Annotated in this window: 46 protein-coding genes and 1 tRNA gene; 21 read left to right on the plus strand and 26 right to left on the minus strand. The window is 48.3% G+C overall.

The genetic code is table 11. The features are described 5' to 3' along the window. Positions 1 to 203: 203 nt before the first annotated feature. On the minus strand, positions 204 to 953 hold the full coding sequence (truA, locus tag BC349_RS18125) for a tRNA pseudouridine(38-40) synthase TruA (RefSeq protein ID WP_246457058.1): 750 nt from the start codon (positions 951 to 953) through the stop codon (positions 204 to 206). After that, the gene (locus tag BC349_RS18130; RefSeq protein ID WP_187258211.1) at positions 950 to 1,867 is read right to left on the minus strand and encodes a hypothetical protein; all 918 of its coding nucleotides are present in this window, start codon (positions 1,865 to 1,867) and stop codon (positions 950 to 952) included. The genes truA and BC349_RS18130 overlap by 4 nt, the downstream gene beginning before the upstream one ends. A gap of 116 nt (positions 1,868 to 1,983) precedes the next feature. Here BC349_RS18130 and BC349_RS18135 point away from each other — a divergent pair, with 116 nt between their 5' ends. Continuing rightward, complete coding sequence (locus BC349_RS18135) at positions 1,984 to 4,482, plus strand: M1 family aminopeptidase (protein ID WP_187258212.1); 2,499 nt, start codon at positions 1,984 to 1,986, stop codon at positions 4,480 to 4,482. A 113-nt stretch (positions 4,483 to 4,595) separates the two neighbouring features. Here the strand turns inward: BC349_RS18135 and BC349_RS18140 are convergent, their stop codons facing one another. The 5 genes from BC349_RS18140 to gap form a co-directional block, all read right to left on the minus strand. Next, positions 4,596 to 5,387, minus strand: coding sequence for a TPM domain-containing protein (locus tag BC349_RS18140; RefSeq protein ID WP_187258213.1), 792 nt, complete (start codon positions 5,385 to 5,387; stop codon positions 4,596 to 4,598). 18 nt (positions 5,388 to 5,405) lie between these two features. After that, entirely contained in the window at positions 5,406 to 5,867 is a 462-nt protein-coding gene (locus BC349_RS18145) for a TPM domain-containing protein (protein ID WP_187258214.1), read from the minus strand. Between the two features lie 9 nt (positions 5,868 to 5,876). Next, positions 5,877 to 6,467 carry a LemA family protein gene (locus BC349_RS18150; RefSeq protein WP_187258215.1) on the minus strand — a complete coding sequence of 197 codons (591 nt, stop codon included), beginning with the start codon at positions 6,465 to 6,467 and terminating at the stop codon, positions 5,877 to 5,879. 122 nt (positions 6,468 to 6,589) lie between these two features. Beyond that, the gene (locus tag BC349_RS18155; protein WP_187258216.1) at positions 6,590 to 7,786 is read right to left on the minus strand and encodes a phosphoglycerate kinase; all 1,197 of its coding nucleotides are present in this window, start codon (positions 7,784 to 7,786) and stop codon (positions 6,590 to 6,592) included. Positions 7,787 to 7,889: 103 nt separating this feature from the next. Continuing rightward, positions 7,890 to 8,903, minus strand: a complete 1,014-nt coding sequence (gene gap, locus BC349_RS18160) for a type I glyceraldehyde-3-phosphate dehydrogenase (RefSeq protein ID WP_187258217.1) — start codon at positions 8,901 to 8,903, stop codon at positions 7,890 to 7,892. A 133-nt stretch (positions 8,904 to 9,036) separates the two neighbouring features. Between gap and BC349_RS18165 the strand changes: the two genes are divergently transcribed. Further along, a tRNA-Glu gene (locus BC349_RS18165) sits at positions 9,037 to 9,108 on the plus strand. Between the two features lie 47 nt (positions 9,109 to 9,155). On the opposite strand, the gene BC349_RS18170 is transcribed toward BC349_RS18165, so the two are convergent. Beyond that, on the minus strand, positions 9,156 to 11,279 hold the full coding sequence (locus tag BC349_RS18170) for an ATP-binding protein (protein WP_187258218.1): 2,124 nt from the start codon (positions 11,277 to 11,279) through the stop codon (positions 9,156 to 9,158). A 41-nt stretch (positions 11,280 to 11,320) separates the two neighbouring features. Between BC349_RS18170 and BC349_RS18175 the strand changes: the two genes are divergently transcribed. Both BC349_RS18175 and BC349_RS18180 read left to right on the plus strand, forming a co-directional pair. Then, the gene (locus tag BC349_RS18175; protein WP_187258219.1) at positions 11,321 to 11,713 is read left to right on the plus strand and encodes a hypothetical protein; all 393 of its coding nucleotides are present in this window, start codon (positions 11,321 to 11,323) and stop codon (positions 11,711 to 11,713) included. Positions 11,714 to 11,719: 6 nt separating this feature from the next. Further along, positions 11,720 to 12,430 carry a LytR/AlgR family response regulator transcription factor gene (locus BC349_RS18180; protein ID WP_187258220.1) on the plus strand — a complete coding sequence of 237 codons (711 nt, stop codon included), beginning with the start codon at positions 11,720 to 11,722 and terminating at the stop codon, positions 12,428 to 12,430. A gap of 181 nt (positions 12,431 to 12,611) precedes the next feature. On the opposite strand, the gene metX is transcribed toward BC349_RS18180, so the two are convergent. Beyond that, complete coding sequence (gene metX / locus BC349_RS18185) at positions 12,612 to 13,628, minus strand: homoserine O-acetyltransferase MetX (protein WP_187258221.1); 1,017 nt, start codon at positions 13,626 to 13,628, stop codon at positions 12,612 to 12,614. A gap of 65 nt (positions 13,629 to 13,693) precedes the next feature. Here metX and BC349_RS18190 point away from each other — a divergent pair, with 65 nt between their 5' ends. Both BC349_RS18190 and BC349_RS18195 read left to right on the plus strand, forming a co-directional pair. Beyond that, positions 13,694 to 14,116: an OsmC family protein gene (locus tag BC349_RS18190; protein WP_187258222.1), complete on the plus strand. Its 423-nt coding sequence runs from the start codon at positions 13,694 to 13,696 to the stop codon at positions 14,114 to 14,116. A 41-nt stretch (positions 14,117 to 14,157) separates the two neighbouring features. Next, positions 14,158 to 15,327, plus strand: coding sequence for an O-succinylhomoserine sulfhydrylase (locus tag BC349_RS18195; protein WP_187258223.1), 1,170 nt, complete (start codon positions 14,158 to 14,160; stop codon positions 15,325 to 15,327). Positions 15,328 to 15,330: 3 nt separating this feature from the next. Here BC349_RS18195 and BC349_RS18200 read toward each other — a convergent pair whose 3' ends face one another. The 6 genes from BC349_RS18200 to atpG form a co-directional block, all read right to left on the minus strand. Further along, positions 15,331 to 16,737 carry an MBL fold metallo-hydrolase gene (locus BC349_RS18200; protein ID WP_187258224.1) on the minus strand — a complete coding sequence of 469 codons (1,407 nt, stop codon included), beginning with the start codon at positions 16,735 to 16,737 and terminating at the stop codon, positions 15,331 to 15,333. After that, positions 16,734 to 17,222: a DUF4442 domain-containing protein gene (locus BC349_RS18205; protein WP_187258225.1), complete on the minus strand. Its 489-nt coding sequence runs from the start codon at positions 17,220 to 17,222 to the stop codon at positions 16,734 to 16,736. Before BC349_RS18205 ends, BC349_RS18200 begins: the two co-directional genes overlap by 4 nt. A 107-nt stretch (positions 17,223 to 17,329) precedes the next feature. Then, positions 17,330 to 17,623 carry a hypothetical protein gene (locus BC349_RS18210; RefSeq protein WP_187258226.1) on the minus strand — a complete coding sequence of 98 codons (294 nt, stop codon included), beginning with the start codon at positions 17,621 to 17,623 and terminating at the stop codon, positions 17,330 to 17,332. Positions 17,624 to 17,969: 346 nt separating this feature from the next. Further along, positions 17,970 to 19,181, minus strand: a complete 1,212-nt coding sequence (gene lysA / locus BC349_RS18215; protein WP_187258227.1) for a diaminopimelate decarboxylase — start codon at positions 19,179 to 19,181, stop codon at positions 17,970 to 17,972. Between the two features lie 48 nt (positions 19,182 to 19,229). Next, entirely contained in the window at positions 19,230 to 20,045 is an 816-nt protein-coding gene (gene scpB, locus BC349_RS18220; RefSeq protein WP_187258228.1) for an SMC-Scp complex subunit ScpB, read from the minus strand. A gap of 142 nt (positions 20,046 to 20,187) precedes the next feature. Next, positions 20,188 to 21,069 carry an ATP synthase F1 subunit gamma gene (gene atpG, locus BC349_RS18225; RefSeq protein ID WP_187258229.1) on the minus strand — a complete coding sequence of 294 codons (882 nt, stop codon included), beginning with the start codon at positions 21,067 to 21,069 and terminating at the stop codon, positions 20,188 to 20,190. Positions 21,070 to 21,378: 309 nt separating this feature from the next. On the opposite strand from atpG, the gene secA reads away from it, so the two are divergent. The 4 genes from secA to BC349_RS18245 all read left to right on the plus strand — a co-directional run bounded on the left by secA (position 21,379) and on the right by BC349_RS18245 (position 28,301). Then, positions 21,379 to 24,702 (plus strand): preprotein translocase subunit SecA, encoded by a 3,324-nt coding sequence (secA, locus tag BC349_RS18230; protein ID WP_187258230.1) that lies wholly within the window; start codon positions 21,379 to 21,381, stop codon positions 24,700 to 24,702. Between the two features lie 88 nt (positions 24,703 to 24,790). Beyond that, on the plus strand, positions 24,791 to 25,627 hold the full coding sequence (locus BC349_RS18235; RefSeq protein WP_187258231.1) for a 3-keto-disaccharide hydrolase: 837 nt from the start codon (positions 24,791 to 24,793) through the stop codon (positions 25,625 to 25,627). Positions 25,628 to 25,653: 26 nt separating this feature from the next. Next, a complete protein-coding gene (locus tag BC349_RS18240) occupies positions 25,654 to 26,187 on the plus strand; it encodes a hypothetical protein (RefSeq protein WP_187258232.1) in 534 nt (177 codons plus the stop codon). 53 nt (positions 26,188 to 26,240) lie between these two features. After that, positions 26,241 to 28,301, plus strand: coding sequence for a TonB-dependent receptor plug domain-containing protein (locus BC349_RS18245; RefSeq protein ID WP_187258233.1), 2,061 nt, complete (start codon positions 26,241 to 26,243; stop codon positions 28,299 to 28,301). 58 nt (positions 28,302 to 28,359) lie between these two features. Here the strand turns inward: BC349_RS18245 and BC349_RS18250 are convergent, their stop codons facing one another. The 5 genes from BC349_RS18250 to BC349_RS18270 all read right to left on the minus strand — a co-directional run bounded on the left by BC349_RS18250 (position 28,360) and on the right by BC349_RS18270 (position 35,432). Beyond that, positions 28,360 to 29,568: a heparan-alpha-glucosaminide N-acetyltransferase domain-containing protein gene (locus tag BC349_RS18250; protein ID WP_187258234.1), complete on the minus strand. Its 1,209-nt coding sequence runs from the start codon at positions 29,566 to 29,568 to the stop codon at positions 28,360 to 28,362. 88 nt (positions 29,569 to 29,656) lie between these two features. After that, positions 29,657 to 30,076, minus strand: coding sequence for a hypothetical protein (locus BC349_RS18255; RefSeq protein ID WP_187258235.1), 420 nt, complete (start codon positions 30,074 to 30,076; stop codon positions 29,657 to 29,659). 190 nt (positions 30,077 to 30,266) lie between these two features. Continuing rightward, entirely contained in the window at positions 30,267 to 30,728 is a 462-nt protein-coding gene (locus BC349_RS18260; protein ID WP_187258236.1) for a hypothetical protein, read from the minus strand. Positions 30,729 to 31,032: 304 nt separating this feature from the next. Next, the gene (locus BC349_RS18265; RefSeq protein WP_187258237.1) at positions 31,033 to 32,340 is read right to left on the minus strand and encodes an amidohydrolase family protein; all 1,308 of its coding nucleotides are present in this window, start codon (positions 32,338 to 32,340) and stop codon (positions 31,033 to 31,035) included. 11 nt (positions 32,341 to 32,351) lie between these two features. Further along, positions 32,352 to 35,432, minus strand: a complete 3,081-nt coding sequence (locus BC349_RS18270) for an amidohydrolase family protein (RefSeq protein ID WP_187258238.1) — start codon at positions 35,430 to 35,432, stop codon at positions 32,352 to 32,354. A gap of 90 nt (positions 35,433 to 35,522) precedes the next feature. On the opposite strand from BC349_RS18270, the gene deoC reads away from it, so the two are divergent. The 3 genes from deoC to BC349_RS18285 all read left to right on the plus strand — a co-directional run bounded on the left by deoC (position 35,523) and on the right by BC349_RS18285 (position 37,924). Next, positions 35,523 to 36,194, plus strand: a complete 672-nt coding sequence (gene deoC, locus BC349_RS18275) for a deoxyribose-phosphate aldolase (RefSeq protein WP_187258239.1) — start codon at positions 35,523 to 35,525, stop codon at positions 36,192 to 36,194. 102 nt (positions 36,195 to 36,296) lie between these two features. Then, entirely contained in the window at positions 36,297 to 36,722 is a 426-nt protein-coding gene (locus tag BC349_RS18280; RefSeq protein WP_246457060.1) for an SPOR domain-containing protein, read from the plus strand. A gap of 17 nt (positions 36,723 to 36,739) precedes the next feature. Further along, positions 36,740 to 37,924, plus strand: coding sequence for a M20 metallopeptidase family protein (locus BC349_RS18285; RefSeq protein WP_187258241.1), 1,185 nt, complete (start codon positions 36,740 to 36,742; stop codon positions 37,922 to 37,924). 31 nt (positions 37,925 to 37,955) lie between these two features. Here BC349_RS18285 and BC349_RS18290 read toward each other — a convergent pair whose 3' ends face one another. From BC349_RS18290 to BC349_RS18305, 4 genes are read right to left on the minus strand one after another with little or no spacing between them, the layout of a single operon-like run. After that, on the minus strand, positions 37,956 to 38,675 hold the full coding sequence (locus BC349_RS18290; protein WP_187258242.1) for a hypothetical protein: 720 nt from the start codon (positions 38,673 to 38,675) through the stop codon (positions 37,956 to 37,958). A gap of 10 nt (positions 38,676 to 38,685) precedes the next feature. Beyond that, a complete protein-coding gene (locus tag BC349_RS18295; RefSeq protein ID WP_187258243.1) occupies positions 38,686 to 39,063 on the minus strand; it encodes a GntR family transcriptional regulator in 378 nt (125 codons plus the stop codon). A 22-nt stretch (positions 39,064 to 39,085) separates the two neighbouring features. After that, positions 39,086 to 39,898, minus strand: a complete 813-nt coding sequence (locus BC349_RS18300; RefSeq protein WP_187258244.1) for a hypothetical protein — start codon at positions 39,896 to 39,898, stop codon at positions 39,086 to 39,088. Positions 39,899 to 39,920: 22 nt separating this feature from the next. Further along, the gene (locus BC349_RS18305; protein ID WP_187258245.1) at positions 39,921 to 40,751 is read right to left on the minus strand and encodes an ABC transporter ATP-binding protein; all 831 of its coding nucleotides are present in this window, start codon (positions 40,749 to 40,751) and stop codon (positions 39,921 to 39,923) included. A 107-nt stretch (positions 40,752 to 40,858) separates the two neighbouring features. Between BC349_RS18305 and BC349_RS18310 the strand changes: the two genes are divergently transcribed. The 6 genes from BC349_RS18310 (at position 40,859) to BC349_RS18335 (ending at position 53,329) form a co-directional block, all read left to right on the plus strand. After that, the gene (locus tag BC349_RS18310; protein WP_187258246.1) at positions 40,859 to 43,204 is read left to right on the plus strand and encodes an NADP-dependent malic enzyme; all 2,346 of its coding nucleotides are present in this window, start codon (positions 40,859 to 40,861) and stop codon (positions 43,202 to 43,204) included. Positions 43,205 to 43,229: 25 nt separating this feature from the next. Next, entirely contained in the window at positions 43,230 to 43,967 is a 738-nt protein-coding gene (locus tag BC349_RS18315) for an MlaE family ABC transporter permease (protein WP_187258247.1), read from the plus strand. A gap of 75 nt (positions 43,968 to 44,042) precedes the next feature. After that, positions 44,043 to 44,852: an ABC transporter ATP-binding protein gene (locus BC349_RS18320; protein ID WP_187258248.1), complete on the plus strand. Its 810-nt coding sequence runs from the start codon at positions 44,043 to 44,045 to the stop codon at positions 44,850 to 44,852. 97 nt (positions 44,853 to 44,949) lie between these two features. Continuing rightward, positions 44,950 to 45,822: a succinate--CoA ligase subunit alpha gene (gene sucD / locus BC349_RS18325; protein WP_187258249.1), complete on the plus strand. Its 873-nt coding sequence runs from the start codon at positions 44,950 to 44,952 to the stop codon at positions 45,820 to 45,822. Positions 45,823 to 45,987: 165 nt separating this feature from the next. Further along, complete coding sequence (locus BC349_RS18330; RefSeq protein ID WP_187258250.1) at positions 45,988 to 47,055, plus strand: T9SS type A sorting domain-containing protein; 1,068 nt, start codon at positions 45,988 to 45,990, stop codon at positions 47,053 to 47,055. A gap of 163 nt (positions 47,056 to 47,218) precedes the next feature. After that, positions 47,219 to 53,329: an alpha-2-macroglobulin family protein gene (locus BC349_RS18335; RefSeq protein ID WP_187258251.1), complete on the plus strand. Its 6,111-nt coding sequence runs from the start codon at positions 47,219 to 47,221 to the stop codon at positions 53,327 to 53,329. Here the strand turns inward: BC349_RS18335 and BC349_RS18340 are convergent. Beyond that, a complete protein-coding gene (locus tag BC349_RS18340) occupies positions 53,296 to 55,134 on the minus strand; it encodes a glycoside hydrolase family 2 protein (protein ID WP_187258252.1) in 1,839 nt (612 codons plus the stop codon). The two genes, BC349_RS18335 and BC349_RS18340, sit on opposite strands and share 34 nt — an antisense overlap. A gap of 48 nt (positions 55,135 to 55,182) precedes the next feature. On the opposite strand from BC349_RS18340, the gene BC349_RS18345 reads away from it, so the two are divergent. Together BC349_RS18345 and BC349_RS18350 are read left to right on the plus strand one after the other, a co-directional pair. Next, positions 55,183 to 56,259 carry an NAD(P)/FAD-dependent oxidoreductase gene (locus tag BC349_RS18345; RefSeq protein WP_187258253.1) on the plus strand — a complete coding sequence of 359 codons (1,077 nt, stop codon included), beginning with the start codon at positions 55,183 to 55,185 and terminating at the stop codon, positions 56,257 to 56,259. 58 nt (positions 56,260 to 56,317) lie between these two features. Next, the gene (locus BC349_RS18350; protein ID WP_187258254.1) at positions 56,318 to 56,746 is read left to right on the plus strand and encodes a hypothetical protein; all 429 of its coding nucleotides are present in this window, start codon (positions 56,318 to 56,320) and stop codon (positions 56,744 to 56,746) included. On the opposite strand, the gene BC349_RS18355 is transcribed toward BC349_RS18350, so the two are convergent. Then, positions 56,733 to 57,530, minus strand: a complete 798-nt coding sequence (locus BC349_RS18355; RefSeq protein WP_187258255.1) for an MOSC domain-containing protein — start codon at positions 57,528 to 57,530, stop codon at positions 56,733 to 56,735. The genes BC349_RS18350 and BC349_RS18355 overlap by 14 nt on opposite strands. Positions 57,531 to 57,671: the final 141 nt, after the last annotated feature.

The raw sequence follows: 57,671 nt of genomic DNA on the forward strand, positions 1-57,671 counted from the left end.
GCGGGGTGCAAAGGTAACAGCGTTTTTCCTAAACAACCAAATCTTTTTAAAAACAGGTGAATAATTCATGTGTTCAGCACCCGCTTTTCAGGCCCGGCTTAAGTCCTTTCACACTCAAACACGCCATGAGAAATACAGATTCCTTCCACCAAACAGGTTTCAGGTAAAACCTCCTTCAGCACAGGGACAGAGCAGGAAATGGGTCAGATCCGGCCAAAATAATCCTCCGGATAATTCACCCGCTCCAGGAACAAGCCATGTGCAGGAACGGCAAAATCCGCCAGGGTGCAATCACGGGCTTCGATCACGGCGCGGAATTCGTCCAGGCTAATCTTACCCCGACCCACCTTTAACATGGTGGCTGTTAATGCCCGCACCATGCCCCGCAGGAAACGATTTCCCTTCACGTAATAATGGAAGCCTTCCCCTGTCTCGATCCATTCACTTTCATGCAGGGTACATAAAAAAGTTTTTACCTGGGTATTGCGTTTGCTGAAACTGGTAAAATCGCGATATTCCTTCAGGATGGAAGCCGCAGCCCGCATGCTTTCCATATCCAGCACATAAGGGAAATAATAAGCCCGGTCATACAGGAAGGGAGTCTTACGGGTATACAGGTAATAACGGTATTCGCGGCTGATGGCATCAAACCTGCTGTGAGCAGATTCAGGCATCCGGTAAAGGCCATTTACCGCAAGATCATGGGGCAGTAGTGCATTCAGGTTGTACACAGAACGGTCTGTCAATTCAATCTCCGTATCGAAATGAAAATAGTTCTGCCTGGCATGAACACCGGCATCAGTGCGGGAGGAGCCCGTTAATAAGAGAGGAACCCTGAAAATGGTGGACAAAGCTTTTTCCAGTTCAGCCTGCACGGTATGCGCATTTTCCTGCCGCTGGAATCCGGCGTAGGATGTTCCTTTATAGGCTACCTCAATAAAATACCTCATCATGGTGCGAATGTAACACGATCCTTATCGATCTCCACTTCTACCCTGTCAATTGTATTGCCCTCCCTGACCTCATAGACCAGCACCCAGGTTTTGCCGGTATCCTTTCTGCTTATCAATCGCACAGGCGTCAGATCCTTTTTACCAGATTCGCCTGCTCCGGGCAAAGCGCCCACAGGCTTAAGATGCATGTCGGCCTTACCAGTACTGTCTTTTGCCTGCGTTCCTGCAGTTACAATGCTATTGAGGGGCACAGCTTCCGTATTGCTTTTTACCAGCTCCCCTGAAAGAGCAGTATCTGCATTTCCACTTTTTATTGGTGCTGCAATTTCAGCCTGTCCGGACAATTCGGAACCAGGTTGCACCTTGCGGGTCTCCGCAATCGGCCTTGGTCCGCCAATCGCCGTCTTTTCCACTATCCCTGCCTCGGTTTTACTTAGGGCTGTTTCATTTTTCCTGACCACTGCTTTTGAATAGAAGAGCACAGAACTGTCATTTACCACCTGGGAAAGCCTTACAGCAAAGGCGTCGCTTCTGCGGTACATCCCGGCATATTCGTCTTCCTGCCGGCCAAGGCGACGGGTAATGAGGGGTTCATTGTTACGCCAATCTACCAGTCGCCATCCCTCCTGCCGCATGTCTCTTAAAACCAGGCCCCGGTCGGTAGTGGTATCGGGCAGGGTGAACACAAACGCCGCCTGCTGCCTTCCCGGAAAACCTACGATTATATCGCCTTTCAGTTGCCCCAATGGCGCCAGGATTATATAATTACCGGATGAAGAAACGTAAAGGCTGTCAAGGGTTCGCAGGTAAAAAGGGCGGGATGGCTCCGACTCAATGTAGATGAATCCGGAAGATTGCGGCATGGCTATTCCCGGATAAAAAAACACCCCCAAAATCAGCAACAGATATTTCATGAAGCCCCCTGAATTATTAGACAAATCTAGTGAAACCGGCCCTTCCCAACCTTTCATACTTTTTTATGACAGTAATACAATATGTTCCAATAAATTTACCCGGCTAAAATACAAGTATGAAAAAAGGATTTATCAGTTCGCTGTGCATGCTGGCCGTATTCAGCACATATGCGCAAGTGCAGGGGCAAAAAGACGATAAAGCGATGGATGTCTATCGTGAAACACCAACCCGGATCAACAACCTGGTGCATACCAAACTGGATGCGCGATTTGACTATAGCAAATCTTACCTGTTGGGAAAAGCATGGATTACCCTCCAGCCTCATTTCTATCCCACCGATTCCTTAAACCTGGATGCAAAGGGGATGGATATAAAAACCGTTGCACTAAATGCCGGGGGGAAAAACACCCCGCTCAAATACCAGTACGATGGAATGAACCTCCGGATCCAGCTCAACAAGACCTACAAAAGGAATGAGAACTATACGGTATACATAGATTATGTTGCCAAACCAGATGAATTAAAGGTGAAGGGAAGCGCCGCCATCACCGATGCGAAGGGACTTTATTTTATCAATCCGAAGGGTGAGGATAAGACAAAACCGACCCAGATCTGGACCCAGGGTGAAACCGAAGCCACTTCGGTATGGTGTCCTACCATTGACCGTCCGGGTCAGAAAACCACCGAAGAAATTATGATGACGGTGCCTGACAAATACGTAACCCTCAGCAATGGCAAACTCATCTCGCAGAAAAAGAATGCTGACGGCACCCGCACGGATCACTGGAAAATGGACCTGCCGCATTCGCCCTATCTTTTCTTCATGGGAGTGGGCGACTACGCTGTTGTAAAAGACAGCTACAAAGGAAAAGAGGTAAGCTATTATGTAGAGAAGGAATACGAATCCGTTGCCCGCCGCATCTTTGGGCACACGCCGGAAATGATGGCCTTCTTCGGAAAGGTCACCGGCATTGAATATCCCTGGGTAAAATATGCCCAGATTGTCGGCCGCGACTATGTAAGCGGCGCCATGGAAAATACCACGGCCACCCTGCACCAGGAAAGCGCCCAGCAGGATGCACGTGAACTGGTTGATGGCAACCGCTGGGAAGATGTGATTGCGCATGAATTGTTCCATCACTGGTTTGGTGATTATGTAACAGCTGAAAGCTGGAGCAACCTTACCCTGAACGAATCATTTGCAGACTACAGCGAAACGCTCTGGAACGAATACAAGTATGGCAAGGACGCAGGAGATGCTGCGGGTTATTCTGCCATGCAATCTTACCTCAGTAATCCTGAAAACGCCTCCAAAAACCTGGCGCGTTTTCATTACCACGACAAGGAGGATATGTTCGATGCTGTCAGCTATCAGAAAGGCGGCAGGATCCTGCACATGCTGAGAAACCATCTCGGCGACAGTGCATTCTTCAAGGGCCTGAACAAATACCTGACGGAAAACAGGTTCAGGGCCGCGGAAGCCCACCAGCTGAGACTTGCTTTCGAAGAAATCAGCGGGCGCGACCTGAACTGGTTCTTCAACCAGTGGTATTACGGTAATGGTCACCCTAAATTAGATATCAGCTACAAATTTGATGATGCAGCCGGTAAGGTAACCGTGATTGTAAAGCAAACGCAGGAGGGCGAAAAAGTTTTCAGGCTTCCATTTGCCATTGATATTTATGAGGGTGGCAAAAAGTCCAGGTATACTGTTGAGATGAACTCCAGGGCAGATAGTTTCAGTTTTTCCTACAAACAGCGCCCCGACCTGGTTAATGTGGATGGCGATAAAATATTACTGGCAGAAAAGAAAGACCAAAAAACGCTGGGGCAATATGTTTACCAGTACAAACATGCCGGCAATTACCTTGATCGTCGCGAAGCCATCGAATATGCCGCAGGAAAGCAATCTGAGACCATTGCGCAAAACCTGATGCTGCAAGCCATAAAGGATCCTTATCATGGACTGAGAATCCTGGCGCTGGAAAAGCTTGACCTTAAGAATCCGGCCATTAAATCATCGGCAGAGAAAACAGTTGCAGAGCTTGCCGCAAAGGATCCCAGGGCGACTGTAAGGGCACAGGCGATTGGATTACTTACGGCCTATGATAACGCTGCATATACTGCCGTTTATAAAGCCGGCATTAAAGACTCATCCTACAGTGTGGCCGGCAAATCGCTTGAAGCACTGGCAGGGGTGGATAATGCGGCGGCTGTTGAAGCGGCGAAACAACTCGCCAAACAGCCGGTGAAAGGTGCGCTGGTAGTTTCCCTGACAACCGTGGCCGCGGAAAATGGCATTGAGGAATCTGTTGATGCCATTAACAAAGCCTTTGCGCAAATGCCTCTCTCCCAGGAAAAAGTAGAAATCCTGCAGCCATACGGTCAACTGCTGGCAAAAACCAATTCTGCTGATAAGGTAAAAACTGGTGTGGACCAGATCGTGCATTTCCGTGAAGCAGTTCCGGCACCTTATCGTACGCAGTTTGACGCGTTTATCAATAATATGATTCTGCAGGGTGTTCAGAATGCCTGGCAGAAAAAAGGTTCCGATGCGCAGGAACTGGTGGAATACATCAAACTGAAAAGAAGCGGTGATAAAAAAGGTTTCTGATTCTAACTGATTCCTTTCCCACCAGATCGGCGGGAATCATCAAACGAAATAAAATGGCCATTTAACAAAAGCATTGGATCGCTTTTATTAAATGGCCATTTGCATTAAAAAATTTACCAGTCACCGCCGGCACCGCCGCCGCCGAAACTGCCACCGCCGAATCCACCGAACCCGCCTCCGCCGCCACCGGACCAGCCACCACCTCCACCACCGGACCAGCCACCGCTACCCGGGAAAATGATGGGTGGCACATTGTTCCAGCGCCGGTAGCCCCTGCGGCTCATCATACCGCCATTGCTGCCGCCGCCGCGTGACATTACAAGCAGGACAATCACTATGATGATAATGATTAAACCAAGTGGCATCCCCTTTTGCCTGCCTCGTTTATTGTAGCCTTCCGGCGCCTTGTATTCACCCGCTGCGGCCCTGATCAGCGCGCTGGTGGCCTCATCAAGCGCCCGATAGTAGTTTCCGGCCTGGAGGTTGGGGATCATTTCGGTTTCCACGATTTGTTTGGCAGTGATATCGGGAATGGCGCCCTCCAAACCATAACCTGGCGCAATGAAAACCTTCCGTTTTTCACCTTCCCCCTGGCCGGTGGAAATAAGGATAATAATTCCGTTGTTAAACTCTTTTCCGCCTACCCCCCATTCGCGGCCAAGTTCTGTGGCATAATCGATCGGTTCCAGTCCATTCAGGGTTGGGACGGTAACCACAGCAATCTGGTTGGATGTACTGTCGTCGTATGCCACCAGCTTCGCTTCGAGTGAAGCTTTCTGGTCAGGGGTAAGAAGTCCTGCTGCATCATTAACCAGCCTGGCGGGACTGGGTTTGGGTAAAACCCTTTGTGCCGCCAGAGGAAGTGAGGCTGCAAGAACCAATAACAGTACAATAATTCGATTCATATAAACATGCTATGAGCGTTAATCCCCAAATACGATGTCATCGGGCAGCTCATTTTTATCGGTCGTTGGTTTATAGGGAAAATGATCCTGAAGCAGGTGTCCTATATCGTTAATGGCAAGGACAAGCCCATCCGCGTAGGCATTCTCTTTGAAGTGGTGAATGACCTGTGACAGTTCATTTTTCCAGAATTCAGGTCCTGCTATTTTATGGATGCCGTCGTCGCCCAAAATGGCCACCTGGTGATCTTTTGTGGCAACATAAACCAGTACTGCGTTTCGCTCCTGGGTATGATCCATTTTCAGGCTCCAGAATACTTCAGCTGCCCGGTCGAGAGGGTTCACATAACGACAACGGCTTTCTATGAATACCCTCACCTCCCCGCTGGTTTTTGTTTCCGACTCCCGGATGGCCTGAATGACCCGGGCGGATTCATCCGCAGTAAGGAAGTTGTTTTTTTTCCAAAAAGAAAATAATCCCATGCCTGATGATTAAAATTGAACCTGTGGAGCCTTCTCCGCGCCTGCTTCGGCCTGGAAACCATCCTTGGTCCTGAATCCAAACATGCCGGCAAAAATATTATTGGGGAAAGTGCGTACGGTACTGTTGTATTGCTGCACTGCCGCGTTGAAATCATTACGGGAAACCTTGATCCTGTTTTCCGTTCCTTCCAGTTGGGCCTGCAGGTCACGGAAATTCTGGTTGGCCTTCAGGTCGGGATAATTCTCTACCACAGCGAGCAACCTGCCGAGAGCGCTGCTAACCCCGGCCTGAGCCTGCTGAAATTCTGCCAGTTTTTCCGGAGTAATATTGGTCGGATCCACCTGAACCTGGGTTGCTTTAGACCTGGCTTCGATTACTTTGGTAAGCGTTTCCTGTTCAAAATTTGCTGCCCCTTTCACAGTTGAAACCAGGTTGGGAATCAGGTCCGACCTGCGCTGGTAATCACTTTGAACGTTCGCCCATTTATTTTTCACATTTTCATCGAGGCTCACCATATTGTTGTAACCACTGCAGGCACGAAAGCCAAATAACAGTACAACGCCAAGAATAATGATGATGATAAGATTTTTCGTGTTCATTGCCGAAATTTTAGTTGTGCTTTAAAAGTACAATAATCAAGACAAAAAAATGGGGCACCTGGTTGGGTGCCCCATTGAATTTATTATTCGTACACGATTAATTAGTGGTTTACCTTGAATGCTCAGGCATTCACCGCGGCAATTCCCGGTAATACTTTACCCTCAAAATATTCCAGCATGGCGCCACCACCGGTTGAAACGTAACTTACTTTTTCGGTATAACCGAATTGGTTAACCGCAGCTACGGAATCACCGCCGCCTACCAGTGAGAAAGCGCCGGCACCGGTAGCTTCAGCCACCGCATCCGCAATGGCTTTGGTTCCTTTCTGGAATTTTTCCATTTCAAACACTCCCATGGGACCGTTCCAGAGAATGGTTTTGGACCTTTTGATTACACCAGCAAATGCCTCACGGGCATCCGGACCAATATCCAGTCCCATCCAGCCATCAGGTATATCATCACTCTTGGCTGTTTTAGTATCGGCGTTTGCGTCAAACTTGTCTGCAATTACTGAGTCTGAAGGAAGATGAATATTCACTCCCTTTTCAGCCGCTTTCTTCAGCAGGCTAACAGCCATCTCCAGCCGATCGTCTTCACAAAGGGAGTTGCCGATTTTGCCACCCTGGGCTTTTTTAAAGGTATAAGCCATTCCTCCGCCGATAATGATATCGGTAGCCCTCTCCAGCAGGTTTTCTATAATGAGGATCTTGTCAGACACTTTGGCCCCGCCAATAATGGCAGTGAATGGGTTCTCTGCCTGGTGTAAGACTTTTTCAGCACTGCTCACTTCCCCTTCCATCAGGAGGCCGAACATCTTTTTATCTGCCGGGAAGAATTTGGCGATCACGGCAGTGGAAGCATGTGCGCGGTGTGCAGTACCAAAAGCATCGTTTACATAAACATTACCGAGTCTGGACAACTTCTCAGCAAAAGCTTCATCACCCTTTTCTTCTTCTTTGTAAAAACGGAGGTTTTCAAGTAGAAGCACACTGCCGGGTTGTAAGGAAGCGGCCGCATTGGTGGCAATTTCACCGATGCAGTCCGTGGCAAATGAAACAGGAGCGCCGTCCAGCAGTTTGCCAAGGTGATCAACCAGATGTTTCAGGGAATATTTTTCGGTGGGGCCGTCTTTGGGTCTTCCCAGGTGGCTCATCAGAATCACTTTGCCGCCATCTTTCAGGATTTTCTGAATAGTGGGTACTGCTGCACGCATGCGGGTATCATCTGTGATCTCATAACTGGCATTCAGGGGAACGTTGAAATCTACCCTGATCAGTGCAGTTTGCCCTGCAAAAGAGTATTGACTGAATTTACTCATACAATTAGATTTAAAAATACAGGTACCGGCAGCCATCCATCCGGGCTGGATGGGTGAATCTGCGGGGAACCGAAAAAAAGCGGGCATAACCCGCTTTTGAATTTTATTTGGAGATCAGTCCTGCAAAGTATTTAACGGTGCGAACGAGCTGGCTAACGTAGCTCATTTCGTTATCGTACCAGCTTACGGTTTTAACCAGTTGCTGATCACCAACCGTAACCACTTTGGTTTGGGTGGCATCAAAGAGGGAACCATAATGGATACCTATAACATCGCTGCTCACAATTTCATCTTCAGTATAACCGAAGCTTTCATTGCTGGCTGCTTTCATAGCTGCGTTAACTTCTTCTACAGATACTTTTTTACCGAGAACAGTGGTCAGTTCGGTCAGGGAACCGGTGATGGTTGGAACACGCTGGGCGCCGCCATCCAGTTTTCCTTTCAGTTCAGGCAATACCAGGCCGATAGCTTTTGCGGCGCCGGTGCTGTTGGGAACGATATTGGATGCTGCAGCACGGGCACGGCGCAGATCACCTTTGGGATGTGGTGCATCCAGTGTATTCTGATCATTCGTATAAGCATGTACGGTAGTCATGCTGCCGATAACGATTCCGAAATTATCATTCAGGGTTTTAGCCATCGGGGCCAGGCAGTTAGTGGTACATGAAGCACAGGAGATGATTTGCTCAGAACCATCGAGGATACTGTGGTTAACATTGTACACCACAGTCTTGAGATCGCCGGTTGCCGGGGCTGAGATCACCACGCGTTTGGCGCCGGCAGTAAGGTGGGCTGCGGCTTTGTCCTTGTCAGCAAAGAAACCCGTGCTTTCAATCACTACATCAACACCATGGTTACCCCAGGGAATTTGTGAAGGATCTCTCTGCGCATATATTTTTATTTCATCACCGTTTACAAGGATGGCGTCGGCTGTTGCCTTTACATCGGCATCAAAACGGCCCTGGGCGCTGTCGTATTTCAGCAAATGTGCCAATACAGCCGGGGATGTGAGGTCATTGATCGCAACTACATCAATTCCATGCATGTTATATATCTGGCGGTAAACCAGTCTTCCGATCCTACCGAAACCGTTGATGGCAACTTTTACAGTGCTCATAATGTCAATTTTGTGATTTGGTTTTAAATTAAATGCGGCGCTAAGTTACTATTTGGAAGGGGCAATAAAAATTTTCGAATTTTTTTTGGTAGAAATAAATCGCTCCCTATCTTTGCACTCCCAAAAGGGAAATGCCGCGTTGGTCAATCGGTTAAGACGCATCCCTTTCACGGATGAATGACGGGTTCGATTCCCGTACGCGGTACAAGAAAAAGGATGTCAATCGACATCCTTTTTTCATTTATCATTTTATCAGGCTGCTTTGTATTTAATGATTTTATCCTTCAGGTCATCCGGGCGGAAAGGTTTGGGCAGGAAATCATTAAAGCCCTTGTGATAGAGATCCTCCATCATGTTTTCATATACTGCCGCAGTAAACGCAATCACCGGGGTTTTGGGAAATTCCTTGCGTACCACAGCGACCACTCCGGCCCCATCAATCAATGGCATTTCAAGGTCAACCAGCAGCAGATCAAATGGCTGCCGGCGGATGGCTTCAAGGGCTTCTAATCCGTTAACAGCCGTAGTAAGCGTAACGCCCCATTTTTCAAGGAATTTTTTAACCACCATCATATTGATCGGATTATCCTCAGCAACGAGTATCCTCATTCCATCCAGGCAGGTTCTTTCCTCAGCAACCGCGGGGTTTCCTGAAAGCTCAGAAACACCCTGTACCGGCAATTGAATAGTAAAGGAAAAGCAGGAGCCCTTTCTTGGTGCGCTTTGCACCTGCAGTTCCCCACCCATCAGCGAAACAAGATATTTACTGATAGCCAGCCCCAGTCCCGATCCGCCATATTTGCGGGTGGTCCTTGCATCTGTCTGGTAGAATTTATCAAAAATCCTGTGTTGCTTTTCCCTGGGTATGCCGATACCTGTATCCACAACCGAAAACTGGATATTTATGGCATCGCGTGAATGAATGATGGTCTTTGCCGATAATGTCACCTGGCCTTTCTCTGTAAATTTCAGGGCATTGGAAAGGAGATTATTCAACACCTGGTTTAACCTTAGTTCATCCCCCATGACAGTAATTCCAGCAGGCAGGTCTGATTCCACTTCGAACTGTAATCCGCGGGATACAACTTCCGGCTGGAAGACCCTTCCGAGTTTCTGCAGGAGGCCCGGAAGCACAAAAGGAACTTTTTCAAGCTCCATCTTATCTGCCTCCAGCTTACTGTAGTCAAGCACATCATTCACAAGCTGCAGCATATGCTCGGAAGAATCCTTCAACACATCCAGCATTGGCTTCTGTGATCCTGTTGTGGTTTCCTGCAGCATCAGGTTCGTGGTACCAATGATCGCATTCAATGGGGTCCTTAATTCATGGCTCATATTGGAAAGAAAGCGCGATTTAACCATTGCGGCCCTTTCGGCCTTCTCCTTTGCTTTCAGGGTTTCCACTTCGGCTATGCGTATCTGGGTAATATCCAGTATACTCATTTTAACGAAGCGCTTCCCCTGGTGTTTAAACTGAACAATGTTTGTATGCGCATAAATCGGCATTCCGTCGAGGTGTTCAAATTCCATATTACTCATCCATGGAACCATGGTGGAATTGTCGCGAATTTTAAATGACCTGACAACATTCAAAGCCTCCCGCCCTAAAAGTTTGCCAACGGTGTGTTCCCTTACTGCTTCCTTACTATCGAAACCGAACAATTCCAATACGCGCTGGTTGCAGTCCACTACCGATTCATCATCCAGGTCTATAATAAAACTGGCATCAAGGGATGTATTAAAGATTGTATCGGCAAATTCCTTCTCACTTACCATTTCCTGCTCTTTAACCCCAAGGGTCTTAAGGATCGAATAACCGACAATGGCGGTGAAGATCAGAGACAGGGACAGGTTAATCCTAAAGGAATAGTGAAAACCGTTGGCAGTGGGATCAGGACTCTGTATTTCATAGGGAGAAAAGATAAATGTCAACCCGAGGAATGTCATGGTGATGGCTTCTGTTACAATCAGCTCCTGGCTGATCCTGCTATCGATCAGGAATACCAGTGAGAAAATCACCGGAAAATAATAGAGGTAAGTTCCGGTTTTAAGACCTGCAAAATAGCAGGCCATGAACAAGGTGGCATTAATGGTACCGATTACCAGCCATTTTGCCTGTGTTTCACGATTATAGAGCCGCATAAGATACGCACTCATCAGCCCGGTACAGGCCAGTAAAAATACGAGTGCACTGCCATACTGGCTTACCCAATAGCTTAGCAGAACATTGAGTGCCGTTACCCCAATACCTATTTCCGTAAGGGATTTCAGGGGTGTTATGCCTGCTTTCCGCTGCCTTTCGTAAAAATCCTCGGCCAGCTGATCCCAAAATTTTATGACCGGGAATACTACACTGCTCAGGTATTTCGTTTTCATATTGAAGAATAAACGATTGCTATAGTCCAAAATTGTATCCTATGCCGGTAACCACACCATTTACTTACGAATTCAGTGCGGTGTTTGACAAGGACTTCCTGCTGGAGGTCCATGATAACGACCTGTATGCCATTGCTGAAATTTTCGATACAGCCAGGAAGCAGATTAACAATGAAATTGAACTAAGCAAACCTTTTGCTGACATTGGCGATGCAGAAAGCCTGAGGCAACGCTTTCATCGCATTAAACCGCTATGGGGATTTGCCGGACTGCATTTCTGGCAGCAACATGTGCAGGTATTTGAAGATTTCTGCGGCCGGCGTCCGGCCAGGGAAAACCTGACAGAATCCTACCAGCGACTTATCCAACAGATGGAAGTGGGACTTAACCTGCTCGAACTGGAAGCAACCCGATTGAAAACCTATTTGCAATGATCTCCTATGTTAATTACCGCCATTATTGTTGAAGACCAGCCAATGTCCGCCGATATCCTGAAAAAATTCTGTGAACGTTCCGGCAATATCCGTTTACTGCACCATTTCCCCGACGCCATTGCTGCCGGGCATTTCCTGCAGTCGAATAAAGTTGACCTTGTTTTCCTGGATGTTGAAATGCCGGGCCCCAGCGGCTTTGACCTGCTTGATCAGCTTAGTTGCAAACCGCATGTGATTATGACAACGGCAGACACCGGGTATGCCTTTACCGCATTTGAGTACCATGTGACCGACTACCTGAAAAAACCATATACTTACCAGCGTTTCAGGGAAGCAATTGAAAAGATAACGCCCGCTTCAGCACCCATCAAGGCAGCAATCCCGGCAGAAAAGTCGCCCTTAGAAGAAGATATCTTTATTAGGTGCAACGGTCAGCTGGTGAAACTGAAAAGCTCTGAAATCCTGTATATTGAAAGCATGGGAGATTATGTCCGCTTTGTCACCAAAGACAAAAAATACATTACACACAACAGCATGAAAAAGCTGTTATCTCAGATAAACCCCGATATTTTCTGTCAGGTTCACCGTTCCTACATTATCAATATTGACAAGCTGAATGATTTCCGGGATAATAATGCCAGCATTGAAGGCCATCTAGTACCAGTCAGCAAATCCAATAAAACAAAGGTGCTGAACCAGATCCGGATCCTGCAATAGTTTGGTACAGACCATTCACCGGCAAAAAGGATGCGTTCATCTAATAAAATTGCAGAAGCGGAAAGACCGGCGCATCTTAGCATCAGGTTGTAATTCCCGTCAATTTTTCACTACCAGAAACCTGAGAATGGGCTTTCACTCTGGACGGTAAGAGCCCATTCTCCGGCAGGTTTCCCCAGGATCACCCCTGTAACCAGTTTTTCAGGTATTTCCCAATCAGGTTCGCTTCCACCAGAAAACCATCGTGACCGAACATTGAATCTATTTCAATATAAGTGGCCCGGGGCATGGCAGCAGATATCTTTTGCTGTTCAATTACGGGGCATAAGAGATCACTGGTGATGCCCATTACCAGGGTCGGCTGGCCAATTCCGTTCAACACCTCCGGAATGGAACCACCTTTCCCCCTTGATATATTATGACTGTCCATGCTCTTGGTCAACAGCCAGTAAGATTGTGCATTAAACCTGTTTACCAGTTTTTCACCCTGGTAGCGCATATAGGAGGCCGCTTTGAAATTGTCTGTTTTATCTGCGTCGGGGTCCTGCTGCTGCTGAATCATGGCGGTATAATTGCGGTAGGTAAGCATGCCAATGGCCCTCGCCGCCTTTAATCCGGCTGCCCCGGCTTTCTCAGAATCCTCTTTCCAGGAAGGGTCGGCTTCTATTGCCATCCGCTGAGCTTCGTGAATAGCGATTCCCCAGGCGCTTTCCGCCGCAGAAGTTGCAATCAGGAAAAGTTTTTGGACAATTGAAGGCTCGCTGATCGCCCATTCCAGAACCTGGTAGCCACCCATGCTGCCACCCATCAGAAGGGAAACAGTAGATATATTCAGGTGCCTGCGCAACAGGATATGAGCATTTACCATGTCCCGGATGGTTACCACCGGAAACCGGTTATAGTATGGAGTTCCGGTTTCGGTATTTTGTGACAGCGGGCCGCTGCTACCGTAGCAGGATCCAATGATATTGGCGCAAACAATAAAATGGTCATCCGGATTGATGGTACATCCGGGTCCTACCAGCCCAGGCCACCAGGATTCAACATCGGCATTTGCAGTCAATGCATGGCAGACCCAGACCACATTTGAGCCCGATTCATTAAGTTTTCCGTAGGTATGATAAGCAATTTCGATCCCGGGCAGGACGCTGCCATTTTCCAGGTGAAAGGGCTTTTGTGATACAAATCGATGAAGCATAACTGCAAAATAAACCCTCCCACCGTTACCTTTGTTGCTTATTCAGAAAAAATTACTGACCAGATATGATTAAAATTGATATTATCCGTCAATCAGGAGATTATGGATTTGAAGCCAGCGATGCTTATGGCCATAAGGTAAGGATTGATACCAGTCCGGAAACAGGCGGCACCAATTACGGGGTACGTCCCATGCAATTATTACTGATGGGACTGGGTGGTTGCAGTGGCATTGATGTGGTAAGCATCCTGAAAAAGCAACGACAGGAAATCAGTCATTTTTCCATGCACATTGAAGCCGAACGGGAAACCGGAAAGGAGCCTGCACTCTGGAAATCGGCCACCATAGTTTTTAGCCTGTCGGGAAAAATTGATGTGGACAAGGCCAATCGTGCCGCCCAGTTATCGATGGACAAGTATTGTTCCGTTGCGGAAACCCTGCGCCGGGGCGGTTGTGAGATCCACTGGGAAGTAAGGATTGGGCAGTAAGGGATTTCAGCTATCAGCCACTAAAAATCATACATCCAGTTATGCATCCAATATCAAAGGCAATCAGGACCCAGATTGATCGCACAAATGAAATGGAACATTCTCAACCCATGTTCCTGACCAGCAGTTTTTGTTTTGACAATGCGGAGGAGATGAGGGCCGCTTTCGCAGATGAAACCGATGACAATATTTACAGTCGTTTCAGTAACCCGAACGTGCAGGAATTTGTAGACCGGATGTGCGCTCTGGAGGGAACGGAAGCCGGATTTGCGACCGCATCGGGCATGAGTGCCATTTTTGCCAGTTTTATGACCTTCCTGAAGCAGGGAGACCACCTGCTGAGTTGCCGTAGTATTTTTGGCAGCACACACACAGTAATAACCAAATACCTTCCGAAATACGGCATCAGTCACAGTTATGTGGACGCCGGCGACATGGCTGCCTGGGAAGAAGCAATCAGGCCTGAAACCCGGATGATATATGTCGAAACGCCTACCAATCCTGCCCTGGAGATCATTGATATGGAGACCCTGAGCAGTTTGGCGAAAAAACACGGGCTGATCCTGGTGGTTGACAACTGCTTTGCGACGCCTGTAATCCAGCGGCCGGCAGATTTCGGGGCCGACCTGGTGATCCATTCTGCCACAAAGTGGCTGGATGGACAGGGGAGGGTTTTGGGCGGAGTAGTATTGGGTAAAAAAGAACTCATCAAGGATGTCTACCTTTTCTGCCGAAGCACGGGGCCATCCTTGTCGCCGTTTAATGCATGGCTGCTAAGCAAGAGTCTTGAAACGCTTGATGTGCGGATGGAAAGACACGCTTCCAATGCGTTCTACCTGGCACAACAACTGGAAGGTCATGCCAGACTGAGCCTGGTAAAATATCCTCAATTGCCGTCACACCCGCAATATGCCATCGCCCAAAAACAAATGTCAAATGGAGGAGGCATTGTATGTTTTGAACTTAAAGGCGGAATTGATGCCGGAAGGAATTTCCTCAATGCATTAAGGATGTTATCCTTGTCAGCCAACCTTGGTGACACGCGGAGCATAGCATCCCACCCGGCCAGCACCACCCATGCCAAGCTTACCGAAGCTGAAAGGGCAGCGGTGGGTATCAGTGCCGGCCTGATCAGGATATCAGTCGGGCTGGAGAGAAAGGAAGACATCCTGCAGGACATCCTGCAGGCGTTGGAAAAAGTATCAACTTAACCCCTAACCCGAAAGGCCTACCTCCCAGTGCCTTTCGGGAATTTCCACATCCTGGAACCCTTTGCGTACCAGGCGTTGCTTGAACTGGTCCTGGACATCGTATTCTCCATGCACGAGGAAAAGCTTTTTAACCATTTTGGGATCCTGGCAGGCCAGCCACTGGCTCAGGTCCTCATAATCACCATGTGCACTCATGCTTCTGATAGAGCCTATTTCGGCATGTACTTCATGACCGACACCAAAAATGGACACTTCTTTCTTTCCGGCCATCAACCTTCCCCCCAATGAATTTGGTTCGCAATAGCCAACCATCAGGATGCCATTGTGGCTGTTTTCAATATTATTGCTGATATGGTGCTTTACCCTGCCGGCATCGGCCATACCACTTGCAGAAATAATGACGCAGGGCTTACTGCTGAAATTGAGCAGTTTCGATTCTTCGACGGTCTTGACATATTTAAGCCCGTTAAAACGGAATGGGTCGCTGTCTGTTTCCAGCAGGGTCTGAATTCGCTTGTTGAAGTATTGGGGATAGCGTTTAACCATTTCCGTTGCTTCAATACTGAGCGGGCTGTCAACAAAATAATCCAGTTCAGGCAGGCGCCTTTCCACTTCCAGTTGGTTCAGTGAATACAGTATTTCCTGTGTACGACCGACACTGAAAGCGGGGATGATCAGTTTACCCCCACGCCCGATACACACTTTTTCGATCCACTCCAGCAAGTGATCCGGAGTGGTGGTATGAAGTTCATGCAGGCTGTTTCCGTAAGTGGATTCCAGGATGATATAATCGGCCTGCGGAAAATCCTCCGGTGAACGCAGGATGACGTCCCTGTACCTGCCCACATCGCCACTGAATGTAAGTTGTTCTGCTTTCCCGTCTTCTTTAACCCTGAGGTGAACTGCCGCACTGCCAATGATATGCCCCACATCCGTATACATCAGTTCCACTCCATCATCGATTTTGAACCAGTTCCCATATTCAACTTCATGAAAGAGGGGCAGACAGCGTTCTACATCTTCACCGGTGTACAGTGGTTTTAGGGGGTGCTGCCCGTTGGCAATCCGCTGCTTATTGATGTATTTCACATCATCCTCCTGAATTTCCGCTGAGTCCTCCAGCAATATGGCAGACAGTGCGCGGGTGGCAGGTGTGCAGTAAACCGGGCCGTTAAAGCCGTCTTTTACCAGCTTCGGAATCAGGCCACTGTGATCAATATGCGCATGGGAAAGCACCAGTATATCAACTTCAGCAGGATCAAAGCCCCAGTGACGGTTCATGGCATCCGTTTCCCGTCCCATTCCCTGGAACATGCCGCAATCGAGTAAGATCTTTCGTCCGCTTTTAAGGGTCAGCAGATGCTTTGACCCTGTAACAGTGCGCGCAGCACCGTGAAATGCAATTTTCATAATGTTTTAGGTTTATAGGACCAGGTAATCAGAAACTCAGCTACTATATCACCCTGGTCGTTTTTTCCGACTGATCTGGTTGTCAGCGTTTGTCCATTTCCGGTAGAAACGGCCTCATCTATGGCGCCCCTGATGACCAGGCCATCATTACAGGTGAAAACAGTAATACCCGTTGCTTTTTTAAAATATTTGGCCTCCAGCCCTGTCACCAACATGGACACCGCGGGTTTGCGTTTAAATACATGCGCCATGGAAAGTACACCAGTACTCATTTCTGCGGCCATTGCCAGACAGGCGAAATAAGTGGAACGAAAGGGGTTTTTTGAAAACCATTTATACGGAACGGAAACACTGCAGGACTCCTCTCCCGCCTGCAACACCCTTACTCCGGCAAAGTAGGCACTTGGTAATTTTGCCAGCAGGAAAAGCCTGAACCTGAGGGGATGCTTTGCAAGGCTGAAAAACGTTTTTGATGTACTTTCCATTCCTGTGATGTTCTATTGACGAAAACAAATCGCTTCCTCAATTTATGCAATAACAAACAAAAAACCGCGCCATTCGTCGCGGTTTTCGGAACGCACCCATTCCAACACTATTGAACAATAAACGGAGAAACATTAGAAAGCCCCCGGTCTTTGCTGAGACCTTCATCGAATGTTTCAGAGGCTGCAGCGGCCGAAACAGGCAGTGTAATCAACCCTACACCATCATAACTGGCTTGAATAACCGAATCAATTCCGGACACCTTTCCGGTGATCCATGGTTTTCCATCACCCAAACCATTGGCCTTGCGCATAGTCCTGGTGTGTGCAGCATTTGTATTGGACTGACCGTAGGGAATTCCGACATCACCACTGCCGAAATCTACTCCGGAATCGGGCATCATGCTACCATGATTGTTGCATGCAGTTGCCAGCACCATCGGGCCGGCCGTACTGCCGGCATATCCCGGAAAATACCGCCGGAAAAGGGTTTCAGGAGCATATTCGCATCACAATCAACTGTTTTAATGATTGACATGATACTGATATGAGCTTACAAACATTGAATTGGGGGAGAATTGAAAGGTGTCTGACGTCGAAAGGTTTGGTGTCTGACGTTTGCGTCCTTTGAATTCGTGGATCCCAACGTCAGACACCTGGAGCCCAAGGCGTCTGACGTTGGGATCCACGAAATTCCGTAATGCTAAACGTCAGACGCCTCAAACATGTCAGACACCTGGGAAGATCATATTACAGCACTTCGATCTGGTTCTTCAGCAGATCTTCAAAAGTATCGCGTTTGCGGATAAGGTGGGCCTTACCATCCAGCACCAGCACTTCTGCCGGTTTAAACCTGGAATTGAAATTTGATGACATTTCGAAGCCATAAGCGCCGGCGTTATAAAATACGAGGAAATCACCTTCGCGCACTTCGTTGAGGGTGCGGTCCCAGGCAAAAGTATCCGTTTCACAAATATTTCCCACCACGGTGTAAATCCTTTCGCTGCCATTCAGGTTGGAAATATTTTTAATGCGGTGATAAGCATCATAAAACATCGGGCGGATAAGGTGGTTAAAGCCACTGTTAACACCAACAAAAACCGTGGCGGTGGTCTGTTTGATCACATTCGCTTTTACCAGGAAATAACCTGATTCACTGACCATAAATTTGCCCGGTTCAAACCACACCTGCAGTTCCTTGCCGGTTTCTTTCTGGTAGGCCCTGAATGCTTCAGTAACCTTATTTCCCAGTAGCACAATATCGGTCTGCACATCACCGTCCTGGTAGGGCACTTTAAATCCGCTGCCAAGGTCAATAAATTCAAGTTGCGGAAAATGAGTAGCCAGGTCGAACATAACTTCGAGCCCCTGCAGAAATACGTTCACATCCTTAATATCACTTCCCGTATGCATATGGATGCCTGTTACATGCAGGCCGGTAGTTTTTACAACCCTTTCAATATGACGCAACTGGTGAATGGAAATCCCAAACTTGCTGTCTATATGGCCGGTGGAAATCTTGTAATTGCCGCCACCCATGATGTGCGGATTAAATCGGATGCAGATAGGATAACTGCCACCATATTTGGTACCGAACTGCTCCAGTATGGAGATATTGTCAATATTGAGATTCACACCCAGTTGTTTGCCTTCATCAATTTCAGCGAAATCAACACAGTTGGGGGTAAACAAAATACGATCGGGAGTAAAACCGGCTTTCAGGCCCAGTTTCACCTCATTAATGCTGACGCAATCGAGTGATGCACCGAGTGACTCAATGTATTTAAGGACGTTGATATTACTCAAAGCCTTACAGGCATAAAAGAAACGGGCATTACAGTTGCTGAACGCAGATTTGAGCTTTTCATGCTGCTCGCTGATCTGGTTGGCGTTGTAAACGTACAGAGGTGTTCCGAATTCCTGTGCCAGTTGCACAAGGGTTTCATTTGATAAATAAGACATAGGTGTTTGCTTGCAAATGGGAGCGAATATACACCAGTTCTGCCTTATTTACACCTGCGGCTCCTCATCACCGTTATCCGGTCCGGGATTGTTTTCTTCGTTATCCTGCTCCGGAGAGGCATCTGCTTCATCAATTTCGGGGGAAGCTTCATCATTTTCCTGCTCTGTAGCTTCCAGCAATTCTCCGTTTTCACTCACCAGCAGGATGGAATTTTCATCCTCCAAAGTCTCTACCATCGTATCGGTAAAGTTTTCACTGTCGCCGTTAGCCACCTGCACCTGCTGGCCACCCAGCAAAGTGGGCTCTACCGCCTGCTCTGCCAGCACCTCGCGGATACGGGGCAGGTCTTCAGGGCCGTTCAGGCCGAAATAATCCATGAAAGAACGGGAAGTTGTATAAACCAGTGGTTTACCCGGCATTTCTTCGTTCCTGCCGCTGATGACGATGAGTTCCTTTTCCAGGAGTTTCTGGATGCTGTAATCGGCGCTGACCCCGCGGATGGATTCGATCTCCGACTTGGTAATAGGCTGTTTGTATGCGATAATAGCCAGGGTTTCCATGGCAGCCGGACTGAGGCGCTTCAGGAATTTGTCGCCATTGAGCTGGGCCACGGTTTTATGGTATTCCTTTTTAGTCAGGAACTGCCATCCGCCACCACTGAAACGCAGTTCAAAGGGATAGAACTCTGAAGAGTATTTTTCTACGACACCTTCAATGCCGGCCTCAATCTGCTCAAGGGTGATCTTGTCTTCCATGAAGCCGAAGGCCTGGTTAATGAGATCAGTCAGCTCCAAAGCCCCCAGAGGCTTTTCACTGGCAAAAATCAACGCTTCTATATGGGGTATGATGTTTCCGATTTCCATGTTCTTCTTTTTGAGGTAGCCAATCCATCACCGGATTTTCCTGATAATGGCTGCAATGAATATGCCGCAAGCTTCTCAAAAATGCTAAATATGGGAAAAGGAGTTATTCACAATGTGGAAAAGCGATGAATTGGTTACACTCTTATCCCTGCAATGCCGCTGCACCACTGACAATCTCTGTCAATTCGGTAGTAATGGCTGCCTGGCGGGCGCGGTTGTAGCTGATCTTGAGTGAACGCAACAATTCATTGGCATTCTCGGAAGCCTTGTCCATGGCCGTCATACGGGCACCGTGCTCGGAAGCGTTGGCATCCAGGACAGCCTTGTAGAGCTGGGTATTCAGGATTTTGGGCATGAGTTCAGCAATGAGTTCGTCTTTATTGGGCTCGAAGATAAAATCGCTTTTTTTGGCTTTCGGACCCGCCTGAACTTTTGGAATTGGCAGGAAGCGCTCTACCACAAAGCGTTGGGTAGCAGCATTCTTGAATTCGCTGTAAACGATCTCCACCACATCAAACTGCTTGTCCTGGAAGGCCTTTACAGCCGCCTGGGCGCAGGCCTGAACGGTTTCAAAGCGGAGGTCCAGGAAAATATCCTTGAAAGAGGCATCAGCATTATAATTGGCTTTCACCATCGCTTCGTAACCTTTTTTACCGATATTCCAGATGCTTACATTACCCCTGGCAAACTGGTTGTTATACTTCTCTGCAATGGCGGCTTTGGCGGCCTTGATGATATTGGCATTGTACGCACCAGCCAGTCCGCGGTCGCTGGTTATGACTATCAGCAGCACTTTTTCCACAGCCCTTTCAGTGGCCAGGACACCACCCACTTCCCCTTCCGAATTGCTGACAATATTACTCAGCATTTCCTGCAGCTTATTGGCATAGGGACGCATCTGGATGATGGCATCCTGGGCGCGGCGCAGTTTGGCTGCACTCACCATTTTCATGGCCTTGGTAATCTGCTGGGTACTTTGAACGGACTTGATCCGGTTGCGGACCTCTTTAAGTGCTCCTGACATAGTAGGCTGTTTTTCCTCAATTTGGCCGCAAAGGTAAATGAAATGCGGAAATTTTAATCTTATTGGCGAGAATTTGTAAGTTAAACCGGGGTTTATGACCATGAACGCTTAATAACCCTGAAAATATTCAGTCCGGATTTGAATTTTCATATTTCATTTTCACATAATACGAATAGTGAATTCGCCATTAAAATCCAACTGGCATAACGTACCTTTGCCTCCCTGACAATTTGACTATAAATGATTTGTAGCACTGAAATTGTCAGAAAAAAAACTTAATCGAACTATTACTAAGACAATACCCAAAACATGTTAGGTTTTATCCAGAAACTATTCGGCGGAAGCAAATCTGAAAAGGATGTCAAAAGCATCCAGCCGATTGTAGCAAAGGTGAACGAATATTTTGCTGCTTATCAATCACTATCCAATGACCAGCTCCGTGCCAAGACCGATGAATTTCGCCAGCGGATCAGGCAACACCTTTCAGGAATAGATGAAGAGATCGGGAAACTGAGCGCAGAAGCCGAAGCCCTCCCTTTCAGTGATTTCAATGGTAAAGACAGCATTTACCAGGAAATTGACAAACTCAGGAAAAAGCGCAATGATCAGATTGAAGAGATCCTGAAAGAGATAGCCCCCGAAGCTTTTGCCGTAGTAAAGGAAACGGGAAGACGCTTCAAGGAAAACACCATCATCTCCTCCACTGCAACCGAACTCGACCGCCAGCTGGCTGTTACCAAACAATATATTACCATTGATGGCGACCATGCAAATTTCAGCAACAGCTGGACAGCCGGTGGTGGTACCGTTACCTGGAACATGGTACACTATGATGTTCAGCTCATCGGTGGTTATGTTCTGCATTCCGGTAAAATTGCCGAGATGGCTACCGGTGAAGGTAAAACGCTGGTATCAACCCTGCCGGCCTACCTGAACGCACTTGCCGGAGAAGGCCTGCATATTGTTACCGTCAACGATTACCTTGCCCGCCGAGATTCTGAATGGAATGGCCCGATCTTCGAGTGGCTCGGACTTACTGTTGATTGCATAGACAAACACCAGCCAAATACGGAAGAACGCCGTCGCGCCTACCTGGCAGACATCACTTATGGCACCAATAATGAATTCGGCTTTGATTATCTGCGGGATAATATGGTACACAGCCCGGATGAAATGGTTCAGCGCAAGCATCATTTCGCCATGGTGGATGAAGTCGACTCCGTGCTGATTGACGATGCCCGTACCCCCCTGATCATTTCAGGTCCCGTACCCCGCGGTGAAGAACAGCAATACCATCTCCTCAAACCACGTGTGCTGCAACTGGTGGAAGCCCAGAAACAGGTGGTGAATAAATTCCTGAATGAAGCGAGGAAAAAGATCGCTGAAGGAAATGACGATCCGAAAGACGGAGGTCTGGCCCTGATGCGCGCCTATCGCGGCTTACCCAAGACGAGTTCATTGATCAAGTTCTTAAGCGAACCAGGCGTAAGGGTTAAACTGCAGAAGTCTGAAAACTATTACCTGGCAGACCAGCAGAAGGAAATGCCAAAAGTAGATGCTGAATTATATTTCTACATTGATGAGAAAAACAACTCGGTTGATCTTACTGATAAAGGTATCCAGATGATCACCCGCAGTGGCGAAGACCCGGATTTCTTTGTTTTACCAGACATCAGTTCGAAACTGGGGGAAATTGAAACAAGTGCAGCTACTGCCGAAGAAAAACTACACCAGAAAGAAGGCCTCCTGAATGAATACACCCTGAAGGCTGACCGCATTCATACCATTCACCAGTTGCTGAAATCCTACACCCTGTTTGATAAGGATGTGGAATACGTGGTAATCGACGGACAGGTTAAGATTGTGGATGAGCAAACAGGTCGTATAATGGAAGGCCGTCGTTATTCAGATGGTTTACACCAGGCCATTGAAGCGAAAGAAAATGTGAAGATTGAAGCGGCAACACAAACCTACGCTACTATTACCCTGCAGAACTATTTCAGGATGTACCACAAACTGGCTGGTATGACCGGTACTGCGGAAACCGAAGCAGCTGAACTCTGGGATATCTACAAACTGGATGTGGTAACCATTCCAACGAATGTTAACGTGATCCGTAAAGACCAGCAAGATCTCGTTTACAAGACCAAGCGTGAAAAATATTCGGCCGTAATTGAAGAGATTGAAGCCTTGCGCAATGCAAACCGTCCGGTTCTGGTGGGTACCACTTCGGTGGAAGTGAGCGAATTATTGAGCAGGATGCTGCAGGTGAAAAAAATCCCGCATAACGTACTGAACGCGAAACAGCACGCAAGGGAAGCACAGGTAGTTGCGGAAGCAGGTCTGCCCGGTGCAGTTACCATTGCCACCAACATGGCCGGACGTGGTACGGATATCAAACTCGGACCTGGCGTGAAAGAAGCCGGTGGCCTGGCCATTATTGGTACAGAGCGCCATGAAAGCCGTCGTGTGGACCGCCAGTTGCGTGGTCGTGCCGGCCGCCAGGGTGACCCGGGAACATCGCAGTTCTATGTATCTATGGAAGATGACCTCATGCGCATGTTTGGTTCTGACCGGATTGCATCCCTCATGGACAGGATGGGCTACAAGGAAGGTGAAGTGATACAGCACAGTATGATCACCAAGAGCATTGAACGCGCACAGAAAAAAGTGGAGGAGAACAACTTCGGTATCCGTAAACGACTGCTGGAATACGATGACGTAATGAACAAGCAGCGGAACGTGGTCTATAAGAAACGCCAGCACGCTTTGTTTGGTGAGCGTCTCGCGCTTGACCTCGACAATGCTTTCTATGGTGTAGCTGAAGGTTTGATCAGTTCTTTCAGGGAACAGGAAGACTTTGAAGGATTCAAACTTGCAGCCATTATGAATTTCGGCATTGACACTTCCATCACTGAATCTGAGTTCAAATCAGGCAATGCTCAACACCTGGGCGACAAACTTTACCAGGAAGCAGTTGAGAATTACCAGCGCAGGATGAATAATCTCTGCCAGCAGGCGGTGCCCGTATTTGACAATATCCGCACTACACAAGGCATGCACATTGAAAACGTGGTTGTTCCGTTTACGGATGGCCGTAAGGGAATCAGTGTGTTGAGCAATATGCAGAAAACCCTGGATTCACAAGGAAGGGAATTGGTAAATGCGGTGGAACGTACCATTACACTGGCCATGATCGATGATGCCTGGAAAGAGCACCTGCGTTCAATGGACGACCTGAAACAAAGCGTACAGACGGCCTACCTGGAGCAGAAGGATCCGCTGGTGATCTATAAAGTGGAAGCCTTTGAACTCTTCCGCAAAATGGATGGAGAAGTGAACAAGGATATCGTATCATTCCTTTGCCATTCAGGTATTCCGATGGAGCAGCAACAACCTGCTGAAATCATCCGGGAAGGTCATGAAGAAAAAACCGACATGAGCAAGCTGCAATCCAACAAGGAAGATGTGGATGCCAGGGGTGATGATTATGCTGCCAACCAGAATGATTATTACGATCCTTCCGGCGGACACCCGGTTCAGGAGCCCATCCGTGTGGGCCCGAAGATTGGCCGGAATGATCCATGTCCATGCGGCAGCGGTAAGAAATACAAGAACTGCCACGGCGCATAACAACAGATTGTCTGTTTTTTTTCAAAGGTGTCTCCTGAGGCACCTTTTCTTTTTTTATCTTTCCTGTATAGTGACTAAAATCAATGGCATGAAAAAGATAATTCCGATAGTTCTACTGATCGTTTTTGCCGGATGCAAATCCCAAAAGAACACTGCCTCTCCGCAATGGGTGCAACTCTTTAACGGGAAGGACCTGAAAGACTGGACCATCAAGATCAAGGACCATGCATTAAATGAAAATTTCGGCAACACTTTCAGGGTCGAGGATGGCGTGATGAAGGTAAGATATGACCAGTACGATGGTTTCAAGGAGCAATACGGGCATATCTTTCACAAAAACAAATACAGCTATTATTTGCTCGCGGTTGAATACCGGTTTACGGGAGAACAGGCCAAGGACGGGCCGGGATGGGCCCTGAGGAACAGCGGCGCAATGCTGCACTGCCAATCTCCTGAAAGCATGCGCCTGGAACAGGACTTCCCGATTTCGCTGGAGGCACAATTTCTTGGCGGAAACGGAAAGGATGAGCGTTCAACCGGCAACCTATGCACTCCGGGCACCAATGTTTATCTTAATGACAAATTGTTTACACCGCATTGCGTGAACTCCAGGTCCAAAACCTATCATGGAGACCAATGGGTAAGAGCTGAATTGCTGGTGCTCGGCGACTCCCTGATACGTCATATCATTGAAGGTGATACCGTCATGACATATACCAAACCACAGTATGATGGCAATGATAAATGGGTAAAGCAATCTGGCCTGCCGGGTGGTGGCCTGATTGGAGAAGGCTATATTTCCCTGCAGGCAGAAAGCCATCCGGTTGAATTCAGGAAAGTGGAACTGATCGATCTGTCTCCATACAAAGCACACGCAGAACGCCTGGGAGAAATACTGCAGGAATTAAAAACAAAAAGCCACTGATACAAATTTAGTTTGCAAATTGGCACATGCCCCAGCTCAGGCATATATCCTTTTTTCTGGTATTATTCATCAATTTCATGATGATGCTGGGACATGCGCTGATTCCGGCCCGTCAGGCGATTGCAAGAAGGCATTTATCGCGCAACTGGCGTATTCGAAGTGCGAGCCGACGCCAAAAGCAATCGCAACAACTTGTACTGAGTATACAGGAGTATGAAAAATTAAATGACCGGAATGCTGAAATCAGGTGGCAGAATAAATTGTACGATATCGAGACAATAATATTCACCTCTGACAGCGTTCACCTTCAAATGCAATACGATGAGGAGGAAACATCCGTGGTTCTGCATTTCGAAAAACTCAGGGATACTAGGCAATCAGACCCCGCACAAACGCATGGATTTGCCCCCTTCCTGAACTGGCTGCATCAGATCATATTCCAATTCTTTACCTACAGTCACGAGATTTGGAGTGGTATGCCGGGCCGCGGACCATTCAATCTTATGTCCTGTCCCCTTCATCTCGGATATGATTTAACTGTTGAACAACCTCCGGAATAAATCAGTCATTTTCAGATGTAATCACTGATTTATTCATTTCCACAACAGTTACCATGAAAAAAATTATGGTGATCGCACTGCTATGTTCATCTATGTGGTCGGTCGCACAAACTCCATCAATACTATTTGACACTGTATTTATTTCCGCACTTAAGGGTAGTCTGAATAATGATGTACCCTTCCCGATCAGTCAGGTCATTGCCCGCACCTTCCAACAAAGACCAAGGCCTCAGTTAATGCATCAACTCGCATTGCTTCCATCCGTTAGTACCATCAGTGCAGGAGGGGGTATTAATAAACCAATCATAAGAGGACTTTCATTCAACCAGATCCAGGTTTTCGGTTATGGTATACGGATGGACAATCAGAGTTGGGATGACCGGCACGATATAGGAATCGCCGGCAGCCCATTTACCCACATTGAAATCATCAGCGGTCCGGCGGCTATCCTCTATGGACCCAATATACTTGGCGGAGCGATTGTATTCAGAGAATTGCCACCCGGAACAGATGAATCCTTTCATGGCTATGTTCAATCCGGACTCTTCAGTAACAGCAGGGGCTTGAACCTGGATGCCGGAATTCGACAGGGGAAGTCGGGGAAATATTTTGCACTCTCGGCAAACCTACAGGGACATACCAATTACACTCAGGGAGGCGGCAAAAAGGACAAAGAACCGGCAATGGCCTTTAATTCAAAGTACACTAATATTTCGTTGAAGGGAATGGCCGGCATCAGGAATGAAAAAAGAAGCCATCAGATCAATTACAGTCTTTACCAGCAATTCCTTGGAATAGTGGAGGACGAAAATCTTGAAGCCCTCAACAATCCGGGTAAAAAGGCCGAGCGGGACTATGAAATGGAAGCACCCTACCAGTTTGTTCAAACCCATGTAATCAGCTCGGAAAGCAAATTCAAAACAGGGAAAAGCCAGTTATTGTTAAATGCAGGTTATCAATTCAACAGAAGAAAGGAATTTGAACCAGGGGATACCGGCCCGAAATCAAAGTTCCTGGCAGTGGCGCTGGATCTTCAGACTTTCACCACAGATCTGCAATGGCAATCGGACCGGTCGCGGGCCTTTCGCTTTAGCGGAGGGTTTCAGTTTTTTTCCCAATACAACAAGAACTTTGGAAATTGGGTACTTGTGCCTGATGCAAGGATCATTACCACCGGACTATTTGGCCTGACACAATGGAAATCGGGAGCTTTTGACATCACTGCAGGAATAAGGGCCGATGCAAATAAGCTTTCAACTTTTACGACGCCCATCCAACAACCTGACACACTAAATGCGACCATCAGTGGTCCGGAACAGGCAGTAAAAAAGAACTACCACCCGGCATCATTCAGTGCAGGTGTGGTATATCACCTGAATGCTGACATGCAACTGAAACTTAGCCTGGCAAGCGGTTATGCGGCTCCCAATTATGCACAACTAACCGCCTATGGCCGTCACGAAGGAACCTACAGGTTTGAAGTGGGAAATAACAACCTGAACATTTCCAAAAATCTGCAGGGCGATATCAGTTGGAGCATCAGGAGGCCCGGATTCCAGGCCAGCGTTTCTGCCTATCTCAACAGTATAGGTCAGTATATTTATATCGCACCGTCTGGAGAATATGTAAAGGACCTGAAAGTATATCGATGGAAGCAGGATAATGCTGTTTTAAAAGGACTGGAACTGGAACTAAATATTCATCCTGCTTCAGTAAGCTGGCTGGAATATTTCCTTACAGCCGGGATCATCAGGGGGCAACTGAAAGAAAACAAATCACCCCTGCCCTATATTCCTGCCAATAAGCTGATTACGGGAATGACCTGGCATGGCAGCAATCAGAAATGGAAGGAGCTATATGCGACCCTGCAGTTCAATGCGTATGCAGCTCAAAAAAGACCAGCTACTTTTGAGGCAGGAACCGCCGGATACCTCCTGACAAATGTTTTCATCGGGGGCAAGCCTCCAATGGGCAAAGATCATCACTGGCAGTGGTCAGTATTTGCCACCAACCTGTTTAATAAAGCCTATTTCAGCCATACATCGCTGGTAAAGAATATCGGGATATATGAGCCGGGAAGAAATATTGGGCTGCAGTGTATGTATCAATTCTGACAGTCATTCATTAAAAAAGAGGCTACCACCCGGTTAGCCTCTTTTTACTTTGTACATATTACAATTTCAGGCGGACCAGCTTTTTACCAAGCCAACCCGTAAAAAAGATTACCATCAGGGCAAAGAGAAATGATTTCAGCAAGCCCACAACACCAGTCAGCATTTCTGCAGGCAATGACCAGCCGGTGGCCTGGACAACAGCATACACATAATATGGAACCAGGTAACAAAGCAGGGTTTCTGTTCCCGCAGGTCTTATGATCCTGAACCATTCAGATTTTTGTTTCAGATCAACAAGCCAGTGAACCAGGAGAAATGTCACCAGCATGATGCTGCTGCAAATCATCACCCAGGAAGGTGTTGCCCGAATCTTTGAAATACCCCAGACAGGCCTTGTTCCGAAACCCAGTAACAGCAAAAGGACGGCTGCTGCTATAAAATAAAACCAGAGGGCTGAACGATTTCCGGGTTTATGGTGCAGGGACCAGAAAACCTGAGATGCCAGTGCTCCGCCGATGGTAAAAGCAGTCATGGCGCCTTCACCGAAAGGAGCAATAACCGACCTCAATATGCCTGTATCCGGCAACCATCCCAAATGGTTGGCGGAACAGAAAAGCATGCTGATCAACCAGCCTGTAAACAGTGGGATAACTTTCCCGGAAGTCCAGTTATAAAGAAGGGCGCATAACAGGTAAGCCCAGCCGATCAAACCAAGAATGCCCCACCACCAGGTGCTAAAGCCTATGGTTGCTCCGGTTTCCCCGCCCCGATACCGGTAAACAAGCCATCCCAGCACCATCAGTCCGATTGCCTGCAATCCCCTTTTAGCCCATGCAGGCCAGCGGGATGGATACTGATTCCAGAGCAGTATGAATGCCGAACAGGCCAGTACATTCCATGCCCCCCTGGACATACCGCTTTCCGTTTCGCTGATATATTCACCGTTTACCAGGAATAAGCCCATCAGGAGCAGGGCTAATCCGCGACTAAGGATATGCCAGCTGACCAGGGTTTTATTGTCGCCTTTTGCCTGCCGGTTGCGCACAGCAAAGGGAACAGACATCCCCACAATAAAAAGGAATGCGGGAAACACAATATCTGCCAGTCCCATGCCATCTGCATCCGCCGAAACATGTTCCAGCCATGCCGGTATATCACGCAGGGACCAGAGATCATTTACAAAGATCATTCCCAGCATGGTGAAGGCACGGAGCACATCAATGGAGGCTATACGGATAACATTGGTTCGGGTATCAGGAAAACTCATGCAGTATGGATTATTCTCCAAGATACAATTTTCACCCGTCGGGTGCCACCCGACGGGTGGCACCCGACGGGTGAATGAAGGGGGGAACTTATTTCTTCATGAAATGGAGAACTTCACCGGATGCGGTATTGTCATCCTGCAATTCGATCAGGGAGGCTGTGATTGATTTTATAATCCAGTCATCATTCAGTTCCAGCAGGTCGGCGTTGGTGGTATTGAGGTTGATGTCCATTTTGTTTTTTCCGTCATCCGTTCTTGTACCCCAGGTTCCAGCGGTAATAACGCCTGCCTTTGTAGCCGTCATATTGCCATTGGAAGCGAATACAAACTCATATCCGGAGTAGTCGGATGTTTCATCATTTCCGCTATCGGTATAGAGATGAACTACCCAGGTGCCCGAAGAGATCAGCACATTGTTGTTGGGTTGTGGGTCATCATCATTGGAACAGGAACTAAAAATAGAAGCAGTCAGCAATATGGCTGAAAGGGATACAAAGAACTTTTTCATGATGGCAAGTTTTAGGTGTACCTAATTTACCACAAATAATGTTCCAACTTCAACAAGGCTGCAAAACAAAAAAACTGCCGCCTAAGCAAACCCGGAATCCGGAAAAAGCTCTCAAACGAACCGGAAACCTGCCGGCTGGGCCGGCGGCAGTAACAGATTGATTACCCTGGCTAAAACAGCGGTTGACTGGTCAGAGACGTGTCACGAAAACGTCCTCCCGCAACTTAACTTCCGTAATCAGGGAATAAGAGGATGGACTGGCTTTACCCCTGCCGTTTCTGGCATTGAGATCCCACTGCAGTTCAGTAAGGTCCCGGGGGATGGCGATGCGTTTTACAAAGAGGGAGGAACTGAATACGTCTTTGTAAAGGACTGTTCCGCTGGATTTGTCACGAAGGATGATCTCCTGTTTAATGGAATCGGGATTCAGTATCTGGATCCGGAAAAAATAATACTCTTCATCTGCCCCCATATAGGTAATTAGCGGCTGGGACAGTCGAAGGCTGTCAGATGAGGTGGAAATGGAAACCTGCCCGCTACCTTTTACAGGTGATCCTTTTGCAGCTGCAGAAGATACCTGTACAGCGGCTGAGAAAGCGGTTGCGGTCAATAAAAAACGGAGTGCGGCCCTGGAAAAAAATTGCTTTTTCATACAATAACATTTTTTGGTTAAGAATGCTTTTTGTATGGCAGCTCGTTATGTTCTAACAAAGTTGAGCAGAGCAGAAGAATATGCAGTTGAGCGGAAAATTATACGGCAGGCGCAGCACGTGCTACTGTTAATACAGAAAATGGGAAAAGGTAACCCTGGGGGAGTAAGAAGGGAAGATGGATGGGTAAATAAATAGGTCAACAGTGTAGTTTTTGACGCATTCACTGTTGACCTATTCACTCATTGACTCATTCACTCATTGACTCATTGACTCATTGACTCATTGGCTCATTGGCTCATTGTCTCACTTTCCGTACTTATGCTTGTAACGCTCGTACAGTTGCTTGTGTTTATCAGTCAGGTCAACCAGGCGTCCCTGGATAAAAGCATGTGTAATGATACTGCTTCTCATATCGAGGATATCGCCTTCACTTACTACGATATTGGCATCCTTACCAATTTCGATAGAGCCAGTTTTATCACCTACGCCGAGTATCCTGGCAGGGTTCAGGGTAATAGCCTGAAGTGCTTCTTCTTTGGTCAACCCGTACGCCACTGCAGTACCTGCATTGAAGGGAAGGTTGCGGCCGCGGGTTTGCCCATCTGCGTCATTAATGGCATAAAGCACACCGGCTTTTTGCAGGGATACCGCCGTTTTGTATGGCTGGTCAACATCATCGTCCTGCATGGTGGGAAGACTGTGCGACTGTGAAAGGATCACTGCAATATTATTGGCTTTCAAAAGCGGGGCCATCTGGAAGCTCTCGCTACCGCCGACAATCACTACGTCCATGCCGAATTCCTTTACAAAATCCACTGCTACCAGCATTTCCTTAACGATATCGCAATGTACAAACAGCTTTTGTGATTTATTGAACAGGCCCTTTACAGCCTCGTATTTCAGGTTGGTCACACTGTGTGTTGCTTCATTGGCATAAGACTGGGCCTCCCTGAAGAATGCTTTCACTTTATCCACCTGTTCCAGGCCTCTTTTCACCGGATCACCTGCAGGCTCTGTGATACCAAAGAAAGCGGCAAAAGGATTGGGCCGGTTGATAAGGCTGGGCATGTGGAAATGAATACCATTTTCCATTTTATACGCCGCATCTTCCCAGTTCCAGGCATCCAGTTGCACAACTGAAGAAGATCCGCTGACAAGTCCGCCCTGCGGAATAACATTTGCCAGCAGGATACCATTGCTCTTCAGTGTATTGATCACTTTAGAATCGGTGTTATAAGCCACGATGGAACGGATGGAAGGATTGATCTCCCCGATTTCAGTATGATCGATTGTTGCCCTCACACTGTTAACCTCCACCAGTCCAAGCTGGGATCCGGAGAGAATAAGTCCGGGATATACGTGCTTCCCCTTGACATCAAACACCTTCACATCATCGGCGGGAATAGCGATGTCTGTACCGATCTTTTCGATCTTGCCATTGTTGACCTGGATGGTCGTATTATTGAGTACCTGTCCATTTCCAACATGAACTGTGGCATTCTTAATAAATAACAAACCCTTGTATTCGGCAGCAGGATAAATATTCTCCTGCCCGATAGCGGCAGCAGAGAACAGCAGTCCGCAAAATATCTTGAATAGTCTCTTTTTCATTTGTTGAATCTTTAGTTGTTAGCATTGATTGCTTCGGCATCCACTACCAGCAAACCATGACTGTGATCGTGGTCACTGCAGGTATTCATCAGTTCCATGCTTGCACGTGCGGGGCCAACAGGCATACCTGACTTTTTCTCCCCCACCATTTTCTGAACCAGGCGGAAACGTTCATCGGAAATTTTCCTACGCAATTCCTTATCGCGCTCGCGGTCAAAATAAACGATTCCGTCCACGATGGTCTTCTCTGCTTTGGCATAAATGCTCAGCGGGTGATCGCTCCACAATACAAGGTCTGCATCCTTTCCTGCCCTGATGCTGCCAACCCTGTCATCCACATGCAGCATTTTAGCCGGATTAAGGGTAACCATTTTCAGTGCGTCTTCTTCACTCATACCACCGTACTTCACAGATTTTGCGGCTTCCTGGTTCAGGCGACGTGCCATTTCTGCATCATCGGAATTGATGGCCACATTTAAACCCACCTGTTGCATCAGGGCAGCATTTTGCGGAATGGCATCCACCACTTCCATCTTGTAGTTCCACCAGTCGGAGAATGTAGAAGCATTGGAGCCATGGGCTTTCATTTTATCCGCTACCTTATAACCTTCAAGGATATGCGTAAATGTGTTGAAAGTAAAACCGAACTTATCCCCCACTCTCATGGCAGCGGTGATCTCACTCTGTACATAAGAGTGGCAGGTGATAAAACGCTTTTTGTTCATGATCTCCACCAGTGCGTCCAGTTCCAGGTCGCGGCGTACCGTTGCCCAGGGATTGGCAACTGCTCCTTTTTTGCCCTTAGGCACAACCAAAGCTTCCTTCACGGCATTCTCATAATCACGGGCACGGGTAAACGCATCCATCAGCACTTCTTCCACACCCATCCTGGAATCTGGAAAGCGGTTATTCTGGGTGCCGGAGGAACGCTTTACATTTTCCCCAAGAGCGAACTTGATCTGGGGATCCCAGTTGGCAAACTTCAGACCTTCGGCATTGGCGCCCCAACGAAGTTTGATCAGCTGGGTTTGTCCACCGATTGTATTGGCGGAACCATGTAGGATATGTGAGGACGTAACACCGCCGCTGAGTTGACGGTAAATATTGATATCGTCAGGGTTCAGGTTATCGGCAATACGCACTTCGGATGTTACCGACTGAGCCCCTTCATTGATAGATGCCGCAGCTATATGCGAGTGTTCGTCAATGATTCCTGCGGTCAGGTGTTTTCCGGTACCATCCACAACAGTGGCGCCGGCATCGCTGAGGTTCTTTCCAACAGAAACAATTTTCCCATTTTTCACCAGTACATCTGCCCCTTCCATGCGACCCTCTTTTTCGTTGGTCCAGACAGTGGCATTACGGATCAGCAGGGTCTGCTGCTGTGGCATAGTTTCGAAGCCATACCCATTGAAAGGATAACTAACATTTCCGAGCGCAGGCGCCTGCTTTATTTTGCTGCTGTCGGGAGACGTTGTTGCTGCTTCGGAGAGTTTTGCTGTCCACAGGACCTTTGCGCCGGTAGCGTCTTCACCTGTTCCCTGCCAGCCATCTGTATTGCCTGCGCCGCTGAGACGGATCGGCTTTTTGGACTGCTTGCTTTCGGGAAAGCTCAAACGAACCATTTTGCCATCAAAGCTGAACTTTGCAGCGATGGTGTCTTTTGCAATAATATTGGCGGTGCTTCCTGATTTAACTTCCAGGTTGTAATTAACGGAGCCTTTGTCGCCCGTAACTGTTACCAGGTATTTACCATTCACCGAAGACCAGCTGCTTTCGTTTACAGCATATTTTTTACCCTGCACCCAGTTCTGATGAATCACTGTTTTTTCATTGAAGACCGGTCCTGATGTAACGATGAAATTGGCCCATTTACCAGGATCGATACTACCCACCTCTTTATAAATTCCGAGGAGGGTAGCCGGCGTTGTAGTAAGTGCTTCCAGGGCTTTTTGCTCACTCAAACCATATTCCATCGCCTTACGGAGATTGGCCATGAATTGTTTGGCATCCTTAAGATCAGCAGTGGTCAGTGCGAAAGGAATATTTGCTTTTTCGAACATGGCGGCATTAGAAGGTGCCATCTCCCAGTGCTTCATATCGGCAAGGGATACAAAACGCGCGTCATTCGGGTCTTCCACATCCATTGCCTGGGGATAGTTCAAGGGAAGGATAAAGCTTGCCTTTGATGCGGCCATGTCTCCGATCCGCTGGTATTCATTACCACCGGCTTTAATGATATACTGCACACCAAATTCATCACCAATTTTATCGGCACGAAGGGCACCCCATTTATCATTGGCTTCAAACACCTGGGGCAGGGAGAAATTTTCATTCCACATGCGAAGGCTAAGATTAATGCCTTCTTTTTCTTTGTTGTTTTTGTACCATTCGGCATCGATATAAGTCTGGCGCAACAAAGCGATGGTGCCCATCAGGCTTCCGGGATAGCTCTGCGTGGAAGAGCCTTTGCTGAAGGAGTAGTGGGTAGTAGCTTTTTCTTTCAGCACTGTCAGGTTTTCTTTTTCATCCGCCAGTGTTACCACAGCGCCGGTCCCCCTGGCAATACCATCTTTTTGGTGAGTAAGAACCGTACCAAAACCCTGGTCGCGCAAGGATTTGGCCCTGGCCTCATCGGCAGCAAAGAGCCGGATGGCCTGAACATCCGTACGGATTGCCTGGTTCCAGCCATATGCGCCTTTCTGGTTGGATGTCAGTTGTGTGGGGCCGCCGAAGTTAAAACGGCGCTGCGCCTGGGGTGCTGCAGGCATACCATAATCACTGTACATGTCAATAAAGGAAGGGTAAATATATTTCCCTTTACAATCCACTACCATCGCCTCTTTTGGAACGGCCACATTGGTTCCGACCGCGACAATTTTGCCATTTTTAACCACAAGCGTTGCCGCGTTCAGGGTAGTTTTTTCGTTGGCTACAATGGTTGCATTGGTAAATGCGTAGGTAGCCTGTTTTTCCTCTTTGATGCCGTTAACCGGGAAAGTCGGTTGTGCCTGTACGATGGTGGCGGCCAGCAGTCCGGCCAATAATACCGGGAGCCGTCGCCCCTTGGGCAACAGAAAAAGCTTTCTCATGAGTGTTTAAGTTTCTTTTGCGTTAAGTCCGAATTTAAGTAAATGGTATAACTTCGGATACCGAATTTTACAAACGGCATTTTTTTATTTATGAATATCGCCGCTTATATTGACCATACGGTCCTCAAACCCACGACCACCGTATCAGATGTAGAAAAATTATGTTCTGAAGCTGTGCAGTATGGCTTTGCAGCCGTCTGCCTGCCACCGCCTTTCGTCAAGCGGGCGGCGACTATCCTGGCCCCGACCGAAGTAAATGTTGCGACCGTTGTGGGTTTTCCTTTCGGCTATTCGGCCACGGAAGCCAAAGTTGCTGAAACCGTGCTTGCCATTGTGGACGGAGCCCGGGAGATAGATATGGTAATCAATCTGATCGCCCTTAAGCAGAACGACTGGACCTACCTTCAGAAGGAAGTGAATCTCCTCCGGGAAGTGTGCCACAACAAGGGGCGGATACTGAAAGTGATCATCGAATCGGGCATCCTGACAGATGAGGAAATCATTGCCTGCTGCGAGAAATTAGGCCCCCTGGGAATTGATTACATGAAAACGTCCACCGGCTATGCCGAAAAGGGAGCCACCCTCGAAGCCATATGGCTCATGAAAAAGCACCTTCCGGCGGGGGTAAAGATCAAAGCTTCCGGGGGTATCCGTGATTATGCATTCGCCAGGGCGCTGGTGGATGCAGGGGCCAGCAGACTCGGCTGCAGCGCCAGCGTGGCCATAGTTACCGGTTCACCAGAGCGGGAACTGGGTTACTAGGAATGTTAAAATCATTGACCAGATTCAGGAAGTACCGAGATTAGAAGATTATTAAAACCATTTTTTACCAATAATTGGCGAGGAATTTGATTTATGAAGGCAATGAAATCCTGTTTAATTCTTCTGGTACTGACTTTCCTGTCCTTATTTTCAATGGCCCAGGTTCCTGGCGACACGCTTGTAGTGCACAAGGATGCACGCATTGACAACCTGATCCGGAAGCAGATTGAAATAAATGAAATCACTACCCGCGAATCCCGCCGCAATGTTCCGGGATTCCGCATCCAGGTGATCAATACGACAGACCGCAATGCGGCGATCGAAGCCAAAACCACTGTGTACAGGCTTTTCCCCGAACTGAAAGCCTACCTGATGTACCAGGCACCATATTTCAGGCTTCGCGTGGGAAATTTTGAAGACCGGAAGGATGCCGAATCCTATCAGCGGCAATTGTCCAAAGAATTCAGACGCAATGTTTATATAGTGAATGATGTGGTTGAAATAAATCCGGTAAAGGGAGAAGGGTAAGATATTATCTTTGCTCCATGTCACTATTGGAAACCATCCGGCAGAAAGCAGCAGCTTATGCCAATGAATTTATAGCCATCCGCCGCCATCTTCACGCCCATCCCGAACTCAGTTACCAGGAGTTTGAAACCAGCGCATTTGTACAGGATCAGTTGAATAAAATGGGTATCCCGTTTACGGTGATGGCCACCACCGGTGTGGTGGGAATCATCAAAGGACAGGATGCAGCATCAAGAGTGGTGGCACTTCGTGCCGACATGGACGCCCTGCCCATTCAGGAAGCCAATGATATTGAATATAAATCTACCCGTCCGGGTATCATGCATGCCTGCGGACACGATGTTCATACCAGTTGCCTGCTGGGAGCGGCAAAAATCCTGAACGAACTAAAAGACCAGTGGAGCGGCACCGTTAAACTCGTCTTCCAGCCGGGTGAGGAAAAAAATCCGGGCGGAGCCAGCCTGATGATCCGCGATGGCGTACTTGAAAATCCACGTCCGTCGGGCATTTTCGGATTACACGTACATCCGCAACTGGCTATCGGCCAGGTGAGCTTCCGCCCCGGCAAGGTGATGGCAAGTGCGGACGAGATCTATATAACGGTGAAGAGTAAGGGCGGACATGCTGCTGCGCCTGATCTGACAGCCGACACCATCCTGGTAGCATCCCATATTGTAGTGGCCCTGCAACAGGTAATCAGCCGGAACAGAAATCCGCACCAGCCTTCGGTATTATCCATCACATCTTTCCAGGGCGGACATACCACCAATGTTATTCCCAGTGAAGTAAAACTGATGGGCACTTTCAGGGCCATGGACGAAGGCTGGCGTTTCCAGGCACATAAACTGATCCGGAACATCGTGGAAGGAACGGCACAAAGTATGGGTGCAGAAGCGGACCTGCATATTGACATCGGTTACCCCTCGGTGTATAATAATGAAGACCTTCATGAAAAAGCCAGGGCACTTGCCATTGAATACATGGGTGAAGCGCATGTGGAGGAAACAGAACTGCGTATGGGTGCAGAGGATTTCGGTTATTACTCCCAGCAAATCCCCGGATGTTTCTACCGCATCGGTGTGATGAATAAAGAAATGGGGATAGTATCCGGTGTACATACCCCCACTTTTAATATTGATGAGCGGGCCATTGAGACAGGAATCGGACTGATGGCGGCTTTCGGCGCACTTGCAAGGCCCTGATCCAGGTTCCTGAAGCCAGCTTTACAAACAATTATTCTTCTGCTTTTAACCTGTAAAGGTAGCGGGCCTCTCCATTCAACCTGGAAGCTGCAGAAACCGAGCCCTGCAACAACCCGATCCTGGCAGCGGAGTCAATGGATAATACTGACCTGCCGGACAATGTAAGGTTCATTTCGCGAACCTCCGCACCAGGATGTACCGTGACCTGACTGTTTTCAGCCTCGACCGACAGCATCCCAAAATCTATTCTCTTCAGCTTTTCAGAAAGATTGCCAATCTGGAGTAAAGCATTGTTCTCCATATTCACCGTGATGTTTTGTGAAGCTCCGATGGAGTCCAGGGTCACATCTGCCCCATCGATCATCAGGAGGCCCTGAAAAGGCAGGAAGATTTCTACATTGATTGACCCCCGCTCTTCCTGTGATGGTTCATCCGCCACCGGCAGGTAGCGAAAAAGCAGGGTATCCCCGATATTACTTACAAACAGGCTGTCATTTTGGGTGGAATTCCATCTCTTATAATAGATACTGTCGGCATACCGGATGGTACATTGCAGTTCAACACCTTCAGGAGCCTGCAACTTCAGGCAGGCCGCATTCTTAACCGGCTGAACCGAACGCGCTTCCTGGTCCCACATCAAAATAACAAAATCGTCGTTTTTGATTTTATAGCTGAACGCCACCATGATGGAAGCCGGAATGGCTATCAACACCAGCAGCAGTCCGATCATTATTTTATTGCTTGTCTTCATTGATTTCTGGTTAAACAGTCAGGTAATTGTCTTTAAATTTTTCATAAGCCGGAACCAGATCAGCGGGTTCCATCCGAAGCATGTTCATCACCCTGAAAAATGCAGGCAGTTCGGACTCCATGAATTGTTTCTTCCGGTAGTTCAGTGCATTGCTCTTTGCATCCGCGGAGATAAAATAACCTATACCACGTTTGTCCTGAATAACATGTTGTTGCTTCAGGAATTCATAGGCCCGCATCACCGTATTGGGGTTCACTTCCAGGTTAACAGCCATTTCGCGGACGCTGGGCAGTTTATCATCGGGACGGCTTTCATCCAGCAAAACCTTTTCGCAGATATGATCCACGATCTGGAGATATATAGCCTGTCCGGTATTATTGAATTGCATATTTTTCGTTTAAGGTTCTCCGTTAAATTTCCTTTTCACCGAGGCGAAACCAGGTGATCAGCAGGAAAACAGGCGCCCAGGCCCATTTCAGCAGCAACTCCAGCGTATTCGCCACAATTGGCCCCAAAGAATAGGATTGATAGATCGCAAAGTTGGCCGGATCATGGTGCCTGCGCAATTCAATATTATTTCCCAGTTGCAGTCCCATATCCGGGAAAAACACCTGGTATGCCTTTGCCACCAAAAAGATATACATACCAGCCAGGCAGATCATCACCAGGGTTGTCTTGATAAAGGAATACTGTTTGAAATAAAGAGAGCCCAGCAGGTACAGGGACTGAATGGCCAGGAAAGCTATCAGCATTACCGGCAAAATGGTTCCCAATTCCCCATTCCAGTTGACTGGCACAAAACGGTCCTGACTACCGGCGATGTAATAGTTTTTTACAAAAGCTACCACCAGCCATTTCACGAGCAGGAAGCAGGCAGAATACACCAGAAAAAACAGGACCGAATGGTAGAAAAATACGGTGATAAGTTTTTCGGTATGGCTGGCAGGAAATGTAAGCCATGACATCCCTTTCTCCTTATTGCCCAGATGGATAAAACCCATGGAAGCAAAAATGGTTCCCGCCAGAAAAAGGCCGGTAAGATAAATGAAGTACAGGTCTTTCTCTTCAAACCTGCTCCTGTTCATCAGTATCCAGAAAATGATAACGGCCAGCGAAAGCAAGCCAAACAGGGCCAGGGAAGCGGCCAGGTAAAACCGGTTGTTTTCGATCCATTGCTTCCGGATAAGTCCGGACAGGCGCTGGAAACTTAATATAGCGTTCATAATAATAGTAGCGTTAAAATGATTATTTAAAGGCCGATTGCACTGCATCTTTATTGGTCACAATCGCTTTGTACAGCATCTCGAGGTCAAGCCCCCCTTCCTCTCCTGCTTCATTGATGAGGATGACAGCACTTCCTTTCAGGGAGTTCTCCCTGTAAATGGCTGACCGGACTTCATCGCTGTCAAAGGAAATTTTGAAATGGAGTTTGCTGGAAATGTTGCCTACGGTCTGGTCGAACAGGATATTGCCCTCGTCGATAATGGTGATCCGGTCAATGAGGTTTTCAAGATCTTTCACCTGGTGCGTACTGATAAGAATGCATTTGTTGTCCGACACCGCCCCGGCCATCACTTTACGGAACTGGCTCTTGCTCATGATATCAAGCCCGTTGGTCGGCTCGTCCATTAATAATACAGGTGTATTACAGGCCAGGCCAAAACTGACCAGGAATTTTTTCTTCTGGCCATAACTCATTTCCTGAAGGGATTGCCCGGCGGGAATGGTAAATTCCTTTAAGTAAGCGTCAAATTGTGAACGGTTGAAATCCGGATAAAAACCGGCATTGGCCAGCAGGTAACTTTCAATGCCGGTATTGGGAAGATAAAACTCTTCCGGCACCATAAACACCTGCCGTAAAAAACGGGGATCGCGCTTAACGGGATTAAACCCTAATACGTTTACCTCGCCGCGCTGGGCAAACAACAAACCCGAAATCACCCTCAGCAGGGTCGATTTTCCTGTACCGTTTTTCCCCAGCAACCCATAAATATGACCAGGCTGAAGATCCAGCGATAAACCGCTGAAAACCGGCTTTCTCCCATAGCTGTAATGAAGGTCCTGAACTTTGATCATGGAATAATGTTTTAGTGTACTACTTAACTAGTACAGTACAAATATAGGTTTATTTCTTTTCCCGCCTAATCTTTTTGCAAAACCTCATTTCGTATTTTGCACCCCTTATGAATAAAGAAACCAGAAGATCTCAGGCCCTGGAATACCATGCTAAGGGCAAACCTGGAAAAATTGAAGTCGTCCCCACCAAAGAAGCCAAGACACAGCGAGACCTTTCGCTAGCCTATAGCCCGGGTGTAGCCGAGCCCTGTAATGAAATCGCTGCCAACCGGGAAAATGTGTACACCTATACCGCCAAGGGAAACCTCGTGGGGGTAATCACCAATGGCACTGCCGTACTCGGACTGGGAGATATTGGTCCGGAAGCCAGCAAACCAGTGATGGAAGGGAAAGCGGTGCTGTTTAAGATCTTTGCAGACATAGACGTATTTGATATTGAGATCAATGAGAAGGACCCTGAGAAATTCGTACAGATCGTAAAAGCGCTGGAGCCCACTTTTGGCGGAATCAACCTGGAAGATATCAAGGCCCCGGAATGTTTTTATATAGAAAAAGAGTTGCGAAAGCAGATGAACATTCCCGTTATGCATGACGACCAGCATGGGACAGCCATCATCAGTTCTGCCGCCTTGCTGAATGCACTGGAATTACAGAAGAAAAAGATCGACAAGGTCAGATTCGTCATCAATGGTGCAGGAGCCGCTGCCATGGCCTGTATTAAATTATATGTATCGCTTGGCGCCCTGCATGAGAATTTCATCGTGTTCGATAAGGATGGGGTATTACATGCCGGGCGGACAGACCTTGGAGCGGATAAAACTCCTTTTGCCGTTAAGTCTGCCGACTGGACCCTGGAGAAAGCGATGAAGGATGCCGATGTATTCCTGGGACTCAGTGTGGGCAATGTAGTAACGCCTGAAATGGTGCAGTCCATGGGCAAAAACCCCATTGTATTTGCCATGGCCAATCCGGATCCCGAGATCACATACGATAAGGCGGTAGCTGCCAGAAAAGATATCATTATGGCTACGGGCCGCAGTGATTATCCCAACCAGGTAAACAATGTGCTGGGCTTCCCCTTTATTTTCCGGGGTGCGCTGGACGTGCGTGCCACGCAGATCAATGAGGCCATGAAACTGGCGGCAGTTCATGCGTTGGCCGATCTTGCCAAGACGCCGGTTCCGGATATCGTGAACCTGGCCTACAACGAAAAAAACATTTCTTTCGGCCCGACCTATATCATTCCCAAGCCCCTTGACCCGCGCCTGTTATCGAGCATAGCGCCGGCAGTGGCGAAAGCGGCCATTGAAAGCGGTGTGGCCACCACCACCATCCCCAACTGGGAAGCATATGAAGTGGAGCTGAACCGCAGGCTGGGACTGGACAACCAGTTGATGCGGGTAATCGGCAGCAAGGCAAGACGCGATCCGAAACGGGTGGTATATGCAGAAGCCGACAACCTTAAGATCCTTAAAGCGGCGCAGATTGCCTTTGAGGAAGGTGTCGCTTATCCCATCCTGTTAGGTAATGAGGAAAAGATCAGAAGTATTGCTGAGAAAAACCAGATCGAACTGGAAGGCATACCCATTATCGATCCGCGAAGTGATGAGCAGGAGGAGAAAAGAAGGTTTTATGGTCAGTTGCTTTTCCAGAAGCGCCAGCGTAAAGGGTTGAATAAATATGAGTCATACAAGATCATGAAGGATCGCAACTATTTTGGTTGCATGATGGTGGAAACAGGTGATGCGGATGCCATGATATCCGGACTGACACGTAATTATGACGAAACGATCCGCCCGGCACTGCAGGTGATCGGTACCGAAGAAAGCGTGAAGAAAATTGCCGGCATGTACCTTCTTCTCACCAAGAAAGGTCCCATTTTCATGGCGGATACCACAGTGAATTTTAACCCGACGGCAGGGGAACTAGCGGAGATCACGCTGATGGTTGCCAAGGAAGTGAGGAATTTCAATCTCACCCCCCGTATCGCCATGCTCAGCTATTCCAATTTCGGCAGCAGTGCCTCACCTGAGGCGAAACTGGTAGCGGAAGCGCGCAAGATGGTCAAGGAACGGAACCCTTCACTCATTGTGGATGGTGAAATGCAGGCCAGCATTGCATTTAACAAGGAAATACTGAAAGACAACTACCCATTCAGCGAGTTGGTGGACAAGGACGTGAACACGCTGATCTTCCCCAACCTGGCGGCGGGAAACATTGCTTATAACCTGCTGAAGGAAGTGGGCGGTGCGGATGCCATCGGCCCCATCCTGATGGGATTGAAAAAGCCGGTGCACGTATTGCAACTCGGAAGTTCGGTACGGAGCATATTCAATATGACCCTGATTGCCGTGATCGATGCGCAAATCAAATGCATCAAGAACCCGACAGCAGAAATCGTTACCAAATCCAAATGGTGGAAGCGCTTTCAGAAAGTAACCAAGGATATGTAGTATTTTAGTCCGCACAATTGAAGGCATGAAATTTTTTACTGAGTTCGGCAGGTATATCCTGATGCTGAAAGGCATGATCTCCAAACCGGAGAACAGGAAGGTGTATTGGAAGGAGTTCATGCACCAGTGTAATGATATTGGGATTGGCTCCCTGGGCATTGTTGTAATCATTTCCGTATTCATAGGAGCTGTATCAACCCTGCAGACGGCTTACCAGATGGTTAGTCCGGTCATTCCCAAAGCTACTATCGCCCAGATCGTGCGGGACACCGTACTGCTGGAATTTGCGCCAACACTGGTATGTATTGTACTGGCCGGTGTGGTAGGCAGTAAGATTGCCAGTGAACTGGGAAACATGCGGGTAAGTGAGCAGATCGATGCCCTTGAAATCATGGGTATCAATACCAAAACCTACCTGATCATGCCGAAAATCCTGGCTGCCCTGCTGGTAATCCCGATGCTGGTGGCCATATCGGCGACCCTTGGCATCTGGGGTGGACGGGTAGCCGGCGAAGCTGCCGGCATCCTCAGCACCACCGACTTTGATAAAGGATTATTGAGTGCCTTTTTACCTTATAATGTATTTTTTGCGATGGTGAAAGCGTATGTATTTTCTTTCATCATATCAAGTGTACCCGCTTTTTATGGGTATCATGTGGAAGGTGGGGCGTTGGAGATCGGCAGGGCCAGTACCAAGTCAGTTGTTGTCAGTTGTGTGCTTATACTATTTGCAGACTATGTTCTGGCAGCGCTATTACTCTAGTTAGTAGTTGTAGTTTGTGGGTGAATCACTGTATTCTACCAGCAAACAGAAAACCCCAAACCATAAAAGGTTTATATGATTGAAGTAAAGAACATCCGGAAAGGATTTGGTGACAAGATCGTCATAGATGATGTCAGTGCCGTGATGGAAGCGGGGAAATGCAACCTGATCATAGGATCCAGCGGCAGTGGCAAGACCGTCTTCATGAAATGCCTGGTGGGTTTATTCAAACCCGACAGTGGTCATATTATTTATCATGGAGATGATTTTACGGCTATGGACGACAAACAGCGCAAGGAGATCAGGAAGGAAATCGGCATGCTGTTCCAGGGATCCGCGCTGTTTGACAGTTTAACGGTGGAGCAGAATGTGATGTTTCCGCTGGATATGTTTACTGACTGGACACTGGCGGAAAAAAAGCAAAGGGTCAATGAAGTCCTGAAAAGGGTGGAACTGGTGGATACCAATAAGAAATTCCCATCTGAGATCAGTGGGGGAATGAAAAAAAGGGTAGGTATTGCGCGGGCCATTGTGCTGAATCCTAAATACCTTTTCTGCGATGAGCCCAACTCGGGACTTGATCCGCAGACATCCCTGGTAATCGACAAACTGATCAAGGAACTAACACTGGAATTCAATATCACCACCGTGATCAATACCCACGACATGAACAGTGTGATGGAGATCGGGGATAAGATCATGTATATGTATAAGGGAAAAAAGGAATGGGAAGGCACCAATAAGGAGATCATCTTCAGCAAGAACCAGCGGTTGAACGAATTCATTTTTGCCTCTGAATTCCTGCGGGATGCAAAGGACATGCGAATGTTGGAACAGGCCGGAAAAATTGATGAGAACAGGAATATGGATGATATGATCAAATAATTTTCCGCGGCATCACCACTTCATATCTCCTTATTATACATTAGTTTTGCCCCCGATTCGCCTTTATGAGGCCATCGCTTCAACAAAATCAAGCTATATGAGCGTTTTAGTCAATAAAAATTCGAAGATTATAGTACAGGGCTTTACCGGAACGGAAGGCACTTTCCATGCTACCCAGATGATCGAGTATGGTACACAGGTAGTTGGCGGTGTAACGCCTGGCAAGGGTGGCAGCAGCCATCTTGACCGTCCGGTTTTCAATACCGTTGCGGATGCCGTGAAGGCCACCGGCGCCAATGTATCCATCATTTTCGTACCCCCTGCATTTGCGGCTGATGCCATTATGGAAGCTGCGGAAGCCGGGATTGAGCTGGTCGTTTGTATTACGGAAGGCATTCCCGTTCAGGATATGGTAAAAGCGAAAAATTACCTGCAGGGTCGCAATACCAGGCTGGTTGGCCCTAACTGTCCGGGTGTAATCACTGCTGATGAGTGTAAAGTTGGCATCATGCCGGGTTTTGTATTCAAAGCCGGTCGGATCGGTATCGTATCAAAAAGCGGAACCCTTACTTACGAGGCTGCTGACCAGGTTGCCAAAGCCGGGCTTGGAATTTCTACAGCCATTGGAATTGGTGGTGACCCGATCATCGGCACCCCAACCAGGGAAGCGGTTGAGTTATTGATGAATGATCCCGAAACAGACGGAATTGTAATGATAGGTGAGATCGGCGGAAGCATGGAAGCCGAAGCTGCGAAGTGGATCAAAGAGAACGGCACCAAGCCGGTTGTTGGATTCATTGCCGGCCAGACTGCGCCTCCGGGCCGTCGCATGGGTCATGCCGGAGCCATCATTGGCGGTGCGGATGATACTGCAGCAGCCAAGATGAAGATCATGGCTGAGTGTGGAATCCATGTAGTGCAGAGCCCTGCTGATATCGGTAAAAAGATGGCAGAGGTAATTAAGAAATAATTATATCCTTACTTTTTTCTGTTAAGGTGTTGCGTATATGCAACACCTTAACTATTTTGGCGCATCTCTACACTCCAATCCAATATCCTGAGTAAAAATTGATTTGTCTGATCTCCTGTCACTACCTGCCCCTTACTTTTTAAACCTATAGACAAAACAATTCACATGAGATTTACTTTTACATTGATCTGCATTTTTTCATTTTTCACCACCTTTTCCCAGAACACTTTTGTTGAAACCTTTGGCACCGGCACCTCCACCGATGTAAGCACTTATACTGGTTATACGGGTGGACTGGCGGGTAGCAATTTTAGCTCAACCGGGACCGTGAGTATCGAAACGGGTTCAACTGTTGCTGATGGCGGGTCGATGGTATCAATTGCGCAGAACAGCACGTTTACCATTTCAAATATTCCAACAACACCCCTTACCAGTATCGGCATACTGTTTTATTTCAATAAAGGAAATGGCAATGGCACTCGGTTTTTTGAGGTAAATACTGGTTCAGGCTGGGTTGCAGACCCACTGGTAAACCTGGATAATGGCGCAAATAATTTCTTTGTTGCCTACACTTCCTCAACCTATACAGTAACGGGTCCTATTTCCATCCGAATCAGGCAGGTAAATGGCAATAACGCTACATTCAATTTTTTAGATTTCATTACCGTTGGCAGCCCGGGTACACTTCCACTCCTCTCCCGCAACTTTACGGCAACGCCCGTAGGAAGCCAGGTAAAACTCGACTGGACCGGAATTGCCACCCATATGAATTCATTTTTCGAAGTAGAGCGTAGTGTGAATGGAAAAGATGGTTTCCAGACCCTGGCTACTATCCCCGTGTCTGCCACCGGTGAAGCCAGGTATCAGTATCTGGATGCCAGCCCGTTGAAGCCGGAGGGTCACTACCGCATCCGGATTGTCGATGAAAACCGGAGGGTAAGTTATTCCAAAACATTAAAGGTGAATAACAGCAGGGCGCACTTTGCCCTTGACAATCTTTATCCTTCCGTTAGCACCGGCAGACTGAACCTGCTGATCGCCAGCAGCCAGCAGCAACAGGCCAGGATTGAAATCATTGACCAGTCCGGCCGCCTGGCTATGGCCCAGAATTTGACAATTAACAGTGGCAGTCAATCATACCAGATCAATACAAGCAATATTTCCAAAGGATCTTATTTATTACTGCTGAAGAAAGGCGACGAAGTCATCTCCAGCCGTTTCATCAAACAATAAGCGCCCCATTCACTCCAAATAGAAAGCCGCTCCCACAAGGAGCGGCTTTTTTATACCAAAGAAAACGTTAAGGTAAGCCTGAACGGGCTATTGCTTGTGCAATTACACCAACGCCGCATCTATGATTCGTATGCTTTTGATAACTTGTATTAAAATGAGTAGTATGCGCCTGATACTGAGCAGTTTTTTTATCCTGATTTCATTAACCTTATCCGCCCAAAAAATGCAACCAACCGACTATAATGCCTGGTGGAAAAAGATCGAAACACTGGTTTCTGAAAAAGGACTCTACCGGGATGGCCTGACCGAAGTCAACTCCCTCTATAAAAAAGCCAAAGCTGAAAAACAGGAAGCCCAACAGATCAGGGCCCTGGTGTACCGGCTTGAAATCCAGGAACAGATCGAAGAGTTTAGTGACACCCTGGCCATCAGCAATCTCACCAGTGAAGCACAAACTGGAAGCGGGGCTTCCAAATCCATTATCCATGCAATCCTGGCCAGCTACTACCAGCGATATTACAACAGGTACCGCTGGCAGATGTATGAAAGAACCGCCACCGTCAATTTCAAAAAAGACAATATCCGAAGCTGGTCGCCCGCAGATTTCCACCTGGCCATCAGCGACCATTTCAGGCTGGCACTGGAAAACACCACCCAACTGCAAGCCACACCGCTCAATGGCTTTGATCCTATTATAAGAAAAGGGAATGTGCGCCATTTACGCCCAACCCTGTACGACCTGCTGGCATGGTATGCACTGGAATATTTTGAATCTGACCCCATCGAAATCCCCAGGGCTGCCAACGCTTACAGCATGCGCGATCCGCAACTGTTCTCACCTGTTAGCAGCTTTATTAAACTGCGCTTATCCGATACCGATAGCAGCAGCCACCTGTTAAGGGCACTGGGTATCTACCAGCAATTATTGCAGATGCACCACCATGACAAGGATCAGGAAGCCCTGGCAGACGCCGACCTGCACCGCATCCGTTTCGTGGAAGCCAATATCATACTGCCCGAAAAGCAAAAGGTATTCCTGCAGACCCTGGAACAATTCTCCTTAAGCTATCCCGGGACAGCTGCCGCCGACATGGGCCAGTTCCTTCGCGCCGAATCCTTGGCTTCCAGGGAACCGGCCGACAATATTAATGCGTTGGAGATCTGCGAAAAACTGGTGGCAGCCAACAGAAATAACGAAGCCTCAGCCAGGGCTTTCAATCTCGCCGGGGAAATCAAGGCGGCAAACCTATCGCTGGTGACAGAAAGGGTGAATATTCCCGGCCAGCCATTCCGGGCCTTACTGAGTTGGAAGAATCTATCCAAAGTAAAGCTCAGGATGTATAAAATCAACCCGGACCTGAGAAAGAAGCTGTCGGACCGGCACAGTATTTTTGATTCCGCTCAGTGGATTTCACTCAGCAGGGAAAAACCCATCATTGAATGGGAGCAACCACTTCCTTACAGCAATGATTACCTGCAACACCACACTGAAATAAAAATAGGGGCATTACCCATCGGAGAATACCTGGTTTTGGCTGGCGACAACCCGGATTTTATGCTAAAAACCAGCACCATGGCCGCCAGCTTTTTCCATGTTTCCAATATCAGTTATGTCAATCGCGATCACGATTACATTCTGCTGCATCGCAACAACGGGCATCCACTGGCAAAAGCGTCAGTACAACTATGGCACCGCGAGTATGATTACCAGCAACGGCAGTATCGTCACCTGAAAGGGAACAGTTATGTTACCAACGACAATGGTTATGTGAAACTGATAAGCGGCACAGAAAAACAAAGCAGGAGTTTCAGGCTGGAAATCACCTATGGTGACGACCGGCTTTTCCTGGACGAGGAGGAGTACAATTATGTTTACCAACCTGACGATAAGCCGGCACAGAGTGACCAGGAATACGAGGCAAACCATGTAAAACTATATTTCTTCACAGACAGGGGCATTTACCGCCCCGGCCAGACCGTCCATTTCAAAGGCATCGCCGTAACAAAAGATGCCACCACAAAAAAAAACAAACTCTATACCGCCAAATCAACCACCGTAAAACTGTTCGATGCCAATGGTGAAGAGATTGACTCCCTCCAACTGACCACCAACCAGTACGGTTCCTATGCGGGTTCATTCAAACTGCCGGAAACAGGACTCACAGGAACATTCCGGCTGGAAGACAACACATTGAACGGCGACCGGACAGTGGAGGTCGAAGAATACAAGAGGCCGAAATTCTTCGCTGATTTTGAAACGCCTAAAGGCAGCTACCGGGTGAATGACAGCGTAACCGTAAAAGGATTCGCGAAAGCCTATGCAGGAAATACCATCAGCAATGCAGCCATCACGTACAGGGTTATACGAACAGCAAGATTTCTCTACCCATGGAGGCTGGGCAAGATCGGCTGGCCGCAAACTGAATCGCAGGAAATCGCCCACGGCAACCTGCAAACCAGTGCCGACGGCAGTTTCAGCATATCCTTCCCTGCAATCCCGGATGAACAAGTGGATCGCAATACTGATCCGGTATTTGATTATGAGATAACGGCCGACATTACTGACATCAATGGTGAAACCCGGTCGGCCACCACTATTGTACCTGTTTCCTACAAGGCTTTACAACTCAGTATTTCCCCAATTCAGTCTGTTATGACAACAGATGAATTCAGGCAACTGAAACTGCTGACCCGCAACCTTTCGGGTCAGTATGAGCGCAGTAAGGTTACAGTGAACATCCGGCCACTGCTCTCTCCGGGAAGACTGGTAAGGGAAAGGCTTTGGGAGCAACCAGATCTATTTGTGATGACTGAAGCCGAATTCATCGCGGCTTTCCCGAACGATGAATACCGAAATGAAAGCAATCCTGCCAGTTGGCAAACCGGCGCGGTAATCTGGCAGAAAACCGACAGCAGTAAGGCCGATGGGAAAATGGCAATAGACATAAAAAAGATTCAGGCAGGCTGGTACCAGCTTGAAGCCAATACCATCGACCGTTTTGGTGATACAGTAACCGACAAGTCAACCGTTTACCTCTTTGACCCAAAAGAGAAAACACTCCCGGTGCCGCAATACATCACCAGCCGGCAGGACAGGACCACGGCCCAGCCTGGTGAAACGGCTCTTATCACCATTGGCAGCAGCGCAGACAATCTATATATTTTCAGGCAAAAGGAAAATACAGAAAGTCGGAAGAGCCAGAAGGAACTCCCCTTTTCGGGTCGATTCGAAGTACTAAGACTGGATAATGGAATACATACCGAAACAGTACCTGTAACGGAATCCGACAGAGGAGGCATCGGTATGTACTGGCTATTTGTCAAGCATAACCGCTTTTATTCCATTCAGAATGGAGTGGCTGTACCCTGGCTCAACAAGGAGCTTGACATCCGGCTGCAAACCTGGAGGGACAAGACCTTACCGGGCAGTGAAGAAAACTGGACTGTTACCATTAGTGGCAGTAAGGGAGAAAAAGTTGCAGCGGAATTACTCACCGGCCTATATGATGCCTCACTCGACCAGTTTGTACCAAACCAGTGGGAAAAGCCAGAAATTTGGCCCAGGCTTTGGGTATCGGCTAACTGGAAAAGCAACAATAATTTTGGCCAGTCTTCAAACTGGACAGAGCAGCCCGAACTGTTCCGAAAGGAAGTCCCCGTCGTTCAATATGACCAACTACTGGGAACATCCCCCGAAATTCAAAGGATGATGTATAGCAGCCAGACCCAGCGTGCCATGAAAAAGGAAGCAATGGCAGATACAGCCAAGCCGCCAGCAGATGCGACGGGAGTCTTAAATGAGGTCGTAATGGCAAAAGCCACCACGGCAAAAGTGGTCAAGGATGAAGAACTAAGTCCCGAACGGTCGGATGAAAAAACAGCGGAACAATTGGCCGGTAAAACGCCGGCTGCCGCTACCATCCGCAAGGATTTCCGCGAAACCGCTTTCTTCTTTCCGCAACTGAACGCGGATGAAGCCGGCAATTACTCCTTCAGTTTCACCATGCCTGAAGCCCTGACCACCTGGAAATGGCAGTTGCTGGCGCATAGTACCGACCTTGCCATGGGCCTGGCCGAGAAAACCATCATCACCCAAAAGGAACTGATGGTGCAGCCCAATATGCCGCGCTTTCTGCGGGAAGGAGACCGGATGGAGTTCAGCACCAAGATTGTAAACCTGTCGGACAAAGAGATGACTGGCCAGGCTGAATTACAACTTATCGACGCCACCACCAACCAGCCCGTTGACGGATGGTTCCGCAACTTCTTTCCCAACCAGTATTTCACCGTGGCAGCCGGCGGCAGCGAAGCAGTGAACTTCCCTATTGAAGTCCCTTATCTCTTCGAAAAAGCGCTGACCTGGCGCATCATTGCCCGTTCAGGGGATATTTCAGACGGCGAAGAAGCCTCACTCCCGGTGTTGAGTAACCGACAACTGGTTACGGAATCAATGCCATTCTTCATCAATGGCAGCGGTACCAAAAAATACACATTAAACAAGCTGGTCAACAGTAAGGAAAGCGAAACACTGAGTCATAGGGCGCTGACCGTAGAGTTTAGCGCCAACCCGGTCTGGTATGCCGTTCAATCGCTGCCCTACCTGGCTGATTATCCTTATGAATGTTCAGAGCAGACCTTTAACCGTCTTTACGCGAACATGCTGGCAGCGCATATAGTTGCCCGTATGCCGAAAATCAGGACCATCATGGAAAGATGGCAAACACAGGATACCAGCGCCTTGCTGAGCAACCTGCAGAAGAACCAGGAACTAAAAACGGTATTGCTGGAAGAAACGCCCTGGGTGCTGGAGGCCAAATCAGAATCGGAGCAGAAAATACTGGTTGCCCAATTATTCAACCTCGTTCAGTTGGCAGCGAACCGGGAAAAGTTATCAGCAAAACTGGCGGAAATGCAGACATCCAATGGCGGTTTCAGCTGGTTCACCGGCGGTCCGGATGACCGTTTCATTACCCAGTATATTGTCACCGGCATTGGTCACCTCAAAAAGCTGGGCGCCATCCCACAAGATTTTACGGCATTCAACAACATCGTTGAAAAGGCCCTGCCATACCTGGATGTCCGCCTGAAGGAAGACTACGACCGGCGTGATAAAAACCCCACGGCAGTCAGTTACCTGAACTACTATGCCGTGCAGTATCATTACATGAGAAGCTTTTTCCCGGAAAAAGGTATAGCCGGGCCGGTGTTACCGGCGGCTAACCATTACCGTAAGGAAATACAGAAGAACTGGATCAAAGGGAACAGGATGGCAAAGGGAATGATTGCGCTGGCATTATTCCGGACCGGCGATCCGGTAACTGCAAAAAAGATTATGGCATCACTGGAACAAACTGCCATCAATAACGAGGAACTGGGCATGTACTGGAAAGACAACACCCTTCCTTATTACTGGCAGGATGCGCCCATTGAAAGCCAGGCCCTGTTGATTGAGGCATTCAGCGAGGTCACTCAACAAACAAAAACAGTCGGGGCCCTGAAAGCCTGGCTGCTCCGCAACAAGCAAACCAATCACTGGCAATCGACCAAAGCCACTGCGGATGCCTGTTATGCTTTATTGTTAAAGGGCGACAACTGGCTGGAACACGAACCCAAAGTAAGCGTAGACCTGGGTGGTGTTACAACAATTACGGCTTCACAAGCTGAAGCAGGCACAGGTTATTACAAGAAGAGCATCCCGGGTAGTGCGGTGCAGCCTGAGATGGGACAGATAACAGTAAAAGCAGCATATCCCTCAGGCACTGCCGGGGCTGGCTCCAAATCAGATATGCCGGTATGGGGCGCCGTATACTGGCAGTATTTCGAAAACCTGGATAAGATAACTCCCGCTTCAACCCCATTGAAACTGAGCAAGCAGGTGATGGTGGAAAGGCTGACAAATACCGGCCCCGTGCTGGAACCCGTGACGGAAGGCATGCAACTGAAAGTGGGCGATAAACTAAAAGTCCGGCTGGAGATCACCACCGACCGCAACATGGAATACGTACACGTAAAAGATATGCGTGCAAGCGCCCTTGAACCCGTGAATGTATTAAGCGGATACCGTTGGCAGGGCAGCCTGGGTTATTATGAAAGCACCCGTGATGCAAGCACCAGTTTCTTTATCAATTTCCTGCCAAAAGGAACTCACGTTATGGAATATGCGCTTTTTATATCACATGCCGGGATATTCAGCAACGGGATCAGTACCATCCAGTGTATGTATGCGCCGGAATTCACCAGTCATTCCGAAGGTGTACGGATCATGGTGGAGTGAAGTTTGCGTAAACTGTCCACCGGCATTTTGATCACTTTACGGTCATAGGTCATCAGCCCGTTTGTTTCCACCTCAACATCTGTTGTCTGGGTATAAACGGCTGCTGACAGGCCTTTCCGGATCAGGGCGGGCATACGTTCCATAAATACCCGGTAACGGTCCAGCAAAGCCTGGCCATCTTTAAAGCTCTGGTATCCCCAGTTGTCTTTTTGCTGCCAGGTATGTTCAGGCACGGGCAATCCAAGGCCACCGAATTCGCCCAATACCAGGATCTGTCTGGCTCCGAAAAGGTCTGACCGGGGCATGGCCGGTTCAGGGTAATTGTGCAGGTCAATCATATGTCCCGCATCCACAAAGTTCCCGCCACTGGCTGCATTCACCAGCCTGGATGGATCGGCCTGCATGGTAGCTGCCGTGATCTCTTCCGTTTTGAATTGTCCCCATGCTTCATTGAAAGGCACCCAGACCACGATCGATGGAAAATTATGCAGGCTGTTCATGATGGCAGGCCATTCCCGGCGGTAAATATTTTCCGATTCAGTGCTGCGGTTCATTTCGTAACCGATACCATCCACACCGGGGCGGCTTTCCCAGCGGGCGCCCAGGTCACCGCTTGGCATATCCTGCCAAACCAGCATACCAAGCCGGTCGCAATGGTAATACCAGCGGGCCGGTTCCACTTTCACGTGTTTACGGATCATGTTGAAACCCATGTTCCTGGTCTGCTCTATATCGAACAGCAATGCCTTGTCGGTTGGGGCAGTGTACAATCCGTCCGGCCACCAACCCTGGTCAAGCGGGCCGTACTGGAAAAGGAATGTATTATTCAGTAACATCCGCTGGATGCCATCAGCCCCCTTGTCCATTGAAATTTTGCGCATCGCGAAATAAGAGCGAACCTCGTCAATCGTTTTTCCTTTTCGTTTAACCGATATCGTTATATCGTACAAGTGCGGGCTATCGGGACTCCACAGTTTGGGTTGGGGAACAGGAATATCAAAGGATGCGCCTGCTCCCCCCTCCTGTTCAGCAATCAGCTTATCACCGTCTGTTGCCTTCACCAGTATCTTATCGCCAGGTTGCAGACCATCGGCAGCAACACTTAACAGCAAGGCCGCCCGGTCGATATCAGGAGTCTGCCGGGTGGAAACGATATGAGTCGTCGGAACAGGTTCCAGCCAGACCGTTTGCCAGATTCCCGTTACCGGAGTGTACCAGATGCCATGGGGATTCTTCACCTGCTTTCCCCTGGGCTGGGGACCATCATCTGAAGGGTCCCACACTTTTACTGCAATCTCCTGCCTGTTGCCTTTTTTAAGGAATGCCGAAATCTCAATACTGAATGGATCATAACCACCCTCATGTTTGACTGCGGGCCGTCCATTTATGAATATTTCCGCACGCCAGTCCACTGCGCCAAAATGCAGGTAGAGTTTACCCCTGCGCATTGCCGGGGTAATATCAACTGACCGGTGGTACCAGAGTTCCTGGTCTTTTCCCACCATTTTCCCAACTCCTGAAAGGGCCGATTCGACCGCAAAGGGAACCAGGATTTTTCCATCAAAAGATGCAGGAACCACTCCCCCGCCACCAGCCGGAACAATGGCATAATCCCACAAGCCGTTCAGGTTGGTCCATTCAGGCCGCACCAGCTGTGGACGGGGGTATTCCGGAAGCGGTGCCAACGGGTTTACCTCCATTGCCCATTGGGTTCGGATCTTTCCGGGAACCATGGAATAAGGCTGCTGGGCCCGGCTCTTTACTATAATGGAAAGGAAGATAAGGAAGAACAATATTCTTGACATGACAGTAGAATTCAGTTATTATAAAAGTATCATTTAATTTGCCTCCCGATGCAAACAGATATCATCATTGTCGGCCAGGGATTATGCGGCACCTGGTTGAGCTGGTGGCTGGAACAGATGGGCCGGACATACATCGTAATTGACGAGGGCAAACCCGTCAGCTCATCGCGCATAGCCTCGGGCGTTATAAACCCGGTAACCGGACGCGTACTGGCTAAAACCTGGATGGCAGAAGAGCTCCTGCCTTTCGCGCTGGAAGCATACAACGGTATGGGTCATGCGCTTGACATTGAATGTATCAGCACGGTGGATATTCTGCATAGTTTCCCTACGGTCCAAATGAAGGATGCTTTTGAAAAACGCCTTCCGGAATTGCCGGAATATCTCAGCCGGCCGGAAAACGACAACTCCTGGAAAAGCTTTATGGACGCGCCCTACGGCCTGGGCATCATCCATCCCGCCCTCCTGATCGACCTGAATCTTTTGCTCAACAAATGGCAAATGCACCTGCTGGCTGAACGTGTATTTATACAGGAAAAATTTGATGCAGGCCAGCTGCTGACCGAAGGCGGAAAAATTTTTTACAAAGACATTACAGCCGAAAAAATCATCTTTTGTGATGGCATTGGCAGCATGGAACTTCCCTGGTTCAGCCGGCTACCCTTCTCACCCAATAAGGGCGAGGCCCTGTTGCTTGAAATTGAAGGCCTGCCGTCCACCCATATCTACAAGAAAGGATTGTCCATCGTACCCTTCCCTCATTTCAACCAGCTTGCAGATACCCGTTATTTCTGGGCCGGCTCCACCTATGAGAACCGCTTTGAGCACAACGGGCCAACCGCGGCATTTCGGGAGCGTACGGAACAACAGTTAGGCAATTGGATCAAACTACCGTTTCGGGTGGTGGACCATTGGGCAGCCATCAGGCCGGCCACAGTGGAAAGAAGGCCATTTGCCGGGATGCACCCCCTTCACCCCCAGGTCGGGATACTGAACGGAACGGGCACAAAGGGCTGCTCGCTGGCACCCTGGTTTGCCAAACAACTGGCGGAACACCTGGTAGATGGGACAGCCATCCAGCCCGAAGCCTCCATAGAACGTTTCTCCCGGATATTAGGTTCCTGACTCATCCGGGTGCCTTATTTTCGCAGCCAGACATTTTTCATGACCGAAACCGATTTTAATGGCAAGCAACCGCATGTACACCATCCCGGAAAAGTTCCGGAGAACTGAAAATCTTCATATTGTTTTCTGGCTGGTAAAAGATATGAGTTGGGCGATGTTATGGCGGCCTCTCGGCATTATCATGATTTTTCCCACCGTAGCGGTGGCCATGCTGATCACCTGGCAAACCAGGAAACTAAAATCGGAATTGTTCCACAACCTGGCCGTATTGTGCTGGATCCTCGCCAACTGTTACTGGATGGTGACGGAATTCATGAACCTGCCTGACCATTACCGGTATTATGCGGCTATCCCCTTTGCCATCGGTATGTTTTTTATTTCCACTTATTACCTAGTGATCATGCCGCGCGAGAAAAAACTGCACAAAACGATAGTCATGGAAATTGAAGTGCCGGAAAATGTCGCCAGGGCGGTCAGACCGGAATAATGTCATCCCCCACCCTTATTTTTCCCTGGCCCTGCAGCAACAGGTTTTGTCCGAACAATATTTTGTTACCGGATTTGCGATAAGCAGCCAGGGTTGCCAGCGGATCCTTCCCTTTTTCGGCCGTTTCCTGGTTGATGGTCGTCAATACGCACCTGGCGCAGGGTTTAACCGCAGAGAAGGTAATCCCGTTTATTTGAAATGATTTCATTTCATCTTCTCTAAAGGGCTTCCCGCCGGAGAAAACGATGTTGGGCCGGAAGCGATTCATCGGCACCGGAACATCCAGCTTTGAATTGAGGTCATCCAGTGAGGCCTGCCCGATCATCATGACGGGATAGGCGTCTGCAAAGCTGGTAATCTCCCCATTGAAAGCATATTGCTGATCCACTTCACGACGGGTTGCCTCGGGCATCAGGACCAGTCTGCATGGAATGCCGAGTTGCCCCGAAAACCATTGTCCGGCTGTTTCACTCACTACCAGGGCACTGCAATGATCATCCCAGATTTCCACCTCTGTCACCTGGCTGCTTTCGGGCTCAAAAGGGATCAGGATATTTTGGCCGGGATGGTGTTTGTGAAAAACGTACAATCCATCTTCCTGCAATTGTACCTGGAGCAAGGCCATTGCGGGATGGCTGCGCTGGGTCAGGAAAACGCCAGCTTCATCTACCAGCATCCAGCGGCGGTCGTACTGAAGCCCGCGGTCAGTAGTATTTGCTTCGGTCAAGGAAATCCCCCCTAATGATTTAATGGGATAGATGAATATTCCGGAAATTTTCAGCATCCCCAAATCTATTGATTTATCGGGTCCGCAAGGTTTTGTGCCGCCTGAATATGCCTTATCTTTATCCTGAACACTGTTCACCCGTCGGGTGGCACCCGACGGGTGAACAGTGTTCAGCGGCATTTTGCAAAACATCCCGAC

It is taken from the genome of Flavihumibacter stibioxidans (assembly GCF_014332695.1).
Lineage (GTDB): Bacteria > Bacteroidota > Bacteroidia > Chitinophagales > Chitinophagaceae > Flavihumibacter > Flavihumibacter stibioxidans.

What these genes read in the sequence shown, in the direction of transcription:
- scpB (WP_187258228.1), bottom strand. Translation starts at nt 20,045, where the DNA reads ATGGAAATCGGAAACATCATACCCCATATAGAAGCGTTGATTTTTGCC.
- BC349_RS18320 (WP_187258248.1), top strand. Translation starts at nt 44,043, where the DNA reads ATGATTGAAGTAAAGAACATCCGGAAAGGATTTGGTGACAAGATCGTC.
- BC349_RS18155 (WP_187258216.1), bottom strand. Translation starts at nt 7,786, where the DNA reads ATGAGTAAATTCAGTCAATACTCTTTTGCAGGGCAAACTGCACTGATC.
- deoC (WP_187258239.1), top strand. Translation starts at nt 35,523, where the DNA reads ATGAATATCGCCGCTTATATTGACCATACGGTCCTCAAACCCACGACC.
- sucD (WP_187258249.1), top strand. Translation starts at nt 44,950, where the DNA reads ATGAGCGTTTTAGTCAATAAAAATTCGAAGATTATAGTACAGGGCTTT.
- BC349_RS18330 (WP_187258250.1), top strand. Translation starts at nt 45,988, where the DNA reads ATGAGATTTACTTTTACATTGATCTGCATTTTTTCATTTTTCACCACC.
- BC349_RS18135 (WP_187258212.1), top strand. Translation starts at nt 1,984, where the DNA reads ATGAAAAAAGGATTTATCAGTTCGCTGTGCATGCTGGCCGTATTCAGC.
- BC349_RS18340 (WP_187258252.1), bottom strand. Translation starts at nt 55,134, where the DNA reads ATGTCAAGAATATTGTTCTTCCTTATCTTCCTTTCCATTATAGTAAAG.
- metX (WP_187258221.1), bottom strand. Translation starts at nt 13,628, where the DNA reads ATGCTTCATCGATTTGTATCACAAAAGCCCTTTCACCTGGAAAATGGC.
- BC349_RS18260 (WP_187258236.1), bottom strand. Translation starts at nt 30,728, where the DNA reads ATGAAAAAGCAATTTTTTTCCAGGGCCGCACTCCGTTTTTTATTGACC.
- atpG (WP_187258229.1), bottom strand. Translation starts at nt 21,069, where the DNA reads ATGTCAGGAGCACTTAAAGAGGTCCGCAACCGGATCAAGTCCGTTCAA.
- lysA (WP_187258227.1), bottom strand. Translation starts at nt 19,181, where the DNA reads ATGTCTTATTTATCAAATGAAACCCTTGTGCAACTGGCACAGGAATTC.
- BC349_RS18210 (WP_187258226.1), bottom strand. Translation starts at nt 17,623, where the DNA reads ATGATGCCCGATTCCGGAGTAGATTTCGGCAGTGGTGATGTCGGAATT.
- BC349_RS18280 (WP_246457060.1), top strand. Translation starts at nt 36,297, where the DNA reads ATGAAATCCTGTTTAATTCTTCTGGTACTGACTTTCCTGTCCTTATTT.
- BC349_RS18345 (WP_187258253.1), top strand. Translation starts at nt 55,183, where the DNA reads ATGCAAACAGATATCATCATTGTCGGCCAGGGATTATGCGGCACCTGG.
- BC349_RS18175 (WP_187258219.1), top strand. Translation starts at nt 11,321, where the DNA reads ATGCCGGTAACCACACCATTTACTTACGAATTCAGTGCGGTGTTTGAC.
- gap (WP_187258217.1), bottom strand. Translation starts at nt 8,903, where the DNA reads ATGAGCACTGTAAAAGTTGCCATCAACGGTTTCGGTAGGATCGGAAGA.
- BC349_RS18150 (WP_187258215.1), bottom strand. Translation starts at nt 6,467, where the DNA reads ATGAACACGAAAAATCTTATCATCATCATTATTCTTGGCGTTGTACTG.
- BC349_RS18270 (WP_187258238.1), bottom strand. Translation starts at nt 35,432, where the DNA reads ATGAGAAAGCTTTTTCTGTTGCCCAAGGGGCGACGGCTCCCGGTATTA.
- BC349_RS18200 (WP_187258224.1), bottom strand. Translation starts at nt 16,737, where the DNA reads ATGAAAATTGCATTTCACGGTGCTGCGCGCACTGTTACAGGGTCAAAG.
- BC349_RS18180 (WP_187258220.1), top strand. Translation starts at nt 11,720, where the DNA reads ATGTTAATTACCGCCATTATTGTTGAAGACCAGCCAATGTCCGCCGAT.
- BC349_RS18235 (WP_187258231.1), top strand. Translation starts at nt 24,791, where the DNA reads ATGAAAAAGATAATTCCGATAGTTCTACTGATCGTTTTTGCCGGATGC.
- truA (WP_246457058.1), bottom strand. Translation starts at nt 953, where the DNA reads ATGATGAGGTATTTTATTGAGGTAGCCTATAAAGGAACATCCTACGCC.
- BC349_RS18285 (WP_187258241.1), top strand. Translation starts at nt 36,740, where the DNA reads ATGTCACTATTGGAAACCATCCGGCAGAAAGCAGCAGCTTATGCCAAT.
- BC349_RS18245 (WP_187258233.1), top strand. Translation starts at nt 26,241, where the DNA reads ATGAAAAAAATTATGGTGATCGCACTGCTATGTTCATCTATGTGGTCG.
- BC349_RS18350 (WP_187258254.1), top strand. Translation starts at nt 56,318, where the DNA reads ATGGCAAGCAACCGCATGTACACCATCCCGGAAAAGTTCCGGAGAACT.
- BC349_RS18265 (WP_187258237.1), bottom strand. Translation starts at nt 32,340, where the DNA reads ATGAAAAAGAGACTATTCAAGATATTTTGCGGACTGCTGTTCTCTGCT.
- BC349_RS18255 (WP_187258235.1), bottom strand. Translation starts at nt 30,076, where the DNA reads ATGAAAAAGTTCTTTGTATCCCTTTCAGCCATATTGCTGACTGCTTCT.
- BC349_RS18290 (WP_187258242.1), bottom strand. Translation starts at nt 38,675, where the DNA reads ATGAAGACAAGCAATAAAATAATGATCGGACTGCTGCTGGTGTTGATA.
- BC349_RS18195 (WP_187258223.1), top strand. Translation starts at nt 14,158, where the DNA reads ATGCATCCAATATCAAAGGCAATCAGGACCCAGATTGATCGCACAAAT.
- secA (WP_187258230.1), top strand. Translation starts at nt 21,379, where the DNA reads ATGTTAGGTTTTATCCAGAAACTATTCGGCGGAAGCAAATCTGAAAAG.
- BC349_RS18250 (WP_187258234.1), bottom strand. Translation starts at nt 29,568, where the DNA reads ATGAGTTTTCCTGATACCCGAACCAATGTTATCCGTATAGCCTCCATT.
- BC349_RS18140 (WP_187258213.1), bottom strand. Translation starts at nt 5,387, where the DNA reads ATGAATCGAATTATTGTACTGTTATTGGTTCTTGCAGCCTCACTTCCT.
- BC349_RS18305 (WP_187258245.1), bottom strand. Translation starts at nt 40,751, where the DNA reads ATGATCAAAGTTCAGGACCTTCATTACAGCTATGGGAGAAAGCCGGTT.
- BC349_RS18170 (WP_187258218.1), bottom strand. Translation starts at nt 11,279, where the DNA reads ATGAAAACGAAATACCTGAGCAGTGTAGTATTCCCGGTCATAAAATTT.
- BC349_RS18240 (WP_187258232.1), top strand. Translation starts at nt 25,654, where the DNA reads ATGCCCCAGCTCAGGCATATATCCTTTTTTCTGGTATTATTCATCAAT.
- BC349_RS18295 (WP_187258243.1), bottom strand. Translation starts at nt 39,063, where the DNA reads ATGCAATTCAATAATACCGGACAGGCTATATATCTCCAGATCGTGGAT.
- BC349_RS18300 (WP_187258244.1), bottom strand. Translation starts at nt 39,898, where the DNA reads ATGAACGCTATATTAAGTTTCCAGCGCCTGTCCGGACTTATCCGGAAG.
- BC349_RS18145 (WP_187258214.1), bottom strand. Translation starts at nt 5,867, where the DNA reads ATGGGATTATTTTCTTTTTGGAAAAAAAACAACTTCCTTACTGCGGAT.
- BC349_RS18315 (WP_187258247.1), top strand. Translation starts at nt 43,230, where the DNA reads ATGAAATTTTTTACTGAGTTCGGCAGGTATATCCTGATGCTGAAAGGC.
- BC349_RS18355 (WP_187258255.1), bottom strand. Translation starts at nt 57,530, where the DNA reads ATGCTGAAAATTTCCGGAATATTCATCTATCCCATTAAATCATTAGGG.
- BC349_RS18335 (WP_187258251.1), top strand. Translation starts at nt 47,219, where the DNA reads ATGCGCCTGATACTGAGCAGTTTTTTTATCCTGATTTCATTAACCTTA.
- BC349_RS18190 (WP_187258222.1), top strand. Translation starts at nt 13,694, where the DNA reads ATGATTAAAATTGATATTATCCGTCAATCAGGAGATTATGGATTTGAA.
- BC349_RS18310 (WP_187258246.1), top strand. Translation starts at nt 40,859, where the DNA reads ATGAATAAAGAAACCAGAAGATCTCAGGCCCTGGAATACCATGCTAAG.
- BC349_RS18130 (WP_187258211.1), bottom strand. Translation starts at nt 1,867, where the DNA reads ATGAAATATCTGTTGCTGATTTTGGGGGTGTTTTTTTATCCGGGAATA.
- BC349_RS18205 (WP_187258225.1), bottom strand. Translation starts at nt 17,222, where the DNA reads ATGGAAAGTACATCAAAAACGTTTTTCAGCCTTGCAAAGCATCCCCTC.